General features: G+C 59.5%; 38 protein-coding genes and 4 pseudogenes. 28 read left to right on the top strand and 14 right to left on the bottom strand.

Going from position 1 to position 41,554, the window contains the following annotated elements; translation table 11 throughout:
* The first annotated feature begins 39 nt into the window (after window positions 1-39).
* The 5 genes and pseudogenes from C8024_RS06995 to C8024_RS06975 all read left to right on the top strand — a co-directional run bounded on the left by C8024_RS06995 (window position 40) and on the right by C8024_RS06975 (window position 3,592).
* Window positions 40-497 (top strand): annotated as a pseudogene (locus C8024_RS06995) (FMN-binding negative transcriptional regulator).
* A pseudogene (locus C8024_RS06990) lies at window positions 494-1,149 on the top strand (HAD-IA family hydrolase). The pseudogenes C8024_RS06995 and C8024_RS06990 overlap by 4 nt, the downstream one beginning before the upstream one ends.
* The gene (locus C8024_RS06985; protein ID WP_173203719.1) at window positions 1,146-1,457 is read left to right on the top strand and encodes a hypothetical protein; all 312 of its coding nucleotides are present in this window, start codon (window positions 1,146-1,148) and stop codon (window positions 1,455-1,457) included. Before C8024_RS06990 ends, C8024_RS06985 begins: the two are co-directional and overlap by 4 nt.
* The gene (locus tag C8024_RS06980; RefSeq protein ID WP_173203717.1) at window positions 1,454-2,188 is read left to right on the top strand and encodes an ATP12 family chaperone protein; all 735 of its coding nucleotides are present in this window, start codon (window positions 1,454-1,456) and stop codon (window positions 2,186-2,188) included. The genes C8024_RS06985 and C8024_RS06980 overlap by 4 nt, the downstream gene beginning before the upstream one ends.
* Before the next feature lie 18 nt (window positions 2,189-2,206).
* Window positions 2,207-3,592, top strand: a complete 1,386-nt coding sequence (locus tag C8024_RS06975; protein WP_254305671.1) for an AMP nucleosidase — start codon at window positions 2,207-2,209, stop codon at window positions 3,590-3,592.
* Between the two features lie 252 nt (window positions 3,593-3,844).
* Here C8024_RS06975 and C8024_RS06970 read toward each other — a convergent pair whose 3' ends face one another.
* The 4 genes from C8024_RS06970 to C8024_RS06965 all read right to left on the bottom strand — a co-directional run bounded on the left by C8024_RS06970 (window position 3,845) and on the right by C8024_RS06965 (window position 5,405).
* Window positions 3,845-4,036: a hypothetical protein gene (locus C8024_RS06970; protein ID WP_173203715.1), complete on the bottom strand. Its 192-nt coding sequence runs from the start codon at window positions 4,034-4,036 to the stop codon at window positions 3,845-3,847.
* Entirely contained in the window at window positions 4,033-4,191 is a 159-nt protein-coding gene (locus C8024_RS20115; protein ID WP_217272062.1) for a hypothetical protein, read from the bottom strand. The genes C8024_RS06970 and C8024_RS20115 overlap by 4 nt, the downstream gene beginning before the upstream one ends.
* Before the next feature lie 258 nt (window positions 4,192-4,449).
* Window positions 4,450-4,701, bottom strand: a complete 252-nt coding sequence (locus tag C8024_RS21195) for a tetratricopeptide repeat protein (protein WP_254305670.1) — start codon at window positions 4,699-4,701, stop codon at window positions 4,450-4,452.
* On the bottom strand, window positions 4,656-5,405 hold the full coding sequence (locus C8024_RS06965) for a tetratricopeptide repeat protein (protein ID WP_254305669.1): 750 nt from the start codon (window positions 5,403-5,405) through the stop codon (window positions 4,656-4,658). The genes C8024_RS21195 and C8024_RS06965 overlap by 46 nt, the downstream gene beginning before the upstream one ends.
* Window positions 5,406-5,694: 289 nt before the next feature.
* Here C8024_RS06965 and C8024_RS06960 point away from each other — a divergent pair.
* The 5 genes and pseudogenes from C8024_RS06960 to C8024_RS06940 all read left to right on the top strand — a co-directional run bounded on the left by C8024_RS06960 (window position 5,695) and on the right by C8024_RS06940 (window position 14,172).
* Window positions 5,695-8,096, top strand: a pseudogene (locus C8024_RS06960) (cyclic nucleotide-binding domain-containing protein).
* A 133-nt stretch (window positions 8,097-8,229) separates the two neighbouring features.
* Entirely contained in the window at window positions 8,230-9,111 is an 882-nt protein-coding gene (locus tag C8024_RS06955; protein WP_173203714.1) for a hypothetical protein, read from the top strand.
* 15 nt (window positions 9,112-9,126) lie between these two features.
* Window positions 9,127-10,932: a cytochrome c3 family protein gene (locus tag C8024_RS06950; protein WP_173203712.1), complete on the top strand. Its 1,806-nt coding sequence runs from the start codon at window positions 9,127-9,129 to the stop codon at window positions 10,930-10,932.
* Window positions 10,933-10,959: 27 nt separating this feature from the next.
* Window positions 10,960-11,808, top strand: coding sequence for a phosphodiesterase (locus C8024_RS06945; RefSeq protein WP_173203710.1), 849 nt, complete (start codon window positions 10,960-10,962; stop codon window positions 11,806-11,808).
* Window positions 11,809-12,075: 267 nt separating this feature from the next.
* Window positions 12,076-14,172 (top strand): M3 family metallopeptidase, encoded by a 2,097-nt coding sequence (locus C8024_RS06940; RefSeq protein ID WP_173203708.1) that lies wholly within the window; start codon window positions 12,076-12,078, stop codon window positions 14,170-14,172.
* 75 nt (window positions 14,173-14,247) lie between these two features.
* Here C8024_RS06940 and C8024_RS06935 read toward each other — a convergent pair whose 3' ends face one another.
* Window positions 14,248-15,702 carry an MFS transporter gene (locus C8024_RS06935; protein WP_173203706.1) on the bottom strand — a complete coding sequence of 485 codons (1,455 nt, stop codon included), beginning with the start codon at window positions 15,700-15,702 and terminating at the stop codon, window positions 14,248-14,250.
* A 377-nt stretch (window positions 15,703-16,079) separates the two neighbouring features.
* Here C8024_RS06935 and C8024_RS06930 point away from each other — a divergent pair, with 377 nt between their 5' ends.
* A complete protein-coding gene (locus tag C8024_RS06930) occupies window positions 16,080-17,120 on the top strand; it encodes a sel1 repeat family protein (RefSeq protein ID WP_254305668.1) in 1,041 nt (346 codons plus the stop codon).
* A gap of 37 nt (window positions 17,121-17,157) precedes the next feature.
* Window positions 17,158-18,096: a tetratricopeptide repeat protein gene (locus C8024_RS06925; RefSeq protein ID WP_173203704.1), complete on the top strand. Its 939-nt coding sequence runs from the start codon at window positions 17,158-17,160 to the stop codon at window positions 18,094-18,096.
* A gap of 51 nt (window positions 18,097-18,147) precedes the next feature.
* On the opposite strand, the gene C8024_RS06920 is transcribed toward C8024_RS06925, so the two are convergent.
* Both C8024_RS06920 and C8024_RS06915 read right to left on the bottom strand, forming a co-directional pair.
* Window positions 18,148-18,891 (bottom strand): outer membrane protein, encoded by a 744-nt coding sequence (locus C8024_RS06920; RefSeq protein ID WP_254305667.1) that lies wholly within the window; start codon window positions 18,889-18,891, stop codon window positions 18,148-18,150.
* Between the two features lie 468 nt (window positions 18,892-19,359).
* Window positions 19,360-19,899 (bottom strand): nuclear transport factor 2 family protein, encoded by a 540-nt coding sequence (locus C8024_RS06915; protein ID WP_173203702.1) that lies wholly within the window; start codon window positions 19,897-19,899, stop codon window positions 19,360-19,362.
* Window positions 19,900-19,954: 55 nt separating this feature from the next.
* Between C8024_RS06915 and C8024_RS06910 the strand changes: the two genes are divergently transcribed.
* The 6 genes from C8024_RS06910 to C8024_RS06890 all read left to right on the top strand — a co-directional run bounded on the left by C8024_RS06910 (window position 19,955) and on the right by C8024_RS06890 (window position 24,493).
* Window positions 19,955-20,521, top strand: a complete 567-nt coding sequence (locus C8024_RS06910) for a nuclear transport factor 2 family protein (protein WP_173203700.1) — start codon at window positions 19,955-19,957, stop codon at window positions 20,519-20,521.
* Window positions 20,511-21,878, top strand: coding sequence for a Rieske 2Fe-2S domain-containing protein (locus C8024_RS06905; protein WP_173203698.1), 1,368 nt, complete (start codon window positions 20,511-20,513; stop codon window positions 21,876-21,878). Before C8024_RS06910 ends, C8024_RS06905 begins: the two co-directional genes overlap by 11 nt.
* An 80-nt stretch (window positions 21,879-21,958) precedes the next feature.
* Window positions 21,959-22,528: an alpha/beta fold hydrolase gene (locus C8024_RS21185; protein WP_254305666.1), complete on the top strand. Its 570-nt coding sequence runs from the start codon at window positions 21,959-21,961 to the stop codon at window positions 22,526-22,528.
* Window positions 22,525-22,866, top strand: a complete 342-nt coding sequence (locus C8024_RS21180) for a hypothetical protein (RefSeq protein ID WP_254305665.1) — start codon at window positions 22,525-22,527, stop codon at window positions 22,864-22,866. Before C8024_RS21185 ends, C8024_RS21180 begins: the two co-directional genes overlap by 4 nt.
* Window positions 22,867-23,147: 281 nt before the next feature.
* Window positions 23,148-23,807 carry a hypothetical protein gene (locus tag C8024_RS06895; RefSeq protein ID WP_173203696.1) on the top strand — a complete coding sequence of 220 codons (660 nt, stop codon included), beginning with the start codon at window positions 23,148-23,150 and terminating at the stop codon, window positions 23,805-23,807.
* A complete protein-coding gene (locus tag C8024_RS06890) occupies window positions 23,804-24,493 on the top strand; it encodes a hypothetical protein (protein ID WP_173203695.1) in 690 nt (229 codons plus the stop codon). Before C8024_RS06895 ends, C8024_RS06890 begins: the two co-directional genes overlap by 4 nt.
* 333 nt (window positions 24,494-24,826) lie before the next feature.
* Here C8024_RS06890 and C8024_RS06885 read toward each other — a convergent pair.
* Together C8024_RS06885 and C8024_RS06880 are read right to left on the bottom strand one after the other, a co-directional pair.
* Window positions 24,827-26,348 (bottom strand): annotated as a pseudogene (locus C8024_RS06885) (acyl-CoA carboxylase subunit beta).
* A gap of 55 nt (window positions 26,349-26,403) precedes the next feature.
* Window positions 26,404-27,666, bottom strand: coding sequence for a S41 family peptidase (locus C8024_RS06880; protein WP_173203693.1), 1,263 nt, complete (start codon window positions 27,664-27,666; stop codon window positions 26,404-26,406).
* A gap of 464 nt (window positions 27,667-28,130) precedes the next feature.
* On the opposite strand from C8024_RS06880, the gene C8024_RS06875 reads away from it, so the two are divergent.
* Window positions 28,131-28,856, top strand: coding sequence for a zinc-dependent peptidase (locus C8024_RS06875; protein WP_254305664.1), 726 nt, complete (start codon window positions 28,131-28,133; stop codon window positions 28,854-28,856).
* Between the two features lie 338 nt (window positions 28,857-29,194).
* Here C8024_RS06875 and C8024_RS23115 read toward each other — a convergent pair whose 3' ends face one another.
* Window positions 29,195-29,851 carry an isoaspartyl peptidase/L-asparaginase gene (locus tag C8024_RS23115; RefSeq protein ID WP_367947212.1) on the bottom strand — a complete coding sequence of 219 codons (657 nt, stop codon included), beginning with the start codon at window positions 29,849-29,851 and terminating at the stop codon, window positions 29,195-29,197.
* A 13-nt stretch (window positions 29,852-29,864) separates the two neighbouring features.
* A complete protein-coding gene (locus C8024_RS23110) occupies window positions 29,865-30,302 on the bottom strand; it encodes an isoaspartyl peptidase/L-asparaginase (protein ID WP_367947211.1) in 438 nt (145 codons plus the stop codon).
* 87 nt (window positions 30,303-30,389) lie between these two features.
* Here C8024_RS23110 and ispG point away from each other — a divergent pair, with 87 nt between their 5' ends.
* Together ispG and yghX are read left to right on the top strand one after the other, a co-directional pair.
* Window positions 30,390-31,517 (top strand): flavodoxin-dependent (E)-4-hydroxy-3-methylbut-2-enyl-diphosphate synthase, encoded by a 1,128-nt coding sequence (ispG, locus tag C8024_RS06865; RefSeq protein WP_173203691.1) that lies wholly within the window; start codon window positions 30,390-30,392, stop codon window positions 31,515-31,517.
* Between the two features lie 187 nt (window positions 31,518-31,704).
* Entirely contained in the window at window positions 31,705-32,601 is an 897-nt protein-coding gene (gene yghX, locus C8024_RS06860) for a YghX family hydrolase (RefSeq protein ID WP_173203689.1), read from the top strand.
* A gap of 16 nt (window positions 32,602-32,617) precedes the next feature.
* Here yghX and C8024_RS06855 read toward each other — a convergent pair whose 3' ends face one another.
* On the bottom strand, window positions 32,618-33,139 hold the full coding sequence (locus tag C8024_RS06855; RefSeq protein ID WP_217272061.1) for an Rrf2 family transcriptional regulator: 522 nt from the start codon (window positions 33,137-33,139) through the stop codon (window positions 32,618-32,620).
* 61 nt (window positions 33,140-33,200) lie between these two features.
* On the opposite strand from C8024_RS06855, the gene C8024_RS06850 reads away from it, so the two are divergent.
* The 3 genes from C8024_RS06850 to gspN are packed head-to-tail and all read left to right on the top strand — an operon-like array spanning window position 33,201 to window position 35,367.
* The gene (locus C8024_RS06850) at window positions 33,201-34,136 is read left to right on the top strand and encodes a hypothetical protein (RefSeq protein ID WP_173203687.1); all 936 of its coding nucleotides are present in this window, start codon (window positions 33,201-33,203) and stop codon (window positions 34,134-34,136) included.
* 10 nt (window positions 34,137-34,146) lie between these two features.
* Entirely contained in the window at window positions 34,147-34,632 is a 486-nt protein-coding gene (locus C8024_RS06845) for a thioredoxin family protein (protein WP_173203685.1), read from the top strand.
* Between the two features lie 15 nt (window positions 34,633-34,647).
* Window positions 34,648-35,367, top strand: a complete 720-nt coding sequence (gspN, locus tag C8024_RS06840) for a type II secretion system protein N (protein WP_173203683.1) — start codon at window positions 34,648-34,650, stop codon at window positions 35,365-35,367.
* A gap of 32 nt (window positions 35,368-35,399) precedes the next feature.
* Here gspN and C8024_RS06835 read toward each other — a convergent pair whose 3' ends face one another.
* Window positions 35,400-35,693, bottom strand: a complete 294-nt coding sequence (locus C8024_RS06835; RefSeq protein ID WP_173203681.1) for a hypothetical protein — start codon at window positions 35,691-35,693, stop codon at window positions 35,400-35,402.
* Between the two features lie 203 nt (window positions 35,694-35,896).
* Between C8024_RS06835 and C8024_RS06830 the strand changes: the two genes are divergently transcribed.
* The 4 genes from C8024_RS06830 (at window position 35,897) to C8024_RS06815 (ending at window position 40,632) form a co-directional block, all read left to right on the top strand.
* Window positions 35,897-36,898: an LLM class flavin-dependent oxidoreductase gene (locus C8024_RS06830; protein ID WP_173203679.1), complete on the top strand. Its 1,002-nt coding sequence runs from the start codon at window positions 35,897-35,899 to the stop codon at window positions 36,896-36,898.
* 100 nt (window positions 36,899-36,998) lie between these two features.
* Window positions 36,999-38,276 carry a Na+/H+ antiporter NhaA gene (gene nhaA / locus C8024_RS06825; protein WP_100092627.1) on the top strand — a complete coding sequence of 426 codons (1,278 nt, stop codon included), beginning with the start codon at window positions 36,999-37,001 and terminating at the stop codon, window positions 38,274-38,276.
* Window positions 38,277-38,278: 2 nt separating this feature from the next.
* Window positions 38,279-39,607: a hypothetical protein gene (locus C8024_RS06820; RefSeq protein ID WP_367947210.1), complete on the top strand. Its 1,329-nt coding sequence runs from the start codon at window positions 38,279-38,281 to the stop codon at window positions 39,605-39,607.
* Window positions 39,608-39,714: 107 nt separating this feature from the next.
* Complete coding sequence (locus C8024_RS06815) at window positions 39,715-40,632, top strand: type II CAAX endopeptidase family protein (RefSeq protein WP_173203678.1); 918 nt, start codon at window positions 39,715-39,717, stop codon at window positions 40,630-40,632.
* Here the strand turns inward: C8024_RS06815 and C8024_RS06810 are convergent, their stop codons facing one another.
* Window positions 40,633-41,421 (bottom strand): hypothetical protein, encoded by a 789-nt coding sequence (locus C8024_RS06810; protein WP_173203676.1) that lies wholly within the window; start codon window positions 41,419-41,421, stop codon window positions 40,633-40,635.
* Window positions 41,422-41,554: the final 133 nt, after the last annotated feature.

Here is a 41,554-nt window from a genome sequence, read left to right as displayed (position 1 = left end):
GTTGCGCATGTTCCGGTCTTTTCAACCGGGGACGGGGCGCTGCAGTTTCACCTGTCGCGCGGCAATGCGCTGACCCGGCATATTGCCGGTGACAAGGCGCTCTGCGTGATCAACGGTCCCGACGCTATATCAGTCCGGACTGGTACGGCCTCGACGATCAGGTGCCGACGTGGAATTATCTGGCGCTGGAGCTCGAGGGCACGGTCCGACAGATGGAGCGCGAAGGGCTGATCAGCCTGCTCGACGATCTGTCGGCCCAAAATGAAGCCAAGCTCGCACCGAAAACGCCGTGGCACCGGGACAAGATGGATGCCGCGAAATTTGACAGGATGGTCGATGCGATTGTCGGCTTCGAGATGGAAATACTGGCGTGGCGCCCGACCGCCAAGCTTGGCCAGAACAAGCCGGCTGAGGCGCGGAAAAATGCCGCCGCTGCGCTCGATGCCACGGGGCGGCGGGCGATAGCCCATTTGATGCAGGAATTCGGAGAAACATGAGCAACAAGCTGGCCCTTTTCGATTGCGACGGCACCATGGTCGACAGTCAGGCCAATATCTGTGCCTCGATGGATCAGGCATTTGAAAAACACGGCCTGGTCCCGCCGGATCACCATCAGGTGCGGCGGATCGTTGGCCTCAGCCTGATCGAGGCGGTGTCGCGGCTGCTGCCGGAAGGGGACAAGGACATCATCGCGGCGGTGACCCAATCCTATAAAGACGGCTTTTCGCAATGCGTCAGGCGGGCGGCGTGCATGAGCCGCTCTATGACGGGCTGCTCGAGACACTGGAAGAACTGGAAGCATCCGGCTGGGTTCTCGGCGTGGCCACAGGCAAGTCCGACCGCGGTCTGCACCATGTGCTGCAAGCCCATGGCCTGCTCGACCGCTTTGTAACCCTGCAGACGGCAGACCGGCATCCGTCAAAACCCCATCCGGCGATGGTCGAACTGGCCATGGCCGAAGCGGGTGCGGCGCCGGAAACCACCGCGATGATCGGCGATACCAGTTTCGATATGGCGATGGCGGTCAACGCCAGCGTGCGCCCTGTCGGAGTCGATTGGGGCTATCATGACGAGCATGAACTGATCGATGCCGGCGCAGAAATAGTAGCGGCCACTATGGCCGACTTGAGTGGAATATTGAACCGATGACCGATCCGATTGAAGAGCAGGCCGAACGCGACGAATATATTCCCGATCCGGAGAAGGAAAAACAGGCGAAAGCCGTGCACTGGCTGATCAGCATCATTCGCTTGCTCGGCGTGGTGCTGGTGATGCTGGGTCTGGCGATCGCGCTGGACAAGCTGCCACCGGTTCCGGCTCCGGTGGGCTATGTGCTGCTCATTATCGGTCTGGCGCAGATGTGGGTGCTGCCGGTCTGGATCATCCGCAAATATATCCGCGCGCGGGTTGCCGAAGAAGAAATCGCGAAAGCGGCGGAAGCCGCAGACGCCCCATGAAGCGATTTTACAAGGAAGCATCGGTGTCGCCGGCCGGTGACGCCTTTGCCATAATGCTCGACGGGCGTCCTATGAAGACGCCGCAGCGTAATCCCCTGGCTGTCCCGGCCCCCGCGCTTGCCGACGCGGTCGCGGCGGAATGGGCGGCGCAGGAAGAGGATATTGTCCCGGCTTCGATGCCGCTCACGGCTCTTGCGCAAGGCGCGCTGGACCAGGTTGGCAACGAGCGTGAGCGGATCGTCTCCCGTATCGCGGCTTTTGCCGACAGCGACATGCTCTATTATCGCGCCGATGACGGGCAGCAGGCGCTGATCGATCATCAGGCGGAGCATTGGGACCCGCTGCTCGAATGGGCGCGGCAACGCTATGATGTGGGGTTTAACCTGATCCACGGCATCCGCTATCAGGCACAGCCGGAAGAAACTGTTGCCCGTCTGACCGCGGCGGTCGAGGCACAGCATGGCTTCACCATCGCCGCGATGCTGTCGCTTGTCGGCCTGTCCGGCTCGCTGATCGCAACTCTGGCGCTGGTGGAGCAGCATCAGGATACCGAAACGCTCTGGCCTCTCGTTAATCTCGAAGAGCTTTGGCAGGAACGGCAATGGGGGCGCGACGATCAGGCGGTTGCCCTGCGGGATCGCAAAAAGCCGAATTCGAGGCGGCGGCCCGCTTTCTCGATCTATCCCGTAGTTAGTTTTTCCCTTTGTCCGGTTTTTCCGTTAAAGGGTTGAAACTGTAACGGAGACTGCATGACAACCCAATCTACTCTATGCGCCACGCCTGCTGAAGCCGTGGCCCTGCTTGAAAAACTATACGCCGAACAAATTGAAATCACCGCCGCCCGCTTTCGCCGCTACGCGACATCGAAGCTGGCCAAGGATGACCGGCAGCAGGGCCTGTATCCGCAGATCAGCGTTGAAATCCCCGCCGATCAGGCGACCGAGACCAGCCATCTGGCGTCCGGCCATCTCGCCGATATCAACACATATCGCACGACAGTTACCGAGCCGAAGCTGTACCGCGAATATTTGCTGGACCAGCTGCAGCGGATCGACAGCACATTCACCGCGAAAATCTGGGTGGAGCTGTCCGACACGCCGATCCCGCTGGCCTTCGCGCTGGAGGATGCGGGCGCTGGCCTGGACCGCGCGAAAAAGGAAAAGCTCCCCAATTATTTTCACACGCCGAATCTGGTCAAGACCAATGACGAGATCGTCGACGGTGGCCAGATTTTTCAGGGCGAGGAAGCCTCTGCGCTGGCCCTGTTTACGGCCGAACGGGTCGACTATTCGTTGCATCGGATCCGCCATTATTGTGCCACCGATCCCGGCCATTTCCAGCCGTTCATCCTGTTCACCAACTATCAGCGCTATGTCGATGAATTTATCGAATATGGCCTCGCCGAAGTCAAAGCGGGCAAGGCCAGGATACTGGTCGAGCCGGGCAACCGGATCACCGGCAAGGATGGCAAGCCGTCCGCCCCGCCGATTGCCAAGCCGCCGCAAATGCCGGCCTATCATCTGGTCCGTGGCGACGGCCGTCCCGGCGTGACCCTGGTCAATATCGGTGTCGGCCCGAGCAATGCCAAGACGATCACCGACCATCTCGCGGTGCTGCGTCCGCATGTCTGGCTGATGATCGGCCATTGTGGCGCGCTGCGACGGACCCAGCGGCTCGGCGACTATGTCCTCGCCCACGCCTATTTGCGCGACGACAATGTGCTCGACGACGTGCTGCCGCCCAGCATCCCGTTGCCGACGATCGCGGAGGTGCAGCTTGCCCTGACCCAGGCGGTGCAGGAAGAGACCGGCATCGACAAGTCCAAGCTCAAGCAGCAATTGCGCACCGGCACAGTGGTGACCACCGGCGACCGCAACTGGGAACTGCGCTTCGAGCAGATCGCCCGTCGTCTCAACCAGTCGCGCGCCATCGCCATCGACATGGAAAGCGCCACGGTTGCCGCCAATGGCTATCGCTACCGCGTGCCTACGGGACGCTGCTCTGCGCCTCGGACAAACCGCTGCACGGAGAAATCAAGCTGCCCGGCATGGCCGATGCCTTTTATCAGGAGCGGGTCGGCCAGCATCTCGCCATCGGCCTGCGCGCATCGATCTGCTGGCGAAAGAGGCGGATGAGGGCACGTTGCACAGCCGCAAGCTGCGGAGCTTTGGCGAACCTTTGTTTAGGTAGGCATAGTCCTCTCCCCCTGGGGAGAGGACATGGCCAAGGCAAAGTGAAGGATTTAACCCGGCGCTTTGAGGAAATCATTTCGCGGGAAAGTGGAATCAGTGTTCCGGGCCGCCAGTTCGATTGGTTCTGCTGGCAAGCGCCGGCGATGCCGAGGGGCTGGCGCGCAACGCGGTCGGCCTCCTGTCAGGACGTCCGGACTAGAGAACTTGCTCGATGAAATCCGTATGAAATTGCGCCATGACGCCGTCCAGTTCCTTGTTACCGCTGGCGGTCAGCCGGATATTGCCGTCATCCGTTTCAATCAGTCCCTTGCTGACCATCAGATCGAGATAACGGCGCGTTACCGAAGACCCGCTGGAGATATAGTCGGAAATTTCCGCTTCGTTCATCGGCGCGCCTTGGCAGAATGCAGTGCCAGCAGGATATCGAGGCAGGGCGCGGCCGGAATGCCCAGATTGTCAAAGAAATGCTGGGATATCTGGCGCCGCGTTTTGGCTACGATCAGCACGAAGCGATCTAGTCTTTGTTTGGACAGGTCGGTCAAGAGAATTCAACGATTGTTACGGGTGAGGATGCTACTATCAAAATCATATTTGTATTCAAATTTTTTCTCGAGGACTGAAAATCTATGCGGCGATTAGGCCATTTCCGTCCAGCAATAGAGAATTATGCCGACGACACAATGATATGCCGCGTAAATAGATGTAACTTAACTTCTCGCGCATGATGTTGCAGGCGGGCAACCGACGCCTTGATAGAAATCAGCGCCGCCGCTGCGCTAGAAAAAGCGGTAGATTCTTGGCTAGACGCCGAGTGTCGCCGCCGCTTCCCTGATCCGCTTCGCCTCTGCACCATCATTTTTGAACGCCTTCAGCCCGCGATCCAGTGCCTGCTTTGCCTGCACCGTCTGGCCCAGCTGCATGCGGCTGCGGATCAGCATGATCCAGCCGTTGGCATCATTGGGGTCGGCTTGCAGTCGCTTGTCGAGCCCGTCGACCATATTGGCAATCATCGCTTCCTGCTGGCCGGGCGGCAGTGCGGCGGCTTCCTGCATCTGCTGGCGGCTGGGACCGGGAATCGCCGCTGTGGCGACTGCGGGGCCGTCGGTGGTGATGCCGCCGGTTGGTGCAGCTGGGGCTGCTTGGCAAGCCGTGCGGCTACGTCGATGCCTTCATTTTCTGCCACCTGCCCGATGACACGCCGGATATCCGCGGCATAAGGCGCGTCGGCGGGCGTGTCTTCAAGCAAGGCGAACCAGTCGTTGATCGCGCCTTTGTGGTCGCCGGCCATGTCTTTCTCTACCGCGAGGAAATAGCGCGCGCGCGGATCTTTCGGGTCATGTTTCAGGGCATTGCGGAAAGCGGCCGCGGCATCGGCGGGCACCTGCTGTCCGTTGCTCGTCATGACCAGGGCTTCTCCCAGCATCGACCAATATTCCGGATTGTCGGAATCGAGCGTTGTCGCGCGCTTCATCGCTGTAGCCGATTCCGCAAATTTCCCGGTCTCGAAATAGCTCCAGCCCAGCATCCGCCAGCTTTCCGCATCGTCAGGATTTTCCTGCAGCTTCTTTTCAAGGCCGTCGATGACCTCGTCGACGCTGGGCGCCGTTTCGGTCTCGGTCCCGGCAAGCGTGGTGCTGGCGCCGGTTTCGTCATTCATGCTGCGATAGACCTGCACAGCGACCGCTCCCAGCGCCAGCAGGGCCGCAACTATCAACGCGATGCGGCTGATGTTCATCGATGGAGCTGGTTTCGCCATGGTCTGTCCTCAAGCTGTTTTGCAGGTCCTTGTTCCCGCGCAGGGATAAGGAGCCGTTCCCTGCCTGACAAGCACGGAGATAGCTGTGACATTTTGCACTGGCAATGGAGGGGCTTTTTGGTAAGATACTGCCAAAGTTCAATCTTTTGGGTCGCGCTAAAGCCGAATTACAAGCTGAACCGGATCGCTTTGACGTATGAGGGTGCGTTGGTCGGGAGAAGCAAAGGGGGGAAGCAAGCGCGTGTCGGACAAGTTTCGAGTAGTCATTATCGGGTCCGGACCAGCGGGCATGAGCGCGGCTGGGCGCGCTGCGCAGCTGAAGCTGAACCATGTGCTGCTGGAAAAACCGACCATCTTTCCGACACCATCTACAAATATCAGAAGGGCAAGCATGTCATGGCGACGCCGAGCCAGCTGGTGCTGCGCTCGGACATGGATTTTGACGCGGGGAAGCGCGAGGATATTCTCGGCACCTGGGACGAGCAGACCGCAGAGCGCGGCGTCAATGTCATGTATAATGCCGAACCGGTGAAGATTGAGGGCGAGGAAGGCAATTTCACGCTCACCCTGAAAAACGGCGATACGGTGCTGGCCGAAACCATCGTCATGGCGATCGGGACGCAGGGCAATCCCAATCTGATGCGCTGCCCCGGCGGCGACAACAAGCTGGTACAATATCAGCTCGACGATCCTGGCGAATATTATGATGAGCATATCACCGTGATCGGTTCCGGTGATGCGGGAATCGAGAATGCGCTGGGGCTGGCGGCCGACGCCGCGCAGAACAATGTCGTGACCATTCTCAACCGCTCGGCCGAATTTGCCCGGGCCAAGAAAGCCAATGTGAAGCTGCTGATGGAAGCGGGCGAGCAGGGCAAGGTGATGATCCGCAACGAGACCACGCCGGCCGAGGTCAGGGATGGCGAGCTGGTGCTGGAAACCCGCGACGGCCAGGAAGTGATCAAATGCGATCGGATCATCGCGCGCATGGGCAGCGCGCCGCCGCGCAAATTTGTCGAGGAATGCGGGATCGAATTTACCAGCGAGGACCGCGAGGCCTATCCCAAATTGTCGCCCGCCTTCGAAAGCACCAAGAAGGGCATTTATGTCATCGGCGCGCTCGCCGGCTATCCGCTGATCAAGCACTGCATGAACCAGGGCTATGATGTCATCGAGTTTATCAACGGCAATAGCGATCTGAAGCCCGCCGACGAGCCCATACTCGAAGCCAAATTTGCTAGCCTGCCCAGAGGCCGGACGGTCGATGAATGGCTGGAATTCTTCCGCGCCAATGTGACCATTCTCAACGAGCTCTCGCCCTTGCAGATGCGGGAATTCATGCTCGATAGCGAGCCGCAAAGCTATGGCAGCGGCGAGACGATTTTCGAACGCAGCGATCCGGGCAGTTCGCTGTTCGCCATCGCCCAGGGTTCGGTCGTGGTCGAGATCAATCCTGACGACCCCTCGATCACCGTGCCGATTGAACAGGGTTCGATCTTCGGCGAGGTTGGCCTGATTTCCGGCCGCCGTCGCGGGGCGACGATCAAGGCGGCCGAGGATGTTATCGTGGTGGAAATCCCGCGCACCGCTGCGCTGAAACTGCAGGCATCGGTGCCGGCGGCCAAACGCGCCATCACCCGCATTTCCACCGAGCGGCAATTGCTGCAGATGTTCGGTTCCGGCCTGACCAAGGAGGATATTGCCGAGGTCGTCGAATCCAGCGAGATCATCAACGTCCGTGCTGGCGAGACGATCATCGAGGAAGGCGCCGAGGGCAATGATATTTACGTCATTCGCGTCGGTTCGATGGTGGTCGAGAAACAGATCGGCGGCAAACCGGTCTTTCTCTCCTATCTGCCGGCCGGATCCTATGTCGGGGAAATGACGCTGATCGCCGGGGGCTATCGCACCGCGACGGTCAAGGCGGCGATCAAGTCGGAAGTGATCAAGATCAGCGGCGACGCGTTCAAGAAAGTGCTCGACGCCCACCCCGACCTGATGCGCAAGGCGAAACAGGAAATGGCCGCGCGCCAGGATATCAACGCCTTTGTCGAAGCGAAGAAGGACAGCTTTTCGGGTGTCGTCGACATGTATTCGGGCATTGCCAATTTCCTCGTCGACAATGGTATCGGCGAAGCCACCGACGTGCTGCTGATCGACGAGAATCTGTGCGTCGGCTGTGACAATTGCGAGAAGGCCTGCGCCGACAGCCACGAAGGCCTGTCGCGGCTCGACCGCGAGGCGGGCAAAACCTACGCCCATCTCCACGTGCCGACCAGCTGTCGCCATTGCGAGCATCCGCACTGCATGTCCGACTGCCCGCCCGACGCGATCCATCGGGGTCCCGACGGCGAGGTGTTCATCGATGACAGCTGTATCGGCTGCGGCAATTGCCAGCGCTATTGCCCCTATGGGGTGATCCGCATGGACAAGGTGCCACCCAAGAAGCCGGGCCTGCTCAGCTGGCTGTTCTTTGGCGCCGGTCCGGGGCCGGGCGAGCCCGACAAGGTCTGGAGCGCCGAGCATAGCGATCCGGCGGTCGAAAAGCCGAAGAAAGCGATCAAATGCGATATGTGCGCCGGGATCAAGGGCGGACCCGCCTGCGTCCGCGCCTGTCCGACCGGCGCAGCGATCCGCGTCGCACCGGAAGAATTTCTCACCGTCTCCAAGCTGGAAGGGGAAGAGGTGTGAATTGTTTGTTTCTGCAACATCCCGTTCGTCCTGAGCTTGTCGAAGGACAGATGGCAAGACGCGGTGCTTCGACAGGCTCAGCACGAACGGGAGAACTGGCCACCAAACCCGCAGCAAAGGGGGGAGCCCTATAATGGCCAGCAACGCCATCCCCGCCCCGCCAAACCGCAAGAAAGTCGCGATGCACGACGGCTTTCTGAAACATGCCGGTTTCCGCTGGCTGAAGATTTCCTCGGCGATCATGCTGGTCTGTATCGTCAGCTATCTGCTTGTCGATGTGTCGCCGCGCCACAATGGCGGTAGCTGGTACGGCTATACGCTGGGCACGATTGGCGCGCTGCTGATCCTGTGGCTGACCATGCTGGGCGTGCGCAAGCGGGCGATGACGCCGGGCCAATGGTCGCTCAAGGCGTGGACCTCCGCGCATATCTATCTCGGCCTCAGCCTGATCGTGATCGGTACTTTGCACACCGGTTTCCAGCTCGGCTGGAATATCCATACCGCCGCCTATCTGTTCATGATGATTGTGATCATTTCCGGGATTGTCGGCATCTATTTCTATGTGACCATTCCCAAGGCGCTGTCCGACAATCGCGACGAGATGACCGAGACCGAGATGCTCGAAAATCTCCGTTCGCTCGACCGGCAGCTGCACGAAGCGGCCCAGCCGCTATCGTCGGAACATGCCACTTTGGTGCTGCAGTCGCTCGAACAGGATCCGTTCGGCGGCGGTTTCTTCCGCCGCATTTCCGGCAAATATCCCGATTGCGCCACCCGTCAGGCGCAGGCCGACCTGCGCCGCGAGCGGGCCTATCAGCCGAAAATGGGCGGCGATGATCCGCTCGACAAGGTCGAGGCCCTGCTCGAGAAAAAGGAATCGACATTGGGCCGCGTCCGCCGCCATCTGAAGCTCAAGGCGATGCTGCAGGTCTGGCTCTATATCCATGTCCCGATGACTTTCGCGCTGATCGCCTCGCTCACCGCGCATATCATCAGCGTGTTTTTCTACTGGTAGGATGGAGAGACCTATATGACCTTCATTGTTCGCCAGATCACCACCACTGCCGCCGGCCGGGAGATTACCCGGTCCAAACCGTTTTCTTCGGATGAAATCGGCGTCGGCCGCAGCACCGAAAATGCGATTCATTTGCCCGATCTCGCGGTCAATCCGCATCACGCTGTCATCCGCAGGCGCGATGATGGGCAGATCATTGTCGAAAGCACGTCGGGGCAGAATTTTACGCTCGACGGCAAGCACCGGATCTCTGTCACTATTGATCCGTCCGCCGGCGCGGAAATCGGTTTCGGCGGTCATGTCATCGTCGTCAGCGAAGAAGGCGATGATATTGTCCTGACCGTAAAGCGGGTCGAGGCCTTGTCCGATTCCGCCGAAGCGCGCAGTGAAACGTCGCTCTACACTCTCAAGGGATTGCTGCCCGGCAAAAGGGTCAGCGCCTGGGGTTTCATCGCGCTGGTGCTGGCGGCTTTTCTGGTCTGGCCGATCTACACCTGGGCGACCTGGCGCGGGGTCGAGGAGCGGCCCGACCAGTTCCACGCCGACACCATGTGGTCGGCCGGCGCGCTGAGCAGCGCCCATCACGGGCTGGAGCAGGATTGCCAGGCCTGTCATGTCGACGCCTTTGTCACGGTGCAGGACAAGACCTGTCTCACTTGTCACGAGGATGACGCCCACGACCATGCCGCCAAGCCGCGGCTGCTGACCGCGCGCGGCGAACCGGAGGGCTTCGGCAAGATCGGCGCCGCTTTCGCCTCGGCGTTCAACAAGCCGCCGGGCAGGTGTGTCGAATGTCACAGCGAGCATGAAGGCGCCGGTGCTATGGAACCCACTGCGCAAAAATTCTGCGCGGATTGCCACAATGGGATGGACACGCGGTTGACCGACACAAAATTGGAAAATGCGTCGGACTTCGGCATCGAACATCCGCAATTCCGGCCCGCCGTGCTGGTCAGTCCGGGCGGCAAGAATCCGCCGCGCAAACGTGTCTCGCTCGATGACAAGCCGACCGAGAATAACGGCCTGAAATTCCCCCATGACCTGCATCTGTCGAAGACCGGCGGGGTCGCGCAAATGGGCCGGCGTCTGGCGGTCGACTTTGGATTCGGCCCTTCGCTCGTCTGCAAGGACTGCCACACGCCCGATCCCAAGGGCGTGCGCTTCGAACCGGTCGACATGAAGGAAGACTGCAGCATGTGCCACAGTCTGGCCTTTGACGAAATCGGCGGGACGGTGCGGACCCTGCGCCATGGCGAACCGGCGATGGTCCAGGCCGATCTCAGGGCCTATTATCGGTCCACCGGGCCAGCCCGGCCGATCAATCTTGGCGGGATGGCGCGCCGCCGTCCGGGCGAGAGCAACGACATCCGCGTCGCCAGCGACTATGCCCGCGCCGTCCGCTTCCGCCCGAGCCGCGCCAATCTGGCGATCAGCGAGGTTTTCTCGCGCGGCGGGGCCTGTTTCGACTGTCACGGCGTGACCCCGCCAACCGCGCGCGGGCGGGTCGATTATGGCATCAAGCCGGTGACCCAGACCGACCGCTATATGCACAAGGGCTGGTTCAGCCATGACGCGCACAAAGAAGAGACTTGCGAAAGCTGTCATAATGCACCGGCGTCCAAACAGGCCACCGATCTGCTGCTGCCGGGCATCAAGACCTGCCGCGAATGTCATGGCGGCGAATTCCAGCAAGCGTCCGACGTGCCGTCGACCTGCGCGATGTGCCATGATTATCATGCCGATGACGGAGCGCCCTGGCTGATCAAGGAACAGCAGAAAGACAAACAGACAAAGCCGGAGAAACAGATTGCCCGGCAATAGGGCAGAGGGAAAAAGGGGAGGGCGTCCATGCTGATGGCGCAGATCACGGATATTCACCTGGGCTTTGACCCGGACAATCCGGCAGAATTCAACCGCAAGCGGCTCGACCAGGCGATCAAGACGATTTGCGCGATGACTCCGCAGCCCGACCTGTTGCTGGCAACGGGCGACCTTGTCGACCGCGGTGATCAGGAAAGCTACCAGCGGTTGCAAAATGCCCTGTCCGTGGTGCCTTTTCCGGTCCACATGTGTCTCGGCAACCACGATTTGCGGGCGCCGTTCCACAAGCAGTTTCCCGATGTACCCGCTCCCGACGGCTTCGTGCAATATGAGGTGGATACGCCCGAACTCCGCCTGCTGTTTCTCGATACGCTGGAAGAGGGGCGGCACGGCGGTGCTTTCTGCGAAACCCGTACCGCCTGGCTGTCCGCGCGGCTGTCCGAGCAAACGGACAAGCCGGTAATCCTGATCCTCCACCACCCGCCGGTCGAGAGCGGCATCGAGTGGATGACCACCCACCCCGACGAGCCGTGGGTCACGCGGCTGGCCGACACGGTCGCTGGCCATGATCAGGTCAAGGGCATGATCACCGGCCATCTGCACCGCAATATTTCAACCTGGTGGGGCGATATCAGCCTGGCTATCTGCGCCTCTACCGCGCCGCAGGTGGCGCTGGATCTCAATCCGATCGATCCGGAACATCCCGATGGCCGGAACATGATCGTTGCTGATCCGCCGGCGATCGCGCTGCATTATTGGAACGGCCGCCAGCTGGTCAGCCATTTCGAAAATGCCGAAGAACATGTCATGCTCGCCCGCTACGACGAGAATCTGCAGCCGCTGGTCCGCGCCCTGCTCGCCGAGAGACCGGAATAGCCATATTTTCCGATGTCGTTCATCGACAGCTAATAGCCGTTCGTCTAATAATTGATTTCCAACGCAACCTTTTTGCGTTTCCGCTTCGCTTTGGCTAGACCGGTCCCAAATACACATCAGGTGCTTTTGCGAGATCCGCGAGAGCGGGTCCCTATTTGGAGAAAAATACATGCGATTCACGATATCCACCCGTAAAATCTTTCTGGGCGTGTCCAGCGCCGCGCTGATTGGCGCGACGCCCGCTCTCGTCGACGATCATGGAAAAAAATGACAACAGCCGAACTGAACAAAATGAGCGCGATGCAATCTGCCCCCACCGATATCAGCGGGAATAGCGTGCTCCAGCCCTGGACCGGTCCCTATGACGGCGTGCCGGCCTGGGACAAGATCCAGGTCTCCGACTTCCCCGCCGCTTTTCAGGCGACGATGGACAAGGTCAAGGCCGAGGTGGTCGCAATCCGCGACAATCCCGCGCCCGCGACCTTTGAAAATTTTACCCTGCCGATGGAACTGGCCGGAAATGACGCGAATGAATTGTTCGCGATCTGGGGCGTCCACAGCAGCAACCTGTCGAACGAGGAAATCCGCAAAATCCAGGGCGAGTGGCTGCCGAAGGTCTCGGCTTTCTTCGACGCGCTGACCCTCGATCCCAAATTGCTGGAAAAGACCAAGACGGTCTATGACAACCGCGAAACCGCCGGTCTCGACCCGCAGCAGCTGCGTCTCGTCGAGCGCAATTACGAACAGCTGGTGCGCAACGGCGCCTTGCTCGAAGGCGCGGACAAGGAAAAGCTGATCGCGCTGAACACCGAATTGTCGAAAGCGTTCAACGATTTTTCCAACAAGGTGCTCGCTGACGAGGAAACCTATATCTTTCTGACCGACGAAGCCGATCTGGCCGGTCTGCCCGCCAGCTTTGTCGCGTCGATCAAGGCCGCTGCCGAAGCGCAGGGCAAGCCGGGCTGGGCGCTGAAAAACACCCGTTCGGTGATGCAGCCCTTCCTGCAGAACTCGACCCGTCGCGATCTGCGCGAAAAGGTCTACAACGCCTATATCAACCGCGGCGACAATGGCGGCGAGAATGATACCAACGCGACCATCGCCAAGATCCTGAAGATCCGCGCCGACCGCGCCAAGCTGCTCGGGTTCAAGACCCACGCCCATTATCGCATGGCCGACACGATGGCGAAGGATCCGGATGCGGCGATGGAGCTGATGATGAAGGTCTGGCCCGCGGCGGTCGCCCGGGTGAAGGAAGAAGTCGCCGACATGCAGGCGGTGGCTGACGCGGAAGGCGCCGGCATCACCATCGCGCCCTGGGACTATCGCTTCTATGCGGAGAAGGTCCGCAAGGCGAAATATGATCTCGATGCGGCCGAGATCAAACCCTATTTCAAGCTCGACAATATGGTCGACGCGATGTTCGATGCTGCGGGCAAGCTGTACGGCATGACCTTCACCGAAAATACCGGCAGCGTTCCCGTATTCGATCCCGAAGTGCGCACCTTCGAGGTGAAGCGCGGCGACAAGCTGGTCGGTCTTTTCTATCTCGACAATTATGCCCGCGAGGGAAAACGGTCGGGCGCATGGATGACCACCTATCGCAGCCAGCATGATCTGGGCGGCAAGAACCGCTATGTTCTGGCCTCGAACAACAATAATTTCGTCAAGGGCGGCGACGGACAGCCGACGCTGATCAGCCTCGACGATGCCTCGACCCTGTTCCACGAATTTGGTCACGCGCTGCATTATCTCAACTATGACATCACCTATCCGGGCCTCGCCGGCACGCCGCGCGATTTCGTCGAATATCCCAGCCAGGTGAACGAGAACTGGCTGCTGACCCGCTATATTCTCGACAATTATGCGAAACATGCCGACACCGGCGAGCCGATGCCGCAGGCATTGGTCGACAAGATCAACAAGTCGAAAACCTTCAACGAAGGTTTCTCCACGGTCGAATATCTGTCGAGCGCGATCGTCGACATGAAGCTGCACAACCGCGAAACCCCGGTCACCGATCCGGACGCGTTCGAGCGCGAGACGCTGGCCGAAATCGGCATGCCGAAGGAAATCGTGATGCGGCACCGCCTGCCGCAGTTCAACCATCTCTTCTCGTCAGACGCCTATTCGGCGGGCTATTACAGCTATCTCTGGTCGGAAACGATGGATGCCGACACCTGGGCCGCGTTCGAGGAAGCCGGCAGCCCCTGGGATGCCGAAACCGCCGAGCGCTTCCGCTCCATCATCCTGAGCACGGGTAATGAAACCGACCGCGCCGAAGCCTACCGCGAATTCCGCGGCCGCGATCCGGAGGTCAAATATATCCTCAAGAAGCGCGGCTTCCCTGTACCGGGTGAGTGAGGCTGAGGGCGAGGCGGCGAGATAGGCCGCGATGGTCCAGATGGAATTAGAGAAGGGGGCCGCTTGGCCCCCTTTTTATTGGTCCTGCCGCCGCCGCGCGATCAGCGCCTGGATTTGCCGCAGCCGCTCTTCGGTCATCGAAAAGCGGAAGGTGAAGAAAAACGCCATCAGCATCAGCGGCACGATGGCGGCGGCGCCGATCAGGACCAGCGCGTCGAGCGCCGACTGTTCCACCGCTCCCGGCCGCATGCCTTCCTCCAGCCCGACCAGGTCGAGGGCAAAGCCGCCATAAAGCGGTCCCACCGCACCGCCCAGCTTGGTCGTGAACTGTAGCACCGCATAGAAACCGCCTTCCTGCCTGAGGCCTGTCTCTGCCTCATGTTCGTCGGTCAGGTCGGCCGTCAGCGAGGCGATGGCCACGATCCGCAAGATGAAGAAGCTCATGAAGACGGCGTTCTGGACAACCAGAATCGCGAAAATCACCGGGTCACCATTGTCCGGGATCAGGTCCAGCCAGCGCAGCAGATAGGGCCAGGACAGGTCGAGCAGCATCACCACCACCGCCCATTTGACTATATCATGCTTGGGCATTCGCCGGCTGGCGGTCTTCAGGAAGACCACCGCGATAGGCACCGCGATCAGCACGGACAGGCCGAGCAGCAGCCCCATCTCGGTCGCCTGCAATTCCCAGAAATAGGTCCAGAAAATGATGTTGAGCGCAATGGTGATTCCATAAGACGCGGTCGCGCCCAGATCATAGCCGAGCACATTGCGGAAATTGCGGTTCTGGAAGGTCGAGAGAAAATCAAGCCACAGCCCCGCAAAACCGGGCGTGGAGGGCGCCCGGGCAGGGTCGACTCTGGTATGGCCGATAAACTTCCAGGTCCCGGCGATGCACGCCGTCGCGGTGATCCAGACGACCAGCGCCGACAGCCAGCCATAAGTCACATAATTGCTCGCGACAAAACGGCCGTCGCCGCCCGCACCCTCGTCGAACAGGAAATAGAGGCTGGCCGAGGGCAGCAGCAAGGTGGTGAGAAACAGAAAGGCCGTGCGCTGCCCCATCAGCGCACTGCGCTCGTGATAATCCTGCGAGATTTCCGCGACCAGGGTATAATGCGGGATCGAGAAAAAGGTCAGCGCGGTGCGGATCCACAGCGAACATCCCAACAGCCACGCCGCCAGCCACAGCTGGCTGTCGAGCACGAAATCAGGCGGCGCAAACAGCGCGATAAAGCCCAGCCCCATCGGCACGGTGGCATAGATCATGAACGGATGCCGCCGCCCCCAGCGGCTCTTGTAGCGGTCGGACCAGCTACCGACCATCGGGTCCGACACCGCGTCCCAGACCAGGCTGAGCGACAGCACAATCCCGGTCGCCGTACCGCTCAGCCCCAGCACCTGCGTGTAGAACAGCAGCACGAACATGACATAGGCGGCTTCCTTGACCGCATAAACCGCTCCGCCAAGACCGTAGGACAGGCGGTTGGGCAAGGTTAAATGCAGAGAGGCGCTTTGGTGCTTATTCACATTGATGTCAGCGTCGCACACTAGGGGGTCTGATGCCACTGAAATCATGATAGGAGCGATTTCGAGAAGCCGGTTGCGATAGCCTTGGGCGATGCGGGAGGCCCGTTGGACAAGACGGGGAAGGTGGTTCCGGAACATTCCGCTGCCGGCGGACGCTCACCGGACGCCGGCCGTTCGGAGATTCCTAACAGGCTTTGTCATTGGACGCCCGCAAGGCCTGCAAATAGACACGGGCAATGACCAGTCTGCAATCCACCCCATCGCTGCCCGTCCTTGCTCCAACAGGGCAGGCTTGGCGATCCTTGTATCTGTTTTGTCTCTTGCTGCTGACGGCTTGTCTCAGTTTACCGGTGCCGGCGCAGGCAAGCGACGCTGCTTTGGATAGCTATATTGCGCAGTGCAATGCCGGCGACAAATCAGCATGTGGCAAGGCCGGGATGATCCTGTCTGATCCGAAAAGCCCGGATTTTGATGCCTTTCTCAGCCTGCGCTACTTGCAAAATGGCTGCAACAACTTCGACGGGGCGTCCTGCGGCCGCCTGGCGTTGATATATTTTGACGGGGCAGGTGATGTCGACAAGGATTGGTCCGCGGCGGGCAATTTTTCACAAAGGGGATGTGCCGAGCAGGATCGTGACGGCTGCGATGTGGCAGAAGCTGTTTTTGCCGACAGCGGTTCACCCTATTTCGATGCGGAAAAAGCCCTTCGGTACCGGGGTATAAATTGTGGTTTTGGCCGTTGGCAATCCTGTATGCACCAGGCCCGTATCCTGTATAATCTCGGAGACTATCGGAACGCGGAGCAACTGGCTGCTCATACATGCGGATCGGGCGGTGAAGACCGCAAATCGATCTGCGAGCTTGCCGGATCGCTGAAATCCCGTCGGGTCAAGATGGAACGGGCGGAAGCGGCCCAGCGCGCCCGGCAGCAAGCGGCGCGGCAAGCAGCACAGGCGAATAAGCGCGCCATCGTTACCAGCTTCCTCAAAAGCGGGGACTATGACGGCGCAATCTATGCTGCCATTTACAATTCCCGTACCGTCGATGATGCAGAATATGCGCTGACTGCCGCCATCAATGCAGGCGCGATGGGCAGCATCTATATCGATAATCTCCATGTGCTGGACTATTGGTTCCCGTCGGGTAGCCTGAACCGGGGCATTAATACGGAAATCTCCCGCCGGTCGCGCGGCAGTGATTGCGGCATATTCAATTGCACCAATATGCCGGGCGCCTCCTCCAGCCGCTGGGCCGCACAGAATGGCGGCGGTCGAAACAGCTATCGCAGATCCTCCTCGTCTGGGTCTTCGGCCTCCCCGTCAGTCTTGTCGAGCGCGGACGCGCGTAGGCAGGTGCGAGAGAAATACCGCTCCGCACATTGCACCATGAACAATAATGCAAATCGCAATGTTTGCTGAATTTCAAAATCCATCCCTATTACCGAAGGAACAGCCGATGCAGAATCTGTTGAAAATTTTTGTCGTCTTGGCGGTGATTTTCACCGGAAACACGGCGCACGCGCAGTCCAGAATGAACAGCTATCAGCTAGCGGCTCTGGCCGGACAGGAAGCGGCGAACAAGGGCGATCACGCGACCGCCTTCGCCCAATATAAAATCGCCTGTTTTGACGGAAATATTGCGGTTACCTGCAATAATCTGGGGTCTATGGCGTATCGCGGTACGCATGTCGCGAAAGACTTGCCGCTCGCGCGGCGCGCCTATGCGAAGGGTTGTGCCGCTGATATTCCAGCGTCCTGCGATGTCTATGGCCGGATGTTGCGCGACGGGGAGGGAGGACCTAGGGATATTGGCGCTTCACTTGGCCCGTTGACCAAGGCGTGCGAGGGTAGCCGGTCGAGCGCCTGCTATAAACTGGGCTTTCTCTATTATGCTGGTAATGGCGTGAGTGCAGATCTCGTCAAGGCTCGACGTCTGTTTGACAAAGCCTGCAGCGGCGACAACGTTGACGGCTGCTACGGATTGGGGCTGATGGCCCAGGCCGGGCAGGGTGGCGCAGTCGATCTGGCCAGCGCAGCCAGAGCCTTCGAAAAGTCCTGCACGAAAGGGAAGGCGGACGGATGCCTGAACTATGGCAATGCGCTCTACGGCGGCGAAGGTGTGAAGCAGGACCGGGCCGCAGCACGTGCAGCCTTTGCGCAATCTTGCAATGCCGGGGCCGTGGGCGGTTGCATGAACACGGGCATATTGGCGCGCACCGGCGACGGTGGCCCGGTCGACCTGAAAATGGCCCGTCGGTTTTCGGTTATGCCTGCAAGCTGGGCAATCAGGACGGCTGCAACGAAGCGCGGTCTATGCCGCAGCCCTGAAGACGGTTTTCCCCGGCCCGAATGTCTTGCTGGCAACCTGTCAGATATCGACAACCGCACGCGTTAAAAAACACAATGAAGGGACGCGCCGTCCACTGAACGGCACGCCCCTCAATCGCTAGCCTAGTTCCAGCTTAAAAGCGGAAGCCACGCCCGCGACAACCTGGTGGCGGTCGAGGTCGACGCCGATTTCGTTGTTGTCGTTGAACAATGTGTCGTTATATTTCAGCGAGCTATAGTTCGAATAGCGATACTCGAGCTTGACGAACGCGCCCGAGCCGTCGCCATTGCGTCCGGTGCCGATCACCTGCTCGATGCCGGCGCCCAGACGATAGCCGTCAACCTGCTGGCTGTCGTCGAAGTTGAGATCGACGCCATCGGCTTCGGCGCGGTCCTGGAAGCGAGATTCAACGGCGGTGTTGGTATAGCCACCCTTGGCGTAGAGCAGGGTGTTCGGGCTTACCTTGGCACCGATACGCGCGCCGAGATAGAGGTCGCGCTTCAGGTTGACGCGATAGCCGAACGGCGCGTTGATGTCCTCGTCGCCTTCCTGTTCGCCGGTCGAGTCCATATATTCGCCTTCGATACCGAAGACCACAGGACCCGCATCGAAGTCATAGCCGAGTGCCACGCCATAGGCGAAACCGTCAACCGACTGGTCGAGCGTATTATTCTCGAAAATGCCGTCATTGTCGGTGTCGACGTCGACATCACTGCCCGAACGCAGCGTGTCATAGCCGCCCAGGATTTCGGCGCGGGGACCGGTGAAGGGGGAGTCGGACTGCGCGGCTGCCGGGGTGGCAACGGCAAAGGCGCCGACGACGGAGGAGAGGATCAGGGGGGTGATCATGGGGGATTTCATAATTTTACTCCAACTAACTAAACATGGAACAGGATCGTTCCGGCCTTGCCCGCTATGGCTGCGGGCTTTCCGTCGATGCTGCGCCGGATACAGGGCGCGCTAGATCGACGAGTAGAGGAAACGGCCCAATCGCAGGGGCGTTCCATCGGCAGTTGAATAAGTCGCGATTGCCCCGTTTCTGATGCAAAATATCACAGCGGAGCGCCGGCGCAGCGGACGATCCGCTGTCCTACACGGGCTCTCTGCGCTTATGCTGCGCATCGTGACGAGTCTTTGCCGGGCATTCGCCCCCGCCGGCCGACGCGCCGGGGCGGGGCGTTGCAAAGGTTACACTAGGCAGGGCTGTTGTTGGAGAAATATGGCTGTTTTCCGGGGCCTCGGGGCAAAGGTCGCAGAAAATAATAACGGGCTGTCCTGTAAACTTCCCGCAGGGCAGGGGCGCGGCTATCCGGCCGGCGCATCCGCGCGCTATTTATAGACGATATCATCCGGGAAGCGCGCGGCCTGGCGCAGCGCCGACAGGGCGGGGTGGTCGGCGTCGTGGGTGGTGGCGGCATTCTGGCTCCAGCTCATCACCGGTTCGCGATGTCTGATTTTCCAGACATCGCCGCGCTTCTCGAACCGGTCGAGATAGCGGCCGAGATAGGTCATCTCGCTGTCCGCGCCATCGGCTCCGGCGAGATAGTGGAAGGCGATGAGATAGCTCTCGACGCGCGCCTGCGGCCCATCGAAAGCGTAGAGAATGTTGGTGACCATATGGTGGGTCTGGCGGAACGCCTTGATCGCCGGCACCAGCTCCGTGCAGAATCCGTGGGCAGGCACGGCTTCCGGGCCATAAGCGGTGGTGGCATCGGGCCAGTAGCAGCTTTTCAGCGTCGCTTCATCGGCCCGGTCGACGCCGCGACAGTGCAGGGCGATGATCCCGGCGATGGCGGCGCGATCGGCCAGTTCCGCTGCGTCTGGCACGCGGCCCGGCTCCTGCGCGCCTGCTCGATTGTCCTCCGCCATGGTCACCCTCCTGCTATCGATAAGAGTAATTTACCCGATCCGTCCGGCTCCTACTATGCCTCAAAAGAACAGGAGAGATGCGATTAGGGCGACCGAACTGGAGGCCTTGACGGCCAATCTGGCGATCCGCGATCTGGCGGCGCTGTACATGCGCGGGCTGGACCGGTTGGACCGCGACCTGCTGCGCGCGCAATTCTGGGACGATGCCTATCTGAGCTACGGCATCTATGAGGGCGGTCCGGACGGCTTTGCCGACTTCTGCATCGAGGCGCTGAAAACACACGAGCGCAACCATCATATGCTCGGCCAGCACCTGATCGAACTGTCCGGCGATCAGGCCTATGGCGAAGTCTATTACCAGGCCTATCACAAGCTGACCAACGAGGCGGGCGAGAAGCGCGACCTGTTCATCAGCGGGCGCTATGTCGACCGGCTGGAGAAGCGCGGCGGCGTCTGGAAATTCGCTTATCGTTCGGAACTGGTGGACTGGGTGCGGGACGATCCCTGCACCGACGCATTTCTCGACGCTTCGCCAATGATCCTCGGGGCGCGCAAGCCTGCCGACCCGCTTTACGACCGTATCGCCATGACCCGCACACCGGAGCCCGACCATGACCTATGACCTGACCAAACCGTCCGACCCCGATCTCGCGCCGGGCGAGGCGCGCTGCCCGGGTCCCTCGATGCAGGATATCATGGATGCTGACGGCGACAACCCGCCGCCGGCGATGCGGACCGAACAATATGAATTTCTCGGCGACGAGGATATCAGCTTCGACCGCTATATCGACCCGGCCTTCCATGATCGCGAAATCGACCGGATGTGGAACCGGACCTGGCAATGGGCCTGTCGCGAGGAGCATATTCCCGCGCCCGGCAACCAGCATGTCTATGATGTCGGTCCCTATTCGATCCTGGTGGTGCACGGCGATGACGGCAAGATCCGGGCGTTCGTGAACAGCTGTCCGCATCGCGGCATGAAATTCGCTACCGAAGGCAGCAGCAGTGCCCGGCGCTCGCATATCCGCTGCCCCTTCCACGGCATGACCTTCAATCTCGACGGGTCGCTCAAGGAAATCCCCTGCCGCTGGGATTTCCCGCATCTGAACGAGGATAATTTCGGCCTGACCGAGATCCGCTGCGAAACGTGGGGCGGCTTTGTCTTCATCAATATGGACGACGATGCGCCACCGCTGGCCGACTATCTGGAAATATTGCCAGACCATTTCAAGCAATGGCCGATGGACGACCGCTATGTCGCGCTGCACACGCAGAAGGTGCTGCCGGCCAACTGGAAAATGGCGATGGAGGCCTTTCTCGAGGCCTATCATGTGCTGGAAACCCATTCGCAGGCTGTCTACACCGCCGGCGACGCCAATGCGCAATATGATATTTTCGGCAAGAATGTCAGCCGCTTCATGCATGCGATCGGCGTGCCCAGCCCGCATCTGAACCAGCCGGTCAGCGAGGCCAAGCTGTTCGAGAAGTTGGGCCGCGATCCGAAGGACCTGCCCGAGGGGGCATCGGCCCGGAAAGTCCATGCCGATATGCTGCGCCAGGAACATGGCAGCGAGTTTAATGTCGACCTGTCCGGCGTCTCGACCAGCGAGATGATCGACAGCCTTGAATATTTCCTGTTCCCCAACATGTTCTTCTTCCCCGGCATCAACATCCGCCTCTGCTACCGCTTCCGGCCGATTGACGTCGACCATTGCCTGCACGAGATACTGGTGCTGCAACCGCTGCCCGAAAATGGCGAGCGCCCCGCGCCCGCAAAGCCGATCAGGCTGGAGATTGAAGACAGCTACACCAGCGTGGAGGGCTTTGTCCTTGCGGATATCCTCGATCAGGACACCGACAATCTCGCGATGCAGAGAGATGGCGCCAAGGCCTCGAAGAAAGGCGCTCAGTCGCTCGGCAATTATCAGGAGGCCCGGATCCGGCGATTGCAGATGACGCTGGACGAGTATCTTGCGTGAGCCTAGGTGCCTATGTGGTCCGTTCCTATGGTTCGTGACTTCTGCTAAGCCGGATGAAAGCAGATAATAGGACACTCATTATGACCATCGCCGCCCTCCGCACGCCTGATGAACGGTTCGCCGATATCCCGGACTTTGATGTTCCGGTCCACTATGCCGATGATCTGCCCGGCTATGAAGGGCTTCGCGCCGCCTGGGTCGATACCGGACCTGCCGATGCGGAGACAACGTTCTTGTGCCTGCATGGCGAGCCGAGCTGGTCCTTTCTCTATCGCAAGATGATCCCGCATTTCACTGCGACCGGCGCGCGGGTGGTGTGCCCGGATTTCTTCGGCTTTGGCCGCTCTGACAAGCCGACCGGACTGGATAGCTATACGTTCGACTTTCACCGCAACCATATATTAGCGCTGGTCGAGCGGCTGGACTTGCAGAATATCACCCTGGTGGTGCAGGACTGGGGCGGGTTGATCGGCCTGACCTTGCCGGTAGACGAAGCATTCAAGGCGCGGCTATCGCGGCTGATCATCATGAACACGGCGCTGGGACTTGGGACAGGCGCGGGCGACGGCTTCAATGCGTGGAAACAATATGCGCTGACCGTTCCGGTTTTGATGCCGGCCAGATTATCGCGCGCGGCACGCCGGAAATGAGTGAGGCGGAGATTGCTGCCTATAATGCACCCTATCCGGATGACCGCTTTCAGGCCGGGGCGCGGAAATTCCCGGCGCTGGTGCCGGTCGAACCGGATATGGACGGTGTCGAGGTCAGCAAGCAGGCCGCGGCTTTCTGGAGCAGCGAATGGACGGGCCCCAGTTTCATGGCGATCGGCGGCTCCGACCCTGTGCTCGGTCCGCCGGTGATGAAGATGATGCACGGCTTGATCAGGGACTGTCCCGAGCCGCTGCTGATCGAGGAGGCCGGGCACTTCGTGCAGGAATGGGGCGATATTGTCGCGCCGGCTGCGCTAAAGTCGTTTGGTGATATTTAGGGCGTGGTGGGGCCCAGTGGTGCACCGGTGGTCGAACCTTGATTTTAGACGAGAGCCGCCCTTCGACAGGCTCAATATGAACGGAGATCATAGCCGTTCGTCTTGAGCCTGTCGAAAGACCTTCCAGTCGAGAGGCGCCGCTGATTTCGCAACCTTCGGTTCGAAACGCTCGGGATGAACGGCACGGATTGATCAAGGCTGTCCTACTGCAGCCGGATCCGCTATAGTCCGGCAAAAGATAAACGGTCGCATGTTCTGGTTCCTGAAGATGGAGAAGCCACATGCCGCAATATTATTATCTCAAATATATTCCGAAAAGCGATCGGCCGCGCGTCGTCGGTAACCTCGAGCGGCTGATCGGGCAGCTCGATCGCGAAGTGCCTGACAAGGACAGCGAACAGACTCTGTTGCTGGCGACCTGGAATATCCGCAATTTCGGCAAGGTCCGGCGGCTGCCGGAGAGCCTGATGTATATCGCCGAGATATTGTCGCGCTTCGACTTCGTCGCGGTGCAGGAAGTGGTCGATCTGGACGACTGGCATGCGGTGATGGACCGGCTGGGCCCGGATTATGATTTCATCGCTTCGGACAAGACCCATCACAAGCTGGGCAGCGGCGGCGAACGGCTGCTCTATCTCTATGACAAGCGCAAGGTGCGCTTCCAGAATATCGCCGGCGAAATCGTCCTGCCGACCGAGATGCTAATCACCGATGATACGGCGGGTAAGGGTGGCGAGCTGTTCCAGGGCAAGCAATTCCGGCGATCCCCGTTCATCACCGCCTTCCAGTCCGGCTGGTTCAAGTTTGATATCTGTACTGTGCACCTTTTCTACGGTTCCTCATCGGGATCTAAATTGCAGCAAAGGGTTCAGGAAATCGACCGCGTCGCCGACTATTTCGCCGATCGTGCCGAGCAAGCCCAAAAGAGGGGCGGTCGTTGATCCTTTTGGGTGATTTCAATATCGTCCATCCCGATCACGAGACGATGACGGCGCTGAAGCGGCACGGTTTCCGGATTCCCAATGCTCTCAACCGGCCGTCCAATCTGGACCTGAGCAAATATTATGACCAGATCGCCTTCATGACCGATGACGACACGCTGAATTTCATCGACCGGCAGACCGACGATCCGAAAAAGGCCAATGCGGGCATTTTCGAGATATTCAAATCGGTCTATCGGGATGGCGATACGCTGGAATATGAAAAGGAATTGAGGAAGAAAGCCGGCGGCAAGGACAAGCAGGCGCGGCGCTGGGCAAATATTACAAGGGCAGCTGGCGGACATATCAGCTATCCGACCACAAACCGATGTGGGTGCGGATCAAGTCAAATGCAGCGGCCGCCTATCTGGAACGCATGCGGTCGAACTGAATCGCGGCCCCAGTCAGGCGACCATCGCGGTTTTGCTGAGATGTTCGGTAAAACGCGGCTGCATCGGCTGGCTTGCGACCATCGCCAACGGGAGCGCGGTTTCGCAATGGGCGCATTCGGCGCTGATCCGTCCGACATGCCAGTGCGATTTGCCACAACCTGGGCAGCGGTTAACGATATCGAGATGATAGAGCGGCTGATAGCCCCGCTCCTGTCCCTGTTCGGCCAATGGTTGAACAGGCTGATTGATGAATGATCTAGGAGATAAGTACATCGTTTCGTCCTTCCTTTGTTGCGCCGAACCTATTGTGCTTACTGCGTATCAAATGCCATTTGGTTGCTGTACCAGCGATGAACCGTTTGTTTGGTAGATGAAATGATAATCCCATCATCCGAAAACGATAGGATGTTTTCGTCATTTTCCGGTGATAGCTATCACAAGACGGAGCAATCATCTGATTTTAATGGTAATTATTCACGATTTTACATGGTGCTTGGCCACCATGGACTTTTCGACAGGGTTAACGCCCCTGAGGTCCTTCGGCGGCCCCGACCGCGCCGATGTGATCCCGAACAAACGCTGCCGTGATCAGCCTGTTCCCAGCTTGCGCCAAGCCAGATCTGCGAATTCGCACAAGAGAGGCCGGGTCTCCCGCGGTCGATGATATCCTCGACACTGAACTGCTCGGCGGTACGGAAGGGCGAAGTGACCTTGTCGAGCTTCGCCTTGATCTCCGCCAGCCGCGCGGCCGGGTCGGCGGCGCTTTCGATATCGCTTTTGTAGGCGACCTCGAGGCCACCGGCGATCGGCAGCGAGCCCCAGTCGCCCGAGGGCCAGGCAAAGCGGTACTGGAAATTCTCGGCATTGCTCATCGCGCTGCCGGCGATGCCGTAGGCGCGGCGGACGATGACACTGGCCCAGGGCACGGTCGCTTTATAGACCGCGTTCATCGCCTGCACGCCATAGCGGATAGTGCCGGTGCGTTCCGCTTCGCCGCCGATCATGAATCCGGGATTGTCGACCAGATGGACGACTGGCAGATGGAATTGTTCGGCCAGCTTGGCAAAGCGTTCAACCTTTTCCGATGACTTGGCTTCCCAAGAACCGCCGAGAAAAGACGGATCATTGGCGAGCACCGCGACTGGCCAGCCGTCGAGCCGGGCAAAAGCGGTGATCGCGGCGCGGCCCCAGCGCTTGCCCATTTCAAACACCGAGCCTTCGTCGAACACGGACGTCATGATCTTGCGCATCGAATAGACCTGCTTGTCCGCGCGCGGTACGGCGGAGAGCAGGCTCTCGTCCTTGCGGTCGACCGGGTCCCAGTTCTCGGTCCGGGCGGCGAGCTGGTTAACGTTGCTCGGCAAATAGGACAGGAATTTGCGGGCGGTCACAAAGGCCTCGGCCTCGCTGGCGACCTCTTCGTCAACCACGCCATTGGTGGTGTGGATGTCGGAGCCGCCCAATTGCTCCTTGCTGAGATCATCGCCAATCGCGGCGGCCACGGCCGGGCCGGCGGCGAAAATCTGGGACAGTCCCTTCACCATGATCGAATAATGGCTGGCGACGGTGCGCGCCGCGCCCATGCCTGCAGTGGGTCCGAGCGCCAGGGCCACCACCGGAACCGTGTCCTGGTTCTTGATGATATCTTCCCAGCCGGGAACCGCAGGCACATAGGTAAAACCCATATCTTCCAGCGATTTGACCGAGCCACCGCCGCCGGTGCCGTCGATCATCCGGATCATTGGAATGCCCAGCGTGTGCGCCATTTTCTCGCATTGGGTGAATTTCCGGTGCAGTGCCGCATCGGCGGCGCCGCCGCGTACGGTGAAATCATCGGCAGAAGCGACAACCGGGCGCCCCTCGATATTGGCACGCCCGAAAATCAGATTGCTCGGCGCAAAATCCTCGAACGTGCCATCCTCGGCATAGGTGCCGCGCCCGGCAATCTTGCCGATCTCACGGAAACTGTCCTCGTCGACAATACCGGCAATCCGCGCCCGTGCGTCAAGCTTGCCACGGCCATGCTGGCGGGAGACTTTTTCCTCGCCGCCCATTTTTCGGCCAGCTGCTGGCGCTCGGCCAGTTCTTCAAGTTCGGGTTTCCATGTCATGTCCTGCGTTTAACCGACTGGTTAAGGCAGGGGAAGCGGGAATCGCGCCCTGGCATCAAGACCTGTCCAATTCGCGCCCGAGATATTCCAGCGCGCTGCGCATGGCGGGGTCTCTGCCATGTGCATCCCGGTCCGCCGATTCCAGCGGCATATCGGCGATATAATCCTCGCGCGGCGTGCCATTGACGTGAAACAGCGTTTCCGTGCCGAGATCCATGCGCGCTCCGGATTTCTCGAGAGTGATATTGGAGAGGGCGCCCAGCAGGTCCGCCATGTCGGAGGCAATCGTATAGGCACCGGCCGCGGCATCCAGACCGATGACCAGCCCTTCGCCCATGCTGCCGGTCCAGCGACCGCCGAGCACAACGACCGGCCCCTGATATTGCGGGTTGCGCGGCTTGACCTGCTCGATGAAACGGCGGGGCACCGTAAATTCCCGCTCTAGGCTGGGAATTTCGTGAATCTGGTAGGATCGTGTGTCCGTCACGAAATGACCAATGATACTGCGCGCCACCTCGGTATTGCCGCCGCTGGGCGTGTTGCGCAGGTCGATGATCATCGCCCGCGTGTCGGACAGGCCTGCAACAGCCTGATCGAAAGCCGGGATCAGGTCATTATTACCCAGCGCATTGTTGATGCGGATGATGCCGATATCGCCATTTCTGTCCGTCTCGAGCAAGGGGCCGGCGCTTATCGATTTGCCGAGATCATAGCTGGCCGGCAGGCTGATCGTGCGGTTCTTCCCGTCGACCTCAAAGACGAGAGTGCGCGGCTGATTGCGCAAGCCGCTGACCGCGAGCATCGCACCATAATTTCTCTGCCGGTCCGTCGGCTCGGGCAGCAGTTGCCCGTAAGGCCGGATCGCGGCGACGTTCATTGCGATTCCGTCCGCCGAGACAATTTGCCAGCCGGGGCGGATGCCGGCCTTGTCCGCAGCGGAACCGGCGCGGACATCGGCGACATGAAAGCGGCCGCCGAGATATCGGGTCGCGATATCCGACCCGGTAGGAATGATCGAATAATCAGTTTCGTCGAAAGGGCCGACGATGAAATGCGGGTCGGAAAAGGTCAGTGCCGTCTGGTGCAGGATCTTGCGAAATCCATCCCGGTCAATGACTTGCAGCGCAAGGGCTTTGGAGCGCGCAAGTTGGGCATCAACATCGATGTCGCTGCGCTGCGCATAGGCATAGAAAAGGCGGAATTGATCTTCAAACTCCTGCCAGGCTTGCCCGGCATCAAAAGTATCGGCGCCTTTGGATTGCGCAGAGGGTGCCTGCTCCGCTGCGTATACCGGCGCGACCATGAACAGCGCCAGCACCGGTGAAATCGCTTTGGCCAGTTTTTCATTCTTGTTCCTCAGGCATTGCGAAATTTATCCTGTCTCCGTCGCAAGTCCGCCCTTCAATTGCAACATCCGCTTTCAGGATTATTGCCGGCCCAGTTGAACTTTAAACAAAGATGCCTGGTTGTTTTCTGTGACCTTTGGTTGGATAGCGCAGAAAACCGGTGTGCGCTCCAAGGTCGGGATCCGCCGAGTGTAACCTTTCAAAAAGGCTGCCTTGATCGCATAGGCTCATCCTGCGTCAACCATCTGACCGATATAACGCGTTGCAGCAATGTAGGACAGGATCACTGGATGCTAGCTATTCTTCCGACTTAAACTGGCATGTTCCATTGACTGGTATCCCACCGCCTCGTTGCACATCCAGTGGCGTGAACGGCTGCACAGGCGTTGCTTGTACCGCTATTGTATTTTGCATCTTTCGTTTTTACTTCAGTAGCATGAGCTGGTTGTTCTTCCCCCTTGGTGCATTGGCAATTGTCGCAGTGCTTTCATATCGGAACTGGGCGAGGAAGCGTCGGCGCGAACAACTGTTGGCGACACCGTTGACTTCAGACCAGCGCGAAGTGATCGCCAGGCTGGTGCCGATTGTACGCCGGCTACCGGAAGCATTGCGGCCCAAGTTGGAAGGGAAGATCAATCTATTTCTCGATCAGGTGACCTTCCGAGGCAATCAAGGTCTCGAAATAACCGACGAAATCAGGCTCTCGATCGCCGCTCAGGCCTGCTTGTTAATCGCCAACAGTCCGGCCTGGTACAACACGATCAGAAACGTGTTGGTCCATCCTTCCGCTTTTCACATCAACCGCAACACTCACGACGGACTTGTCGTCCATGAGGGCAGGCACTCGATGCTTGGCGAAAGCTGGGCCAGGGGGCCGGTTATCTTGTCATGGGAACATGCGCTTCACGGGGGTCTCGGCGAAGACGATGGACAGAATGTCGTCATCCACGAATTCGCGCACCAGCTGGACAGCCTGACCGGCGACACCAATGGCATTCCGATCTTGCGCAAGGGGCAAGCGTATAAGGGCTGGGAAAAAGCCATGCTGGATGCCTTCCACAAGCATGTGGAACGTGTTGAACGTGGACACAACACCTTGATCGACCCTTATGGCGCAAACAACCATCAGGAGTTTTTGCCGAAGCGATTGTCGCGTTTTTGAAAACCCCGGTTGATGCACCGCGAGGAGCCAGCGCTCTATGCGCAACTGTGTGAACTGCTGGCGCTAGACCCCGCGTATTGGGATTAGGCAAGGCCGATTGTGAAACCCGGCAATCGAGGAAAGTAGCCAAGAATGGAGACTCTATAACTGGGTCATGAGCGAACATATTATCTGAGTATTTCCAACGTCCCTTTTTGCGCCCTTAACAGACATTAGATCGCGCCAACTCCAACGACCGCAATTGGGGCAAAAGCCGACGTTGCTCGCACGCAATCCGCAACACCCGTTTTTGCTTCCTCAGTGGATATTGGCTTTCGTATTTCCATGCTGTCGCCTGTTCATTCTTCATCCCCGTAAATCGCGACGCTCGGTTCAGCCTCGCTGGTTGCGCGTCCGCGATACATGCCGGCGGTGTTGAAGCTGTAGCCGGCCTGACCCCAGGGCGTCGCGTAGATGATGCCGCCGTCGCCACCCAGTTCGCCCAGTGCGGCGATCACGTCGTCGGCGATCTGCTGGATTTCCGAATCTAACAACATGAATTCGCTGGCGTGAACGATATAGGTATAGTGGCCGTCGTCATCCTTCGGTACCGAGCGCTGCGCTTCCCGTATCGCCTCGGAGAACCGCATCCGGATGCGGGCGCAGATCTCGTGGGCGACGCCGAGGCGGATGAAATATTCGCCCGATCCGGTTGCCGAAATCGCGCAGCTACGGTCGTCAGCATAGGTGCCGGCGCCGATGATGGGACTGTCGCCGATCCGGCCCCAGCGCTTGCCGGTCATGCCGCCGGTCGAGGTGCCTGCGGCCATATGACCCTGCCGGTCCATGGCGACCGCTCCAACCGTGCCGAACTTGTAATCCACATCGGCGGCGCTGACCTTTTGGGCGCGCAGGTCGTCAATCTGTTTCAGCCGATAAGGGGTGGCATAATAGTCCGGCGCCACCTGTTCCAGCCCCTGTTCGCGGCTGAACTGGTTTGCGCCGTCGCCGGACAGTATTACATGCGGGCTATGGTCCTTGACTGCGCGCGCGAGCAGGATCGGGTTTTGGTGCCGTTGATCCCGGCAACGCGCCGGCGGACAGGTCGCTACCGTCCATGATGCTGCTGTCGAGCTCGTTGGTCCGGTCCCAGGTGAACACCGCGCCCTTGCCGGCGTTAAAATTCGGGTCATTTTCCAGCGAGACGATGGTGGCGGTGACAGCGTCCATTGCGGTGCCGCCATTTTTCAATATGTCTGAGCCGATCGTCAGGGCCGCGTTCAGTGCTGACCTGATTTCCGCATCTTTCTCAGGCGTGATCCTGTCGCGTTCGATCGTTCCGGCGCCGCCATGAATGGCAATCGACCAATCTGCTTCCCCGTCCAGCCGATCCTGCGCATTGACCGTTGTTGTGACGGCCGAGAGCGCGAGGGACAGGCCCAGCCCCTTGAGTAAATAGCGGATCATATCGATGCTCTCCCGATTGGCACTTATCATTTGGCGGTGGACAGCGTATATGTCCGGCAAGCAAGCCCTTCTGACAAGAGCAAAGATATGACCTCAAATAATCCGTCGCTGCGACCCTGGCGCGATATCGATCGGCGCAAGTCCCGCCAGATCATGGTGGGCGATGTTCCGGTCGGCGGCGATGCGCCGATCACCGTGCAGACGATGACCAACACGCTGACGTCCGACGCCAAGGCGACGATCGACCAGATCCGCCGCTGCGAAGAGGCGGGCGTTGATATCATTCGTGTGTCCTGCCCCGATGTCGAGAGCACCACGGCGCTGAAGCAGATTGTCCGGGCCAGCAATGTACCGATCGTCGCGGATATCCATTTCCACTATAAGCGCGGGATCGAGGCGGCGGAGGCGGGCGCGGCCTGTCTGCGGATCAATCCGGGCAATATCGGTTCTTCGGCGCGGGTTCGCGAAGTTATCGACGCGGCCAAGTCGAACGGTTGCGCGATCCGGATCGGCGTGAACGCGGGCAGTCTGGAAAAGGACCTGCTCGAGAAATATGGCGAGCCTTGTCCCGAAGCTTTGGTCGAAAGCGCGCTCGACCATATCAAGATATTGCAGGATCATGATTTCCATGAGTTCAAGGTCGCGGTTAAAGCATCGGATGTGTTCCTTGCGGTGGCGGCCTATTCGCAACTGGCTGACGCGGTAGATTGTCCGCTGCATCTCGGCATCACCGAAGCGGGCGGCCTGATCGGCGGCACTGTGAAAAGCTCGATCGGCATGGGCAATCTGCTCTGGGCCGGGATCGGCGACACGATCCGGGTGAGCCTGTCGGCGGAACCCGAAGAAGAAGTGCGGGTCGGCTATGAAATGCTCAAGGCGCTCGGCCTGCGCACGCGGGGCGTCCGGGTGGTCAGCTGCCCCAGCTGCGCGCGCCAGGGCTTTGACGTGATCCGCACGGTGCAGACGCTGGAAGAGCGGCTGCAACATATCCGCACGCCGCTGTCACTCTCGGTGCTTGGTTGCGTCGTCAACGGCCCGGGCGAGGCGCGCGAGACCGATATCGGCATCACCGGCGGCGGCAAGGGCAAGCATATGGTCTATCTGTCCGGTGTCACCGACCATCATGTCGCGGACGAAGATATGGTCGATCATATTGTGAAGCTCGTCGAGGCCAAGGCAGCGGAGATCGAAGCGGGGATTAGCGAGGCGGCTTGAAGGGTTGCGCGGGCAGGGTGACCGTTCGCCCTGAGCTTGTCGAAGGGCCTCTCTGGGCTCGCGCTTAGTCAGTGTCGGAGGAACCAAGGTGCTTCGACAGGCTCAGCACGAACGGAGCTTGCTATAACTCATTCTGTGCTATGTTCCGGAAAGTGACTCTCAAATTTTCGCTGAAGGATGATCCATCATGACTTCGACCCGCAAGCGCGCAAGTGACTTTCACCCGCATATTCTCGAGATTTTTGACGGCTATGTGCATGGCCTGATCTCGAAGCGCGACTTTATCAGGCAGGCGGGAAAATTTGCCGCCGCCGGGGTAACCGGAGCGATGATCCTTGACCAATTGCAACCGAACTACGCCTGGGCGGCGCAGGTCGAATCGGATGATCCGGCGATCACGACCGAGCGGATCAGCTACGACAGCCCGGAAGGCCATGGCAAAATCAACGCGCTGATGGCGAAACCGGCGGGAGCGACGGGCAAACTGCCGGCGGTGCTGGTGATCCACGAAAATCGCGGGCTCAATCCCTATATCGAGGATGTCGCGCGGCGGGTGGCCAAGGCCGGTTATCTGGCGCTGGCACCCGACGGCCTGTCACCGCTCGGTGGCTATCCCGGCAATGATGACGAGGGCCGGACGATGCAGCGCACGCTCGATGGCGCCAAGCTGATGGAAGATTTCTTCGCCGCCTTTGAATTTCTGCGCGATCATGACGGTTCGACCGGCAAGGTTGGCGCGGTCGGCTTCTGCTATGGCGGCGGCGTGTGCAACGCGCTGGCGGTGGCCTATCCCGATCTTGCCGCGTCGGTGCCTTATTATGGCCGTCAGCCGGAAGTCGACGATGTTCCGGCGATCGAGGTACCGCTGATGATCCATCATGCCGGCAATGACGAGCGTATCAACGCCGGATGGCCAGCCTATGAGGCGGCTCTGTCGGAGCATCAGAAAGAATATAGCGTGCATTTCTATCCCGATGTGAATCACGGTTTCCACAATGACACCACGCCGCGCTATGAAGAGGAAGCGGCAAGCCTGTCCTGGCAGCGGACGCTGGCCTTTTTCGACACCCATCTGCGCAACTAGAGGCGCAGGCGGCCGGTTACGTCTTTTCGCTAAGCGGCATCGTCTCGCTCTCGAGCCAATGGCCGACATCGGACAAATGTTCGGGCCTTGAATTCTGTACAACCTGCGCGCCCAAATCCGCGATTGTTACCGTTTTCAGACTGTCCCTAAACGCGCGCTCGGCGACTGCAAAAGCCGAAGCAATCTGGCAGGGTTTTCTACAGTCCGTTTTCTTTAAACCGCACGGGCCGTTCTGGCGAATTTCGGTGCAACGGAAGGCGGGACCATGGCCTTCGATCGCGGCGGTTATGTCCCATAGCGTGATATCGGTGGCAGCTTTCGCGAGCCGGTAACCGCCATGGGCGCCGCGCGAGGATTGCACGATCCCCGCCTTGCTGAGCGCTTGCAGTTGCTTCGCCATATAGGCGGTCGGCACCTCGTGATAGCGGGCGAGCGCCTCGGCTTTCAGGCCGCGACCCTCCGGTAGCGCAATCATCATTACCGCGGCATGGGCAGCCCATTCGACGCCCTTGGAAATCTGCACGTCTTGACTCTCCATGTTATTCAGACAATAAATATCCGAATAACATGGACTCGGGGCATTTTGAAGGAGAAACTGCATGCTGATGGGAAAACCGGACTGGCTTGATCGTATCGCCCAGCTGCTGGTGCTGGGGGTTGGCCTGTTTGCCTTGTTCTTCGGCCTGTTCATGATCATCGCGCCGCTCGACTGGTATGTCGCGATCCCGACGGTCATCACCACCGGCCCGCCCAACCAGCATTTCATCCGCGACATCGGGATTGCCTACGGGGCCTGCGGCGTGCTCCTGCTCTATGCGAGCGTCAATATCCACATGCGTTGGCTGGCGGCTCTGGCGGGTGCATTGTGGCTGTCGCTCCACGGTATCCTGCATATCTACGAAGTGTTGGTCGGCATCTGTTCCCCCGATGCCTTTATCGCCGATGCGCCCGGCGTTCTGGGGCCGCCGCTGCTGGTGTTCCTGGCACTTGCTATCCTGTTCGCGCGGCAACGAGTGGCGCCAGCGGGCATTCCCAAACCGCTTCTGCTCAAGGCCGCGACGGCGGGAGTTGAGGAAAGTGAAAAGCAATATCTGGCAGAAATCGCTGCGGCCCCCGGCCATGCATTCGAGAAATTTGCACATTTCTTGCCCGCTTCTTTGCATCGCCATGCAGCGCCAGCGCATCTGTGCCACGCCGCTCGCTTGGGCGCCAATATGGTCGAAGATTGCGGTCCCTGTGCGCTCACTTCGGCGGAATGGGCGCTGTTTGACAATGTGCCGCGGGAAACGGTCAATCGCTGGTTGAGAGGCGATCCTGATCTGCCCGAAGACGAGGCGTTGGCGCTGCAATTTGGTCGGGCGATTGGCTCCCAGTCGCCCGATGCTTTCGAACTGGGCGACCGGATCGAGGCACAATTTGGCCGCACTGTCCGTTTCGAACTGGCAATGAGCGCCGCAATGGTCCGCAGCTTCCCCGCGATGAAGCGTGGCCTTGGTCTGACAAAAGCCTGTTCCCTCACGCCGCTGGAAGTGTAATAGCCGGTGGATGAGATTTTTGCTGCTTGTTCTGGCCGGTCTGGCCCTTGTTCCGATATCCGCTGTGGCGGCAGAACCGCATAGCGGTGTTCATCCGGAAGCCCGGCCTTTCGAGCAGGAAGCAGACGCATCGGCGCTCATCGACGCAGCGCTGGCACGGGCACAACTCGCCGAAAAACGAGTGATTGTCGTCATGGGCGCCAACTGGTGCCACGATAGTCGCGGGCTGGCGGGCTGGTTTGCGCAGCCGCGTTTTGCCGCGATGCTCGAGCCCCGATATGAAATTGTCTATGTCGATGTCGGCTTCAAAGACCGCAATATCGATATTGCCCGGCGTTTCGGAATCCAGGCAATCAAGGGGACACCGACGGTGCTGGTGCTGTCTCCGCAAGGTGTGTTGCTTAACCGCAAGTCCGCTCCCAAATGGCGCAACGCGGCGAGCCGGACGGAAGAGGATATTTTTGCCTATTTCGACCAATTTTCCCCCGAACTCTGATCCGAAGGAAAGCAGGTGCCGCGTGTCTTGACCTATGTTCTGATCTTGTTGGCGGTGATCGCCGTGGCGCTGATTTTTCTGCCGCTGAGGCTTGCCGTCGGATGGGCGGGGCTGGAGGAAACAGGTTTCTCGGCCAAGACGATCAGCGGCTCGGTCTGGAGCGGCCGGATCGAAGGCGCGCAACTCGGGCCGTTTGCGCTCGGCGATCTCGACGCCGGGCTGCGACCTTTGCCACTGCTGACGGGCCAGGTGCTGATGGATCTGGAACGGCCGCCGGCTTCCGGCGATCCCGGATTGGTTGCGACGGTCGGCAAAGCCGGAAACCGTCTGCTGGTGCAGGATTTGACGACTGTGCTGGGCCTCGGCAGCCAGCTGGCGCCCTTGCCGGCCTCGGCGATTGAACTGCAGACAGTCAGCATCAGCTTCGCCGGCGGTCGCTGTCAATCGGCCAGCGGTCAGGTGCGGGTATCGCTCGACGCCAATATCCCGGGGCTGAATCTCAAACAGGGGTTGCTCGGCAATGCCGAATGTCAGGACGGGGGGCTGGTGCTGCCGCTGCAAAGCGGGTCCGGGATGGAACAGCTGACGCTGAAGCTCCAGGGGAACGGCTTCTACACCGCGCGACTGTCCTTGTCGGGAAGCGACCGCGCCTGGACCCTGCTGTTGCCGACGCTGGGCTTTCGCAAGGTGCCGGACGGCTATGCGATCAAAGTGGCAGGGCAACTGGCTCGTTGATCTCGATCGGTGAAACGCGGGACTTGCCGCTTTCAACGGCCGGAAAAGAAGGCGTAATATTTTCGTTTGCGAAGGGTCTTTTTGCCCGACAGTTTCTCAAAAAGGAACCGCAGCAGGCGGACCGGATATATGAACATGTACCAGGCCATTTTTAGCAGCAGGGCAGAAATGGCTATCAGCGGGATTATAGGAAAAACATAGAAATGGCGCCGCACCGATTTGGCAAGGGCGGACTGGCCGGAAAAGCGTACAAAAAGGGCCGTGAAGAAAAAGGCGAGGACCAGATAGATGCCAATCAAGGTTTCAACGCTGATCGGAGATAGCATAGATAGTTCCCTTCTAACTATGTTCGCACGGCTCTCCTGGTCATAGAGTGTTTCGAATCGTTCTGAAAATGCGGCAGTTTACACGAATTTACATAGATGAAATCCGAAGATAAAGCCATTTTTCCCCACCCGCCGATATTTTCCCGGGAGTTGATATAAGGCGCTATAGACCTCACTTGGTATTTCAGGAGCAACGTGAATATATGGCAGGCAAGATGAAATTCTCTATTCTCGACCTCTCTCCGGTGCCGCAGGGCAGCGATGTGAAAAGCGCGCTCGACAGGTCGCTGGCGCTTGCCCGGCATGGTGAGGCGCTGGGCTACGAGCGGTTCTGGATGGCCGAACATCACGGGATGGAGGGTATTGCCAGTGCCGCCACGGCCGTCGCTCTGTCCCATATCGGCCACGGGACCAAGACAATCCGCATCGGTGCCGGCGGCATCATGCTGCCCAATCATGCCCCTATGGTGATTGCCGAACAATTCGGCACGCTGGAGGCCCTGTTTCCGGGGCGGGTGGATCTCGGTCTGGGGCGCGCGCCGGGATCGGACCAGCGCACCGCGCAGGCCTTGCGTCGCAATCTCAACAGCGATGCGAATGAATTTCCGCGCGATGTACTGGAGCTGCAGGCCTTTCTGGCCGGGGATGACCGGCTGGGCATCCAGGCGACACCGGGGCAGGGCAGCAATATCCCGCTCTATATTCTCGGTAGCAGCCTGTTCGGCGCGCAACTGGCGGCAGCCCTAGGGTTGCCATATGCCTTTGCCTCGCATTTCGCACCGCAGATGCTCGACGAGGCGCTCAGGATCTACCGCCGTGATTTCAAGCCGTCCGCGCAACTGGCCGAACCCTATGTCATGTGCGGATTCAATATATTTGCCGCCGACAGCGACGCGGAAGCGGAATATCTTGCCAGTTCGATGATGCAGAGCTTTGTCGCGCTGCGCACCGGCAATCCGGGCAAGATGCCGCCACCGGTCGAAGGTTATCGCGAAAGCCTGCCGCCCCAGGCGCAATCGATGCTCGAACAGATCATGCAGGGCAGCGCTGTGGGCTCGCCGGAGACGGTAAAGCAGGGGGTTGATCGCTTCGTTGAACGGACCGGGGCCGATGAGCTGATCATCTCCGGTTCGATCTTCGATCAGGCAGCGCGCGAGAAAAGCTACACCATTGCGGCGGAAGTTCGCGCTCTGGTCGCCGTCTAGAGCCAAATTCGCTGCATACAGGTCTTGATTTTACCCTCCGGCCTGCGCATGACCCGGAAAATCGTAATTCCGAGACAGACCCCCCAAGGGAGAAAAAATAGTGCCACGCTCAGGTAGAAATTCAGCGCTTCGCGACTTTCTGAAAAGCGAAGCGGCGGGCGGCATATTGCTGATGGCCGCTGCCGCGCTAGCGATGATCGTCGCCAACAGTCCACTGTACGACATGTACCACCATTTTCTGCACGAGATTAAGGGTCCGACCCTGTCGAGCAAATTGGGACCGATGACTCCGCATCTGTGGATCAATGACGGACTGATGGCGATCTTCTTCCTGCTCGTCGGGCTGGAAATCAAACGCGAATTTGTCGATGGCCGGCTCAACAGCTGGGATCGTCGGCGTCTGCCGGTCGTCGCTGCTGCGGCCGGGATGGCGGTTCCAGCGCTTATCTATCTTGTAATTGTGCAAGATATTCCCGCGCTTTACAATGGTTGGGCGATCCCGGCTGCTACCGATATCGCCTTTGCGATCGGGGTGCTGGCCTTGCTTGGACCGCGCGCGCCCACCTCGCTCAAACTGTTTCTGGTAACCGTCGCGATCGTTGACGACATGGGGGCGGTGGCAATCATCGCTCTGGTCTACACGGCCGAGATCAACGGCGCAGCCCTGCTTGCCAGCGCCGCAATATTGGCGATCATGTACACGATGAACCGCAATGGGGTGCTCAAGCTCTGGCCTTATCTGATCTTTGCCGGGTTGCTCTGGTATGCGGTGCTGATGTCCGGTGTCCATGCGACCATAGCCGGCGTGTTGGCGGCGATGGTCATTCCGATCGTGGTCACACCCACCTCGCCGGATGCGGAACATTCACCGCTACACCGGCTGGAACATGCGATTGCGCCGTGGAGTGCGTTCCTGATCGTACCGATATTCGGCTTTGCCAATGCCGGCGTGTCGCTCCAGGGTATTGGTATCGAACATATTTTTGCGCCGCTGCCGCTCGGTATCGCTGCCGGTCTGTTCTTCGGCAAGCAGATCGCCATATTCGCCAGCGTCTGGATTGCGGTCAAAACCGGTTTTGCCGGCCGGCTGGGTGGAGCGAGCTGGCTGCAGGTTTACGGCGTTGCCATGCTCTGCGGGATCGGCTTCACGATGAGCCTGTTCATCGGAGCGCTGGCTTTCCCCGGAAACGAACTGCTGATCGAGGAAGCCAAGATCGGTGTGCTCGGCGGCTCCCTTCTGTCAGCCGTTGTCGGCTACTGCGTCCTTCGCTTTGCACCGCAGGACCGGCATTTGAAATCGTTGGACGAGGGCGAGGCCGAGGAATTGCTGGACGTCCTTCCTGATGCAGCGGTGAAGAAGCTGAAAGACACTCTGTGAGGGTGTTCGGGCTCGCTGCCGCTGCCAGCCTGGCGATTGCCGGCCCGGCGGCGGCAACCGGGCCCGCAGCGCCGCCGGTCATTACCGATACGGCGCGGCTGAAAGCAGCGAATGCGCTCAATTCCATCGCGACGGATTATGTCAAGCTGACGCTGGCGCTGGGCGAGCAGGAGCCTGGCTATGTCGACGCCTATTATGGTCCTCCGCAATGGGCGGAAGCAGCGAAATCCGATCCCCGCGACATGCGCGAACTGGGCAACGCGATCGTTGTCCTGATGGAACGGCTGGATGCGTTGCCGGAGGGAGAGTCTCCCCTGGCCGAAGCGCGCAAAGGCTTTTTGTCGGCACAACTCGAAGCGGCACTGACTCGTCATGCGATGATATTGGGCGAAAGCTTCTCCTTTGCCGACGAAGCCAAGGGCCTGTTCGGGGTGGTTCCGGATCTCAAGCCGCTGGCCGAATATGATCCGGTGCTCGAGGAGATCGAGAATATCGTTCCCGGAGACGGTCCGCTCAGCCAGCGCGTGGCGGATTTCGAAAGTGGCTATATCATCCCCAAGGACCGGTTGCAGACCGTGTTCGACACGGCGATTGCCGAGTGCAAGGCACGGACGGCCCGGTATTTCGACCTGCCTGCCGGCGAGAATTTCCGGCTGGAATTTGTCACCGGCAAGAGCTGGAGCGGCTATAATTATTATCAGGGCGGATACCAGAGCCTGATCCAGGTCAATACCGACCTGCCGATCTTTATCGGCCGCGCCGTCGATCTCGGCTGCCACGAAGGCTATCCAGGCCATCATGTCTATAATATGCTGCTCGAGCAGAATCTGACCAATGGCCGCGGCTGGGCGGAATTTTCTGTCTATCCGCTTTACAGCCCGCAGAGCCTGATCGCCGAGGGCTCTGCCAATTATGGCATCGAGCTCGCGTTCAGTGGCCAGGAACGGCTGGATTACGAGCGCGACGTGCTTTACCCGCTCGCCGGCCTCGATCCCGACACGGCGGCGGCTTACTGGGCCGTGCAAATCGCCAAACAGGCGCTGAGCGGCGCGCGGATGACGATTGCGCAGCACTATCTCGATGGCGAAATCACCCGCGACCAAGCGGTCGCGCTCAACCAGAAATATCAACTGGTCTCAGCCGAGCGCGCGGCGCAGATGACCGATTTCAACGAACAATATCGCAGCTATGTGATCAACTACGGTCTCGGCATGGAAATGGTCCGCGACTGGATCGAAGCCCAGGGCGACGCGCCGCTGTGGCGCTGGAAAGCGATGGAGCGGTTGCTGAGCGAGCCGGTGTTGCCGGGGGATTTGGTGGTTGAGGAGTGATCTCGTCATCCTGAACTCGTTTCAGGATATCGGCTCAAGTTCGCGCTTTACCGACCGGGGTCCTGAAACGAGTTCAGGATGACGAAGGAGCGATCGCTCTGAAAAATTTGAAAGTCCCGTTTATGCCGATGATCCACAATCTTCTCCGCGCTTTGGGCAGCTTTCTCCTGTCGCTTGCAGTTATCGCCGCCATTGCCGGTGCGTTTCGGTTCGGGGTGGAGCCGGTAATTGCCGGGCTATTCGATCTTGACGAACAGTCGCGCAGATATGTCAGGCGGATCGGCATGCTCTGCGCCTTTGTGCTGGGCTACTGGATCTACACGAAATATATCGAGCGGCGGGCCGGCAAAAGCGATCTCGCCGTCGATATCCCGCTGATCGGACTGGGCGTCCTGTCGGGCGTTGCGATCATCGGCATACCGATGATCCTGCTCTATCTCATGGGCTATTATCAGTATATTTCCTATTCCGGCTTCCACGCGGTGCTGGGTGTCGGCCTGGTCATTCTTGCCGCGGCCATATTGGAAGAGCTGCTGTTTCGCGGGGCCCTGTTCGCTATTTCCGAACGCTATTTCGGCACCATTGTCGCGCTTGTCTCGCAGACCCTGCTGTTTGCCGGCCTGCATATGTTCAACGATAATCTGGGGGGCTGGCCCAGCATATTGTCGACCGCGCTGATCGGCGGGATGTGGACGCTGATGTATATGGTTCGCCGCAATATCTGGATGATCGGCCTGCACCATGCCGCCTGGAATTTCACGATATTCATGACCGGCTTGCCATTGACCGGTCAGGAAGACTGGCGGGCTGCGGCGCCGGTGCAGAGCGACTTTGTCGGGTCGCGGTTGATGACCGGCGGGGCCGCCGGACCGGAAGAGTCGATGATTGTCCTGCTCGTCGTGGCTGTGATAGTCGGGCTGCTGATCAAGAAGAGCGTGGACGCCAAGCTGATCCGGCCGTTGCCACGGCTATCTGTGTCTTTTTGGCCGCAAGACAGAGACGAGAACGAATTGAAGCCTGAATAGCTAGTCCGGAAAACTTGCGGCATAACCACTTGCCTCTAGAATTTTCTGCGGATCGCTCACGTTCAGCAAATCCTGGATCGCCCGGGGTTTGTCTTCGGCCTGGTCATAATAAGCCTGGCTGATTCTCGCGCCGACGAAATAGCCGAGGTCTGCGGGCCATTGCTCGGTGGCACTTCCATTATTGCCGATCCATTCGCCAAGATCTTTGCCGGCCATCTGGCCCTTGAACCGGTTCCATATTGCGGCTTCATGCTCCAGCCCCCAGCGATAATGCGCGGGCGGGGCGCTTTCGGGCAGCGCCAGCATGGCGATGAAATCCGCCGACCCCTCCTGCAGTGCAGCCTTGAGCAGCGAGTCTTCGCCCGTATAGTTTTGCATTGCGTGCATCTGTTCATGGACAACCACATAGGGCAGGGTTGCCAGCGAATAGTTGGTGACGATTTTCCGGAAGCCCGGTGAAATTCCGTTCAGCGAAATGCCCTCCGACCATGACCAGACGTCGACACCGATCAACATGCCGCTTGCTCCGGCGGTTCCGCCCGAGTTCAATCGGCCAATGACAAAGGTGACGTCTGGAAAATAGGCGTCCGGATAAAGTGCTTTCACTTTAGCAAACGCGTTTCGAATTTGCGGTTCGTAAGATGCCACCGTCAGGGTCGCGCTACGGATACTGTCATAATATTCCGCGCTCTTGCTGATCCGGTCGACCAGCAGCTCCATCGACCGCGTCTTGATCCAGTGATAGTCGATCAGCCCCGGACTTCCCGGTGCCAGATAATATTTTCGCAAAAGCGCTGCTTTTTCCGAATTTTGGTTGGTTTTGCCATGAGATCATAGGCGGCCCAGAATCTCGGAATATCTTCCGTGACCAGATTGGCATTTTCCGGAAGCGAGCGTTCGGCCCGGTATTTGTCGTTATTTT

It is taken from the genome of Sphingopyxis sp. BSNA05, assembly GCF_013265645.1.
Classification (GTDB): Bacteria; Pseudomonadota; Alphaproteobacteria; order Sphingomonadales; family Sphingomonadaceae; genus Parasphingorhabdus.
Note: the sequence above shows the minus strand (reverse complement) of the source record. Positions and strands in the feature narration are given on the sequence as shown.

Excerpts from the sequence above, each read along its gene's own strand:
- C8024_RS06985 (WP_173203719.1), top strand. The coding sequence starts at position 1,146 with ATGACCGATCCGATTGAAGAGCAGGCCGAACGCGACGAATATATTCCC.
- C8024_RS06980 (WP_173203717.1), top strand. The coding sequence starts at position 1,454 with ATGAAGCGATTTTACAAGGAAGCATCGGTGTCGCCGGCCGGTGACGCC.
- C8024_RS06975 (WP_254305671.1), top strand. The coding sequence starts at position 2,207 with ATGACAACCCAATCTACTCTATGCGCCACGCCTGCTGAAGCCGTGGCC.
- C8024_RS06970 (WP_173203715.1), bottom strand. The coding sequence starts at position 4,036 with ATGAACGAAGCGGAAATTTCCGACTATATCTCCAGCGGGTCTTCGGTA.
- C8024_RS21195 (WP_254305670.1), bottom strand. The coding sequence starts at position 4,701 with ATGCAGGAAGCCGCCGCACTGCCGCCCGGCCAGCAGGAAGCGATGATT.
- C8024_RS06965 (WP_254305669.1), bottom strand. The coding sequence starts at position 5,405 with ATGGCGAAACCAGCTCCATCGATGAACATCAGCCGCATCGCGTTGATA.
- C8024_RS06955 (WP_173203714.1), top strand. The coding sequence starts at position 8,230 with ATGGCCAGCAACGCCATCCCCGCCCCGCCAAACCGCAAGAAAGTCGCG.
- C8024_RS06950 (WP_173203712.1), top strand. The coding sequence starts at position 9,127 with ATGACCTTCATTGTTCGCCAGATCACCACCACTGCCGCCGGCCGGGAG.
- C8024_RS06945 (WP_173203710.1), top strand. The coding sequence starts at position 10,960 with ATGCTGATGGCGCAGATCACGGATATTCACCTGGGCTTTGACCCGGAC.
- C8024_RS06940 (WP_173203708.1), top strand. The coding sequence starts at position 12,076 with ATGACAACAGCCGAACTGAACAAAATGAGCGCGATGCAATCTGCCCCC.
- C8024_RS06925 (WP_173203704.1), top strand. The coding sequence starts at position 17,158 with ATGCAGAATCTGTTGAAAATTTTTGTCGTCTTGGCGGTGATTTTCACC.
- C8024_RS06920 (WP_254305667.1), bottom strand. The coding sequence starts at position 18,891 with ATGAAATCCCCCATGATCACCCCCCTGATCCTCTCCTCCGTCGTCGGC.
- C8024_RS06915 (WP_173203702.1), bottom strand. The coding sequence starts at position 19,899 with ATGGCGGAGGACAATCGAGCAGGCGCGCAGGAGCCGGGCCGCGTGCCA.
- C8024_RS06910 (WP_173203700.1), top strand. The coding sequence starts at position 19,955 with ATGCCTCAAAAGAACAGGAGAGATGCGATTAGGGCGACCGAACTGGAG.
- C8024_RS06905 (WP_173203698.1), top strand. The coding sequence starts at position 20,511 with ATGACCTATGACCTGACCAAACCGTCCGACCCCGATCTCGCGCCGGGC.
- C8024_RS21185 (WP_254305666.1), top strand. The coding sequence starts at position 21,959 with ATGACCATCGCCGCCCTCCGCACGCCTGATGAACGGTTCGCCGATATC.
- C8024_RS21180 (WP_254305665.1), top strand. The coding sequence starts at position 22,525 with ATGAGTGAGGCGGAGATTGCTGCCTATAATGCACCCTATCCGGATGAC.
- C8024_RS06895 (WP_173203696.1), top strand. The coding sequence starts at position 23,148 with ATGCCGCAATATTATTATCTCAAATATATTCCGAAAAGCGATCGGCCG.
- C8024_RS06875 (WP_254305664.1), top strand. The coding sequence starts at position 28,131 with ATGAGCTGGTTGTTCTTCCCCCTTGGTGCATTGGCAATTGTCGCAGTG.
- C8024_RS23110 (WP_367947211.1), bottom strand. The coding sequence starts at position 30,302 with ATGATCCGCTATTTACTCAAGGGGCTGGGCCTGTCCCTCGCGCTCTCG.
- ispG (WP_173203691.1), top strand. The coding sequence starts at position 30,390 with ATGACCTCAAATAATCCGTCGCTGCGACCCTGGCGCGATATCGATCGG.
- yghX (WP_173203689.1), top strand. The coding sequence starts at position 31,705 with ATGACTTCGACCCGCAAGCGCGCAAGTGACTTTCACCCGCATATTCTC.
- C8024_RS06855 (WP_217272061.1), bottom strand. The coding sequence starts at position 33,139 with ATGGAGAGTCAAGACGTGCAGATTTCCAAGGGCGTCGAATGGGCTGCC.
- C8024_RS06850 (WP_173203687.1), top strand. The coding sequence starts at position 33,201 with ATGCTGATGGGAAAACCGGACTGGCTTGATCGTATCGCCCAGCTGCTG.
- C8024_RS06845 (WP_173203685.1), top strand. The coding sequence starts at position 34,147 with ATGAGATTTTTGCTGCTTGTTCTGGCCGGTCTGGCCCTTGTTCCGATA.
- C8024_RS06835 (WP_173203681.1), bottom strand. The coding sequence starts at position 35,693 with ATGCTATCTCCGATCAGCGTTGAAACCTTGATTGGCATCTATCTGGTC.
- C8024_RS06830 (WP_173203679.1), top strand. The coding sequence starts at position 35,897 with ATGGCAGGCAAGATGAAATTCTCTATTCTCGACCTCTCTCCGGTGCCG.